We start from the raw sequence: 57,671 nt of genomic DNA, 5'->3' as shown, positions 1-57,671 counted from the left end.
GGCATGGGCTATACCGTCGCCCATAACAAGCCCTATGCCGGCGGCTTCATCACCGAGCATTACGGCCGCCCGGTGCGCCATCTCCATGCACTGCAGATCGAGGTCAATCGCGGGCTTTACATGAACGAGCGGACGTTCCAGAAATCCGCCGGCTTCGATGCGCTCGCCGACGATCTGGCACAATTCTCGGCCGACCTGATGGCGATGCCCGATCACGATTTTATCGATCTGCCGCTTGCCGCCGAATGACGCCAAAAATCGGAATCGATTTGTAAGGGGCCTGCGCCGAAGGGATCCTGAGGCCAAGGGGATCCTGGGGCCAAGTCGCCAGACATGAACTCTTGCGCTGGATAAAGGCGTCAGCGTGCGGGTCGGGAGAGACGCACGGTCCGCTGGACGGCGCGCCGAAAAAAAGACCGCATCGTTTGCACGACACGGTCGAAGTCTAGGGAGGAAACGCCCAAGGAGGGCATGGACAGGAAAACCTGTCCGAGAACAAAACTATTGTGCGCTGCACAAATGTCAAGGCACCGTCAGACATTTTTAATTCACTGTGATGTGGAAATTGCATTTCGAGGGCGCCAGCGTTGCATTCGAGCAACAGTTGCCGCTGCGCAAAAGTTTCCGCACGCCCTTGTTTTAGCGGAAAACCACAGGCAAACGACTGTCTCGGCATGCTGCAAAGCGGGAGAATCAGTTGGACATCAGCATCGATTTCATGCGGCGCATTGCGCATGCCGCCGCGGCCGAAACCTTGCCGCGCTTCCGCAGCCAAGGCGCGGTCGCCAACAAGGAGCAAAGCAGCTTCGACCCGGTCACCGAGGCCGACCGCGAGGCCGAGCGGGTCATCCGGGCGCTTATATCAGCGGAGTATCCCGATCACGGTATTCTCGGCGAGGAGCATGGCAGCGAGAACATCTCCAGCAGGCATGTCTGGGTGATCGATCCGATCGACGGCACGCGCGCCTTCATTTCCGGCCTGCCGGTGTGGGGCACGCTGGTCGGGCTGACGGTCGACGGCGATGCCGTTGCCGGCATGATGTCGCAGCCCTTCACCGGCGAGCTTTTCTATGCCAACGCTTCCGGCGCCCACTACGAAGGTCCGGGCGGGCCGCGAAGGTTGACGACACGCAAGACGACGAGCCTGGCCGAGGCAACGCTGTTCACCACCACGCCGGCGCTGTTCAAGGGAGACGCTCGCCTGCGCTACGATCTGTTCGAGCAGCAGGTCCAGCTCGCCCGCTACGGCACCGACTGCTACGCTTTCGCCATGGTCGCGGCGGGAAGCGTCGACATCGTCGCCGACCCCGGATTGAAACCCTACGATATCGTCGCGCTGATCCCGATCATCGAGAAGGCTGGCGGCGTCGTCACCACCTTCGAAGGCGGACCGGCGGAAAAGGGCGGCGACATCCTGGCCGCGGCGACGCCGGAGCTTCATGCCGCTGCGATGGCCGCGCTGCGCGGCTAGGGTCAGGACTCATTGATCCAAAAGATGAATGCTGCGGCGAAGGCAATGGCTGACAGGAAGGTGTGAGCGCATCGGTCGTAGCGGGTGTGGATGCGACGCCAGTCCTTGAGCCGGGCGAACATGTTCTCGATCTTGTGGCGCTGTCGGTAGAGGATTGGATCGTATACGTGCTTTGTGCGGTGTTTGGCATGAGGAGGAATGCACGGCGTGATGCCTCGATCTGCCAGCGCCTGCCGGAAGGCAGCGGAACTGTAGGCCCTGTCGGCGAGCAGGAAGCTGGCGTGCGGTAGCTGCTCGAGAACTGCGGCAGCAGTCTTGTGATCGTTGGCCTGTCCCTCGCTCAGATAGAGTAGCAGCGGCCGCCCCTTGCCGTCGCAAACCACCTGCAGTTTGGTGGTCAGCCCGCCCCGGCTGCGTCCGATACATCGGGGTAGAGCCCCTTTTTGAGCAGGCTCGCCGCCGTTCGATGCGCCTTGAGATGAGTGGCATCGATCATCAGCCTCTCGGTACCGCCACCTTGCGCGGCTAGCTCGGCCAAGATGCGGTTGAACACGCCCAGCCGGCTCCAGCGGATGAAGCGGTTGTAGATGGTCTTGTGCGGACCGTAGCCGGCAGGGGCATCTCGCCAGCGCAATCCATTGCGGATCACAAACAGGATGCCGCTCAGCACCCGCCGGTCGTCCACGCGTGGAACCCCATGCGAAAGCGGGAAATAGGGCTCAATCCGGCGCATCTGCTCCGGGGTCAACATCAGCAAATCAGTCAAGGTGGCATCCTCCTGCCACCTTGAATCATCACCCAGCCGACAACTCAACCAATTAATGGGTCCTGAGCCTAGCTAAAGGACATCGCCGGGACGACCGCCGGGGTGCTCAATCAGGCCGTGTCGTCGCTTCCGGGGATGAAGGCGTCGAAGGCGGCAAGCAACTGCTCGCGATAGATGTCGGCTTCCTGCAGGATTTCATGGCGTGCGCCATCGATCGTTAGCAGCGAGCCGAGACGCAGACGCCTGGCGTAGGCTTCCACGGCCTTGGTCGAAACGACCTGATCGGCGCCGGCGGCGATCACCAGCAAGGGGACCTTGATCCTGGCCATAAAGTCCGGATCGCTGATGGTTACCGACGCCTCCGCCGCCGCTTTCAGCCAGCGGATCGTCGGGCCGCCGAGCGCCAGTTGCGGGTAGGTCTCGTAGATCAGCGTGTTGCGCCGATATCGCTCCGGATCTGATGTCACCTTGTTGGTGGCAAAGGGTGCCGGCTCCTTCGGCCGTGGTCCCCAGGCAGCATAAAGCCGGCCAAGGCCCAGCAAACAGAACAACGAACAGAGGCGGCGAACGGTCTTTATCGAGACCGGCAGGTCGGGCACGGTCAAGAACGGCGCAATCAGCACCATGCGCCGCACGCGGTTCACCATCGACGGCGCGGCAAGCAGCGTGATCACCGCCCCTGCCGAATGGGCCAATATGTAGTAGGGCCCCCGGCAGTCGGGCAGCACGATCTCCTCGAAGAACTGTTCCAGGTCGCTGGTGTAGTCGAAGAAGCTTCTGACATAGCCGCGCTGAGGGTCGCCGATCAGCCGGTCGGAACCGCCCTGGCCGCGCCAGTCGAAGGTCGCAACGCCGAAGCCGCGATCGGCAAGGTTGCGGATGGTCTCGAAATATTTCTCGATGCACTCGTTGCGGCCGGTGAGGACGATCACGGTGCCCTTCATCGGGCGGGCAACGGCGGGAAATAGGCCGTGGCGGATCTTCTTGCCGTCACGCGTGTTGAAGAAACCGCCGGCCGCTTTTTCCGGTGACGGATTGCCCGGAATTTCGTGGAAGAGGGAAACTTCGTGGAGGAGATCCGTCATTCGGCACTTCGTTCTTTGTATGTCATTGCCGGTATTGGGCCGGTATTGGGCCGGCATTGAGGCCTGCATTGGATGCAAGCCCCAGGGCATGGTGATAGACGCCCATGCGCCAAAAGCAAAGGAGTTCCGGGTGGGTGGAGCGCAGACAACGAGCAAGGCCGGAAGCAGCCTGCGGCGTGCCTCCGGCCCCTGTCGATCCGGGAGGAAGGGACGTTACACCCGGTCGGCCTCGTCGCGGCGCCTTACGCATGACCCCGAAAATCGGACCCGATTTTCGCTGGGGTTCATGCGCAATCAAAGTGTTACAGCGTCCTTTGCGCGTCCGGCGGACGCGCGGCGCCGTAACCGCCGCCTGTTGCTTGATCCTGGAAACAGTCTAGCGCCGCTTAGCTGAACGTCCGCCGAAGCCGCGGTTCATCTGCCGTTCATCGAGAAATCTTGAAATGCTTTCGGCTACTCCCCAAATGTTGAGTGCGGCCGCCAATGTCGGGGCCGCTGGCCCATCCGGAACGCCGTTACGGGTTTCGCAGCGGCCATACGCAAACCTTGTTGCTCAACAGGAGAACACATCATGCGTCACGTTGATTTTTCCCCGCTCTATCGTTCGACCGTCGGTTTCGACCGGCTGTTCACCATGCTCGATTCGCTTGCGCAGCCCGACGGCGCGCAGACCTACCCGCCCTACAACATCGAGCGCACCGGCGAGGATTCCTATCGCATCTCGATGGCGGTCGCCGGCTTCTCGGAAGACGAGATTTCGATCGAAGCCCATCGCAATGTGCTGACCGTCAAGGGTGAGCGCAAGGAAGCGGGCGATGGCGAAGGCTCCGAACTGCTCTATCGCGGTATCGCTTCGCGCGCCTTCGAGCGCCGCTTCCAGCTTGCCGACCATGTCGACGTCGTCGGCGCAACGCTGAAGAACGGCCTGCTCTTCGTCGACCTTAAGCGGAACATCCCCGAGGAACTGAAGCCCCGTAAAATCGCGATCACCGCGTCTTCGGCGAAGGCCAAGCAGATCGAGGCCAAGAACGCCGCGTAAGCTGCGTAACCAAAACGGTCTCGTCAGGGACTAAGGGCGGCGCCAAGCGTCGCCCTTTTCTATTGGTCGACGAGTGCCGCTACCCAGCGATCAGGTTGCCGAAACCGTCAACTTCTTCGGCTGTGGTGGCGAAGCTGGTGACGAAACGGTAGAGCGCCTCGTCCGCGCCGATATGGCCGTCAAAGCCATGCGGCTTGTGCCAGTCATAGAAGGCCGCACCGGCCACTTGCGCTCTTTCAGCCTCTGCCTTCTTCATCACCGCGAAGACCTCGTTGGCTTGCGGCAGCCAGGCCAGACGCGCCGACGGGGAATCCTCGATCACTGCTGCAAGGCGCGCCGCCATGGCGTTGGCGTGCCGGGCCGTGTCGAGCCATAAGCCGTCCTTGAAATAGGCTTCGAACTGCGCAGCGACGAAGCGTGATTTCGAGAACAATTGCGCTGCGCGCTTGCGCAGGAAGGCCAGTTCCTCGGCGCGGTCGAGATCGAACAGCACGATAGCCTCGGCGCACCAGCAGCCGTTCTTGGTGCCGCCGAAGGAGAGGATGTCGATGCCGCGCTTCCAGGTCATCTCCGCCGGCGTCGTGTCGAGCGCGACCAGCGCATTGGCGAAACGGGCGCCATCCATGTGCAGCGGCAGTTTGTGATGCTTGGCGATCTCCGAAATCCTGGCGATTTCGTTCAGCGTGTAGATGGTGCCGACCTCCGTCGACTGGGTGATCGTCACCGCCATCGGGCGTCCGGAATGGACGATTTCAGGCGCGAACCGGCCCACAGCCCTTTCCAGCTTGTTCGGATCGATCTTGCCCAGCGCACCGTCGACGGCGTAAAGCCGTGAGCCGCCGGTAAAGTATTCCGGCGCGCCGCATTCATCCTCGATGACGTGCGATTCTCGATGGCAGAAAGAAATGCCGCCGGGCTTGTTATAGGTGGTCAGCGACAGCGAATTGGCAGCAGTGCCGGTCGCCACGAAAAACACCGCGACCTCGCGCTCGAAGATTTCGTTGAAGCGGTGGTAGACGGCCTGGTCGAGGGCGCCGTCGCCATAGGCCGTGGAAAAGCCACCGGCATGGGCCGACAGGCCCGCGGCGATGTCGGGATGGGCGCCTGCCCAATTGTCGGAAGCGAAGATCATGCGTTTGCCTGTGCTGGGAAAATCGATGCAACCTTGGCCGCTTTCGCATGCCGCCCGCAAGTGCCAGGCGCCGGAAAAGCGGTAAAGCCAGTGAGAGGCGAGGATGGAGACAAACGACCGAAGGTTACGTTTTGACATGGTCGCGCGTAATTTTCTGTCGCTGAATGCCCAAGATTGTTGTGAATCGGTCTTGTGCGCATCTGAAATTTCTGTCATAAAAATTTAGGACAGTAGTACTGTCTTATTTTGTCGCGCAAAACGGGCTGGATTGGCGTATCATTGGGCCTCTCCGGCTGTTGCTGCGAGCGACAGGTAGACAGTCTGGCTCTGGCCTGTACGATTGCCGGATGCGAACCATGTGGAAAGCCACCTGGTTCGGCAAGGATTTCGCAAGACGTGCCGCAAGGATGAGAGGGAAGCCCATGCGCTTCCCGATGGAAGCCAGCGCCCTAAGGGGCGCGGAACGGAGGACAGGATGATGACGGAAGTGACGCCATCTGCGACGAACGGCCCGGCCGCGCAGACGAAAGCGCCAGCCGTCAAAAATCGGTCCATCACCACTGGCCTGACCAATATTGGGCGAACCGATACCGGTTTCGCCGCCCAAGGCCTTTACGATCCGCGCAACGAGCACGATGCCTGCGGCGTCGGCTTCATCGTCAACATGAAGGGCGTGAAGTCGCACCAGATCGTCCAGGACGGTCTTGCCGTGCTCGAAAACCTGACGCATCGTGGCGCCGTCGGCGCCGATCCGCTTGTCGGCGATGGCGCCGGCGTTCTGGTGCAGCTTCCAGACCGTTTCTTCCGCGAGGAAATGGCAGCCCAGGGCATCGAGCTGCCGCCGGCGGGTCAGTACGGCGTCGGACACTGGTTCATGCCGCAGGACGCAGCACTTCGCGCCCATATCGAGGACATCATCGCCGAATCGGCGCAGTCCGAGGGACTTCCGTTGATCGGTTTCCGTGACGTGCCCGTCGACAATTCGTCCCTGTCGAAGGCTCCGGATATCGTGGCATCCGAGCCGTTCCACCGGCAGGTCTTCATCGGCCGTACGTCAGACATTACCGACGACGAGGAGTACGAGGCCAGGCTCTATTTGCTGCGCAAGGTCATATCGGGCCGCATCTACGCCGAGAACGACAACAAGGACATCGGCTCTTACTGCGTGTCGCTGTCGGCGCGCACCATCGTCTACAAGGGCATGTTCCTGGCCTATCAGGTCGGGGCCTACTACAAGGACCTCATCGATCCGCGTTTTGAGACCGCGCTGATCCTGGTCCACCAGCGCTTCTCGACCAACACGTTCCCGTCGTGGAAGCTGGCGCATCCCTATCGCATGGTCGCCCACAATGGCGAGATCAACACCGTGCGCGGCAACAACAACTGGATGGCGGCGCGCCAGGCGTCCGTCGACTCCGAGCTGTTCGGTAACAATATCTCGAAGCTTTGGCCGATCTCCTACGACGGCCAGTCCGACACCGCATGCTTCGACAATGCGCTCGAATTCCTGTTTCAGGGCGGGTACAGCCTCAGCCACGCCATGATGATGCTGATCCCGGAAGCCTGGGCCGGCAACAAGCTCATGGATGCCGATCGCAAGGCCTTCTATGAATATCATGCCGCGCTGATGGAGCCTTGGGACGGGCCGGCGGCGGTCGTCTTCACCGATGGCCGCCAGATTGGGGCCACGCTCGACCGCAACGGGCTTCGCCCGGCGCGCTACATCGTCACCGACGACGACCGCGTCATCATGGCCTCCGAGGCCGGCGTGCTGCCGGTGCCGGAGGAGCGGATCGTCAAGAAGTGGCGGCTGCAGCCTGGCCGCATGCTTTTGATCGACCTGGAGAAGGGCCGCATCATCTCCGACGAGGAGATCAAGTCGGAGATCGCGACCAGGCACCCCTACAAGAACTGGCTCGCCAACACGCAGCTGATCCTGGAAGATTTGAAGCCGGTCGAGCCGCGCGCGCTGCGCAAGGATGTCAGCCTGCTCGATCGCCAGCAGGCTTTCGGCTACACCCAGGAAGATACCAAGCTGTTGATGTCGCCGATGGCGACCACCGGCCAGGAAGCAGTGGGATCGATGGGCACCGACACGCCGATTTCGGCGATGTCGGACAGATCGAAGCTGCTCTACACCTATTTCAAGCAGAATTTCGCCCAGGTCACCAACCCGCCGATCGATCCGATCCGCGAGGAGCTGGTGATGAGCCTGGTATCCTTCATCGGGCCGCGGCCCAACATTTTCGATCTCGTCGGCAATTCACGCCGCAAGCGGCTCGAAGTGCGCCAACCGATCCTGACCAATGGCGATCTCGAAAAGATACGCTCGATCGGCCACACCGAGGACCGTTTCGACACCAAGACGATCGACATCACCTATGGATCGAACGAGGGCGCCGCCGGCATGCAAGGCGCCATCGACCGGCTGTGCGAGCGCTCGGAAGCGGCGGTCGCCGGCGGCTACAACATCATCATCCTGTCCGACCGTCAGCTCGGGCCGGACCGTATCGCCATACCGGCGCTGCTGGCGACGGCGGCCGTTCACCACCATCTGATCCGCAAGGGACTGCGCACCTCCGTCGGTCTGGTCGTGGAGTCCGGCGAACCGCGCGAGGTGCATCATTTCTGCTGCCTTGCCGGCTACGGCGCCGAGGCGATCAATCCTTACCTGGCCTTCGACACATTGCTCGACATGCACAAGCGTGGTGAGCTGCCGGCGGAAGTCGACGCCTATGAAGTTGTCTCCCGCTACATCAAGTCGATCGGCAAGGGCATCCTCAAGGTGATGTCCAAGATGGGCATCTCAACCTACCAGTCCTATTGCGGCGCGCAGATCTTCGATGCGATCGGGCTGAAGTCGGATTTCGTGCAGAAGTATTTCACCGGCACCGCAACGCTGATCGAAGGCGTCGGGCTGGACGAGATCGCGGCCGAGACGGTCAGCCGCCACACCGACGGCTTCGGCGAGGACCCGGTACTGCGCAACAGCCTCGAGGTCGGCGGCGAATACATGTTCCGCATGCGCGGCGAGGCGCATATGTGGTCGCCCGATGCGGTCGCCACCCTGCAGCACGCCGTGCGCCAGGGCTCATGGGACACCTTCAAGGATTATTCCACTCAGATCGACAGCGAGACGGCCCGCGCCCAGACCATTCGCGGCCTGTTCAAGATCAGGCTCGCGGAAGAAACCGGGCGCAAGAAGGTCGCGCTCGACGACGTCATGCCGGCGGCCGATATCGTCAAGCGGTTCTCGACCGGAGCGATGTCCTTTGGCTCGATCTCCAGGGAAGCGCATACGACGCTGGCGCGCGCCATGAACGCCATCGGCGGTAAGTCGAACACCGGCGAGGGCGGCGAAGAGGCCGACCGCTACCTGCCGCTGCCGGGCGGCGGCAAGAACCCCGAGCGTTCGGCGATCAAGCAGGTCGCCTCCGGTCGGTTCGGCGTGACGGCGGAATATCTGGTCAACTCAGACGTGATGCAGATCAAGGTCGCGCAAGGCGCAAAGCCCGGCGAGGGCGGTCAGCTGCCCGGCCACAAGGTTGACGCCACCATCGCCAAGGTCAGGCACTCGACGCCGGGCGTCGGCCTGATCTCGCCGCCGCCGCATCACGACATCTATTCGATCGAGGATCTGGCGCAGCTCATCTACGATTTGAAGAACGTCAATCCGGCGGCAGATGTCTCGGTCAAGCTGGTCTCCGAGGTCGGTGTCGGCACGGTTGCGGCCGGCGTTGCCAAGGCGCGCGCCGACCACATCACCATATCAGGCTATGACGGCGGCACGGGGGCCTCGCCGCTGACCTCGCTCAAGCATGCCGGCAGCCCATGGGAAATGGGCCTTGCCGAGACGCATCAGACGCTGGTGCTCAACGGCCTCAGGTCGCGCGTGGCGCTGCAGGTCGATGGCGGCCTGCGCACCGGCCGCGACGTCGTCATCGGCGCGCTGCTCGGCGCCGACGAATTCGGCTTCTCGACCGCGCCGCTGATCGCGGCCGGCTGCATCATGATGCGCAAATGCCATCTCAACACCTGCCCGGTCGGCGTCGCGACGCAGGACCCGGTCTTGCGCAAGCGCTTCAAGGGCACGCCCGAACACGTCATCAACTTCTTCTTTTATGTGGCGGAAGAGGTGCGCGCCTTGCTCGCCGAGATGGGCTACACCCATCTCGACCAGATCATCGGCGACACCGATCTCCTGGAAAAGCGGGTGCTGATCCAGCACTGGAAGGCGCACGGGCTCGATTTCAGCAAGATGTTCTTCAAGCCGGATGCCCCGCACAAGGCGGTGCACTGGACCGAGCGGCAGAAGCATCCGATCGACGACGTGCTCGACCGCAAGCTGATCGAACTGGCCAAACCGGCCCTCGAAGCCAGGCAGCCGGTCAGCATCGAGCTGCCGATCCGCAATGTCGACCGTTCGACGGGCGCCATGCTGTCCGGCGAAGTGGCAAAGCGCTTCAGGCACAAGGGCCTGCGCGAGGACACGATCTCGGTGAAGCTCACCGGCACCGCCGGTCAGTCCTTCGGCGCCTTCCTGGCGCGCGGGATCTCGTTCGAACTCATCGGCGCTGGCAACGACTACGTTGGCAAGGGCCTGTCTGGTGGGCGCATCGTTATCCGTCCGCCGGAAGAGGCCAAGATCGTCGCGGCTGAGTCCATCATCGTCGGCAACACCGTGCTCTATGGCGCGACCGAGGGCGAGGCCTATTTCGCCGGCGTTGCCGGCGAGCGTTTCGCGGTGCGCAACTCCGGCGTGGCCGCCGTCGTCGAAGGCGTTGGCGACCATGGCTGCGAGTACATGACCGGCGGCATCGTCGTCGTCATTGGCCAGACCGGCCGCAACTTCGCCGCCGGCATGTCGGGCGGCGTCGCCTATGTGCTCGACGAGAAGGGCGATTTCGCAGAGCGCTGCAACATGGCGATGGTCGAACTGGAACCCGTTCCCGAAGAAGACGACCTGATGGAAAAACTGCTCCATCATGGCGGCGACCTCGACCACAAAGGCCGCGTCGACGTGTCCGGCGACATGACCAGCCATGACGAGGAGCGGCTCTATCAGTTGATCTCGAACCACGTCCACTACACGGGTTCGGTGCGGGGCCGCGAGATCCTCGACAATTGGGCGACTTTCCGGCCGAAATTCCGGAAGATCATGCCGGTCGAATACCGTCGCGCGCTGATCGAGATGGAACGCATGCGCATGGGCGTGGCGGCGGAATAGGCTTTGGGAGTTGCCGGGAAGCCAGGCTTCCCGGTCGACGCCTTCATCAACAATCCTGGCCTCGAACTGAAGGTTGCCATGGCTGCCTTATGAGGCTAACGGGTGCGTCGTTGAGCGCGCCACTGGACAGCAGGGACTGGACTATGGGCAAGGTAACAGGGTTTCTTGAGATCGACCGGCAGGTGCACAAGTACCAGCCGGCTTCCGACCGCATCCGGCATTTTCGCGAGTTCACGCTGCCGATGTCGGACAAGGAGGTCGAGAAACAGGCCGCGCGCTGCATGGATTGCGGTATTCCATACTGTCACGGGCCGACCGGCTGCCCGGTCCACAACCAGATCCCGGACTGGAACGATCTCGTCTACAATGGCGACTGGGACAACGCGATCCGCAACCTGCATTCGACCAACAATTTCCCGGAATTCACCGGCCGCATCTGTCCAGCGCCTTGCGAGGAAGCCTGCACGCTGAACCTCGAGGACATTCCGGTCGCCATCAAGACGATCGAGCAGGCGATCGCCGACAAGGCCTATGAAACCGGTCACATCCGGCCCTATCCGCCGGAAAAGAAGACCGGCAAGCGTGTCGCGGTCATCGGCTCGGGGCCGGCCGGCATGGCGGCCGCCCAGCAGCTTGGCCGGGCTGGCCACGACGTCCACGTCTATGAGCGCGAGAGCCGGCCGGGCGGGCTGATGCGCTACGGCATCCCCGACTTCAAGATCGAGAAGCACTATATCGACCGGCGTATCGAGCAGATGCAGGGCGAGGGCGTGAGCTTCCATTGCGGCGTCAATGTCGGCGTCGACAAGCCGGTGGCGGAGCTGCTCGCCGAATACGATGCGGTGCTGTATTGCGGCGGTTCGGAAACGCCGCGCCCGGCCAACATTCCCGGCGACGATCTCGACGGCGTGCATGACGCAATGCCCTATCTGGTGCAGCAGAACAAGCGCATCGGCGGCGAGCCGATCCAGTCGGTGGCGTGGCCCTCGCCGCCGATCGTCGCCGGCGGCCAGCATGTGGTCGTCGTCGGCGGTGGCGACACTGCCTCCGACTGCGTCGGCACCGCGTTCCGCCAGGGCGCCGTGCGTGTCACCCAGCTCGACATCCGGCCGCAGCCGCCGGAAAAGGAAGACAAGCTCACGGTCTGGCCTTACTGGGCAACGAAGATGCGCACCTCGTCCTCGCAAGCCGAAGGCGCCGAGCGCGAATTCCAGGTGGCGACGCTCGAATTCATCGGCGAGGATGGCCAGTTGACCGGCGTCAAATGCTGTGAGGTCGACGAAAAGCGCAAGCCGATCGCCGGCACGGAATTCGTCATCCGCGCGGATCTCGCCTTCATCGCCATCGGCTTTGCCGGGCCGGCCACCGTCGGACCGGTGTCGGAACTGGACGGCCAGATGAAGATCGCCATCGACAGCCGCCGCTCGAAGAACGTCGAGGCCAATGACCGCGACTACAGGACCAGCGTCGAAAAGCTCTATGCGGCAGGCGACGTGCGCCGCGGCCAGTCGCTGGTCGTCTGGGCGATCCGCGAGGGCCGGCAGGCGGCGCGTTCGATCGACGAGGCGTTGATGGGATCGAGCGTGCTACCACGCTGAATGTCTGTCTCGAACTCCATTCCCGCGGCGATCGAAAGACGCTTTCTGCCCTTCCGGTGCCGGGCCTGGGCCAGGTCTACGGACTGATCGCCGGGGTCGTTTTGGTTGCGGCTGACGCCGCAGGTTGCGGCCTGGGCGGCCAGGAAAAATCGTCGGCGCGGCCGGGCGATGCATCTGATGCCTTGCCTTCGACGATGAGCTTTTCGCCGGGCAAATTCTTGTCCGTTTTTGCCGGCGGGGCGGCGCCGAGAAGTTCAGAACCGCCATCGAGCGCCGGATCGCTGAGCAGCATCGGTACGGTGCGATCGACTGCAATGGGCGCGGCCGGCGCCTCGACGGGAGCGCCCGCTGGCGCATAGGCTGCCGGCGTACCCGTGGGCGCAGTTATTCCCAGGATTTTCAGCAAGGGTTTTTCGGCATAGAAGGCGAGCTTGCGTTTACCGGCCGTCGACACGTAGATGCCGTCGTCGGTGCGCAGCCGCACCGGCTGGCCATTGATATCAGGCCCGCTGGTGACGAAGGCACCGTCCTCGTCGACGAACCCGTCCCAGATGTCGACGAATTCGCCGCCATGCGTTTCGGCCGCCGAGCGGTAGATGTCGTTGAAGGCCAGCATGTCGGAGGTCATCTTCGGCGCTTTGAATGCCGGCATGCCGACCCACAGATACGGCACTTTGGCCGATGCAATGGCTTTGCCGAACGCCTCGGCCCGGCGTTCGTATTCCTTGGTCCAGGCTTCGGATCGCGGCTGTTCGCGCTCGTCGTTCACGCGCATTTGCTGCCGATCGTTGGAGCCCAGCATGACGATCACGGCCGCGGGTTTTTCGGCCTCGATCAGCGATGTGATCTCTTCGGGCCAGTTGTAGAAATCGTCACGCACGAAACCGGACGAACCGTTGCTGCGAGCAACGATCCTGACGCTGGTGCTTTCGGCAAAGGCGACATCCAGACCTTCGGCGAGGCCGCTCGCCATGAAATCGCCGACCACCAGGACGGTGTGGGCATCCGGCGCCTTCTCGACAATCGGGGTTGTCGGCTCAGCCGGCCGCCGCTGCGCAGCGCGGGGCTTTTTTGCCTTTGGCTTTCGCGGCCTGGCCCTCTGGATCTGCGGCGGCGGCTCCACCCGCTCGTATCGGCGCGGAAACAACAGGTCACGCAGCGACCAGCCACGCCTTTGTTCTTCCTGCGCCACGGCCGGCGTGTGAAAGGCGGCGGCAGTGCAGACGGCCAAAACGGCAACGGCCAGAATCAGGATCGGCACGCGGCGAAGGATCACCCGGATACGCGCAGCCGAAACCAATCTCCCTCTCCATCCCTTGAGCGGCTCTGGGCCAGCCCCTACGAGGGCTCTAATTCTGCCTGAGCCATTTGAGCACTTCCATGCTCGGATGTCCGTCCTGGGTCAAGCCGGCCTTCGCCTGGAAGGCCTTGATGGCGGCTTTCGATCCCTCGCCGATCTTGCCGTCGAACTTGCCGTCATAGTAACCGTACTGGGAAAGCCGCTGCTGAAGCTCCTGCCTCTCCTCGAAGGTGAGCTTCGTGAAAGGCCGCTTCCAGTCCTGCACAAGCCCACCATAGCCGGCGATTTGGTCGGCAAGAAGGCCAACGGCAACCGCGTATTTGTCGGCGTTGTTGTAGCGCTTGATGACCGAAAAATTCTTGATCATCAGGAAAGCCGGACCGTTGCGGCCGTCCGGCACCTTCAGCGTGGCCTTTTCCGCGCCATTCTTGAACGGCTTGCCGTTGACACGCGTGACACCCAGCGCTTGCCACTGCGACAGTGACTTCGATCCGGCCGGGAACTTCCTGCCCGCGGGAAGGCTGACTTCATAGCCCCAGGTCTTGCCGGCCTGCCAGCCGTTCTTCTTGAGCAGATTGGCGGCCGTTGCCAACGCATCGGGAATCGAATTCCAGATGTCGCGCCTGCCGTCGCCGTCCATGTCGACCGCATAGGCCTGGTAGCTGGTGGGAATGAATTGGGTATGGCCCATGGCGCCGGCCCATGAGCCGCTGAGGTGGCCTTTGTCGATGTCGCCCCTTTGCAGGATCTTCAGCGCCGCGATCAACTGGGTGCGGGCGAATTTCGATCGTCTGCGGTCGGCATAGCCAAGCGTTGCCAGCGAACGCACGACATTGCGCATGACGTCGTCGCGCTTGAGGATTTCGCCGTAGTTCGATTCCATCGACCAGATGGCCAGCAGGATGTAGCGGTCGACGCCGTATTTGGCCTCGATCCTGTCCAGCCACGGCTTCCACTTCCTCGCCATCTGCTGGCCGACAGCGACCGACTGATCATGGACGCGGTTGTCGAAATAGTCCCAGGCGGGCGCGGTGAATTCGGGCTGATAACGCGCCTTTTCCAACACCACCGGGTCGGCATCGCTGATCCCCTGGAATGCCCGGTCGTAAACGGCGCCGGACACGCCGTTCTGCACCGCGGTGGCGCGGAAGCTCGCCACCCATTGCCGGAAACCGGCATCGGCAAAAGCAGGTCCGGCGGGCATCAGCAAGGCGAGCGAAAGGCTGGCGGCCGCAACGACGCTTGTGAAGCGCTTTGCGGCATTGCGGACGGACATCTTTTCCTCCTTCTTGATCACAGGAAGATCATTCATCGCCGAACCCGGTTAGCATTTGGTTTACCATAGGTGCCGTTGGGAACGAAAAGATGCGTTGGCGCTTTACGCACTACGGAATTTCTGACTTGCCGTTCCATAATCCTCGATTCCGGCGCGAAAATGTCTCGTAACGGGATTGCCGAACAGTCTTACAAGCGGATAATTGACAGCATGAAGAGAGTTCGCAAGGCAGTTTTCCCGGTTGCCGGTCTTGGTACGCGGTTTCTCCCGGCCACCAAGGCCATACCCAAGGAAATGTTGACCGTCGTCGACAGGCCAGTCATCCAATACGTGGTCGACGAGGCACGCGAAGCCGGCATCGAGCACTTCATCTTCGTGACCGGCCGCAACAAGGCGGTCATTGAGGACCATTTCGACGTCCAGTTCGAGCTCTATGACACGCTTGCCCAGCGCGGCAAGGACGACGAGCTCGCCCGCTTGCAACGGCTGCAACCCTCGCCGGGGCAGACCAGCTTCACGCGTCAGCAGGTGCCGCTTGGCCTTGGTCATGCCGTCTGGTGCGCCCGCGAGCTCGTCGGCGACGAGCCATTTGCGCTGCTTTTGCCCGACATGATCATGCAATCGGAGAAAAGCTGCATGAAGGGTATGGTCGAGCTTTATGCCGAGACCGGCAACAACATCATCTCGGTCCAGGAATGCGATCCCGCCGAGGCCCATAAATACGGCATCGTCGGCCGCGGCGAAGATACGCATCATGGCTTCCGCATCACCGGCATGGTGGAGAAGCCGAAGACCGGCACAGCACCCTCCAATCTCTACATCAACGGACGCTACATCCTGCAGCCGGAGATATTCAAAATCCTCGAAGACCAGGAAAAGGGCGCCGGCAACGAGATCCAGCTCACCGATGCGATGCTGAAGCTGAAGCAGCAGCAGCCATTCTATGGCTACCATTACAAGGGACGAACGTTCGATTGCGGCTCTCCGGAAGGCTTTGTCGAGGCCAATGTCGCTTTCGCACTGTGGCGCAAAGACGTGAACGGGAACATGGCGGGCGTCATCCGCAAGCTTCTCGACGAGCTCCAGCCCTCGGAGCAGCGGGACGCGGCGGTGTAGGATTTACTGTATTCAGGGGATTCCGGCCTGACTTCAGTCACACAGCCCGACAACAGGGCGAGGGCCGTATACAATCTGAAGCGATTGTCCTGCACCCAAGCCTTGAGCGGCCTGCTTTACCGCTGCAGCGTCACCCCGACGAAGATGCTGTGGGCCGTGTAGTCGCGGCCCTCCAGGTTGCTGGTCTGTTTTTCAGTTCTGGCGCGGGTGGTCAGCCCGGTATACCGGTTCAGCCACCATGTCAGCCCGGCCTCGGCGCTCAGCGTCAGATCATGGCCGTCGGACCCGATGTAATCGCGCCAGTCCACGCCCAAAGCCGCGTTCCCGGTCAGGTTGGCGCGGATTTCCCGCTCGCCGGTGAGGCGGCCGGAATAAAGGATGTCGCCGCTTTGTCCAGCGGTCGTCGTGCCCTCGACGATCGTCTGTCCGGTAAGGCCGATCGTGGTGCCGCGTTCCGGCGACCATTTGAGGTCGGCGTTCACCGTGGCACCTGAAATCGCCGGCAGCTGATCGTCGTCGATCGCCTCCCGCAGCCAGCCGGCCGAGAATTCGCCGGCAAGCTTCTCGCCGAGGTCGAGTTCGGCGCCGGCCCGAACGCCAAGCCGCGTCGAGGATCGTTCGAAACCATTAGGGTCGACGCGCAAATCATAGAGCCGGCGGCCGATTTCGACCTCGGTGAAGGGGGTGATGGCGGGAGAAATCTCATAGCCGGTGCGCAAGGTGGCGGTATAAAGCGTCGAGTCGCGCTCCTTCTGCGACAGCGATCCGCCCATCGAAAGCTCGGCGTCGCCATAGATGTCGCGTGCGACCGCGCCGGTCAGGGCGAAGCGCATCTTGCCGGCATCCTTCTCGACGGCGAGGCTGCCGTTGATGGTCTGGCGCACCGGCTGCTCGACGGTGCCTTCGATGACGACCGGCGACGAAGCCGATTCCGGCGCCGCCTCGTAACCGAGCTTGGCGATGGCGCGCAGATCGTTGTCGAGGTCGACATTGAGTGTGCCCTCGACACGGCCCCGCGCCTCCTGAATCTCGTCGCCCGATATGGTCTTGAGAAAGGTGCCGTAGCCGTCGATGACAGCTGAGTTTTCTCGCCAGTCGGAGATGGCATTGAAGCGCAGCGTCGTTTCCGACAGCAGGGCCGGTTTGCCCTCGCTGCTCGAATCGGCATTCGACGACGCCGTCAGACCTTGCTCGAGCGTCGGCCTGATCACGAAGGAGCCGAGTTTGATGCCGGTGGCGGCGAACGGGTCGTCCTCGGCCCTCTTGTCCCGACCTTCGATGGCTTCGGCGCGCTCGGCGCCCGGATCGAGCTTCTGCCTGTCGGCGGAATCGATGGTCACGGCACGACGATTGATGGCGTCCTGGTCCGTCTCGGCGGTGTCATCCGTCGTGGCTAAAGTCCTGGCGGCGGTTTTTTTCTCGGCGGCGTCGACCTCGTCTTGATCGGCCGCGCGTTGCCTTGCGCTCGATGGCCGGCGCCGCGGGACGGGAGCGGGGGTGTCGGCGAACGGATCGTCGGTGGTTTCCGGCGAATCGAAAATGCTGCCGGTCGCGGGCGATGTGTCTTCATCCAGTCCGGCGCCCGGGCTGGCCGGCTGATAGGTGGGCGCCGGCGCATTGCTCTGAGTGATTGCGCCTGCCTGTGCCGTCTGATCCTGGGCGCTGGCCATGCTCAATTGCCTGGTCTTGCGCTGCTGGTCGTCCAGAATTGCCGATTCCGAAACCTCACGGCGCAGCTCGGTTACCTGAGCATAGGGCTGTGCTGGCCGCAGCAGGGCGAAGACGCTGGTCGCCAGCAGCAAGGCGCAGACCGCCTTGCCGCTTCGTCTTCTGTTCTTTTCAGGCTGGGCACCGGACATCGCCACCACTGCTTGCGCGGCGCACGCGCGCCATACTTACCGAACCGTAAATGGGGATGGTTAACGGAGGGTTGAGGCGGTCGCTCATCGGCCCTTGCCGGGTGGCAATTCCGTTGGACAGGCGCGCGCCAAAGCGCTAATCGCATCAGCCATGCATGCGGAATCCCCAGACAGGAAGCGGCCCGACGGGCAAGCTTCGATCGCCTCGGCGCTCAGAACGGTAGCGACCGAGCAAGCCGGTATCGCGGCGCTGGCGGCCGCGCTCGAAGACGGATTGACCGAGCCTTTCGCGCGCGCCGTTGACATGGTGTCGCAAATCGAGGGCCGCGTCATTGTCACCGGTGTCGGCAAGAGCGGCCATATCGGCTCGAAGCTCGCAGCAACGCTCGCCTCGACCGGCACGCCGGCTTTCTTCGTCCATCCTGCCGAAGCCAATCATGGCGACCTCGGCATGATCGCCAGGGACGATGCCATCATCGCCATGTCGTGGTCGGGCGAGAGCCTGGAGCTCAAGGGCATCATCGCCTATTCCAGGCGCTTCTCGATTCCGCTGATCGCGGTCACCGCCGGAGAGAGATCGGCGTTGGCGCGCGAGGCCGATGTGGTGCTTTTGCTGCCGCGCGCGCCTGAAGCCTGTCCGCATGGCCTTGCGCCGACGACATCGACGCTGCTGCAACTGGTGGTCGGCGATGCGCTGGCCATCGCGCTGCTCGAAGCGCGCGGCTTCACGCCGGATCATTTCCGCACCTTCCATCCGGGCGGGCAGCTTGGCGCCAATCTGACGCAGATCCGCGATATCATGCATGTCGGCGACAGGCTGCCGCTGGTGCCTTCCGGCACTGGAATGCGCGAGGCGATCCTCGAATTGTCGCGCAAGGGGTTTGGCTGCGTGGCAATCACCGCCGCGGACGGTGCGCTGATCGGCATCATCACCGACGGCGATATCAGGCGCCACATCGGCAGCAATCTTTTGGCGATGAGCGTCGATCAGGTCATGACCAAGGAGCCGAAGACGGCCGGGCCGGACACGCTGGTGGCGACGGCGCTGCAGACGATTAACACTTCAGCCATCACCAGCCTGATGGTGGTCGAGGGCAGACGGCCGATCGGACTTGTCCATCTGCATGACCTGCTGCGCATCGGCGCGGCCTAGGGTGCGTCGATATTCAGGTGATGCCGGCCTGCGAACGCCGGTTTCCTGCGCTTCCGGTGCTCACGTACTTGGGAGTACGCTCCGCTCCGGCCTACGCCGGCCGTAGCCCTCATAAGCGCCTCCGCCCTATGAAGGCTACGGCCGGCGTAGGCCGGTTCTCGGAAACTATCGTTTTCGACTCGGCCTGACCTGAATCTCAACACACCCTGGATTCAGCTCAAAACCGCCTCGACCGTCAGCTCCAGATCGGTATCGGCCGCGCCCGTCACGCGCACCTGCGTGCCGGCCGGCAGATCAGGGCCGGAGACGCGCCATATCGTGTCGCCGAGCTTTATGCGGCCGCGCCCGTCCTTGATCGGCTCGGCAAGCGTCGCCATCCTGCCGATCATTTGTGCGCCGCGGCGGTTGAGCAGCGGCTGGTCGGTTGGGTCATGGCGCCCGCCCGCCAATCTCTTGCCGACATAAGTTGAAACCAGCGACATCGCGAGGAAGGCGAGAACCTGAACCTGCCAGGTCCAGAAACCTGCGTCCCAGATGAGCAGGGAGACTGCACCGATCAGCAGCGCGGCGATGCCGATCCATAGCATGAAGATGCCCGGCGCGATGACCTCCATGACGAGGAGAATGAAGCCGAGAACCATCCAAGTCCAAGGGCCGAGTTCGGAAACGATGCGGTCGAACATGGGATCGGCCTCAGGTCTGGCTGGGGCGAACCACGGGCGGGCGTGAGGCTTGCCGTGCGGCAGTGCCTTCGCTCCCGAAGACTTCCTTGGCGATCTCGCCGATGCCGCCGAGCGTGCCGATCAGTGATGAAGCTTCCATCGGCATCAGCACGACCTTGCTGTTCGTGGCGGAGCCGATCCTGGTCAGCGCTTCGGTGTATTTCAGCGCGACGAAGTAGTTGAGCGCCTGCACGTCGCCCTTGGAGATCGCCTCCGACACCACCTGCGTGGCGCGGGCCTCGGCCTCGGCCGAGCGTTCTCGCGCCTCGGCGTCGCGGAAGGCGGCTTCCTTGCGGCCCTCGGCTTCCAGGATCTGCGACTGCTTGAGGCCTTCGGCGTCGAGGATCTGCGCGCGCTTGTTGCGTTCGGCCATCATCTGGCGACCCATCGATTCGACAAGATTGGCCGGCGGGTTGATGTCCTTGATCTCGACGCGGGTGATCTTGATGCCCCAGGGATGCGCCGCCTCGTCGACGACGCGCAGCAGGCGCTCGTTGATGGCGTCGCGGTTCGACAAAAGCTCGTCGAGGTCCATCGAGCCCATCACGGTGCGGATGTTGGTCATCGTCAAATTGAGGATGGCGTTCTCGAGGCCGGCAACCTGGTAGGCGGCCTGTGCGGCGTTGAGCACCTGGTAGAAGGCGACGCCGTCGACGCCAACGGTGGCGTTGTCGCGGGTGATGATCTCCTGGGTCGGAACGTCGAGCACCTGCTCCATCATGTTCAGCTTGGCGCCGATGCGGTCGACGAACGGCACGATGAGGTTGAGGCCGGGGCTCAATGTCCTGGTGTAACGCCCAAAGCGTTCGACGGTATAATTGTAGCCTTGCGGGATTGTTCGGATGCCCTTGAAAAGCACGAGCACGACAAGAGCGACAAGAACAAGAAGCGCGATATCGAAACCACTGAAATCCATTTGGCTCTCCCTCAGATGCCGGCCACTTTAGAGTGACGTGCGTATACTGGACGCACAAAGTACGCACTTACTCTTTATAGCTGCGCACCGCTCCTCCCGAAAATCGATTCCGAATTTCAGGCCGATGCGGTAGACGTTCGACGCAACCGACTTCACCAAACACTTAAGTGTGTTTCAGAAATGTTACAATCAGGTGATTGTGGATTGCCGGTGCGTAGACAGCTGCAACGGCGCGATCGAAGGTGGCTGCTCCGTCCTTCAGATCCAGCCCGAGAGTTCGCGCCGCACCATGGCCTCGATCACCGCCATGCCCTCGGCGCTGTCGTTGAGGCAAGGGATGTGCGCGAACTTCTCGCCGCCAGCATGATGGAAGGTCTCGGCCGCCTCCCTGCCGATCTCGTCCAACGTCTCGATGCAGTCGACAGAAAAGCCCGGATTGACGATGGCGATCGATCTCACGCCTTCTCCGGCCAATTTCTCGACCGTCTTGTCGGTGTAGGGCTGAAGCCACTCCTGCGCCCCGAAACGCGATTGGAACGTTGTGATCAGCTTCTTCTCGTCCCAGCCGAGCTTTTCGCGCAGCAGCCGGGTCGTCTCCAGGCAATGGGCCTGATAGGGGTCGCCCCTGTCGGAATAGGGTTTCGGAATGCCGTGATAGGAGGCGATGACCACCTGCGGTTCGAAATCGAGGGTCGCCAGGTGGCGCTCGATCGAACGTGCAAGCGCCTCGATATAAACCGGTTCGGCATAATAGGGCGGCACGCTGCGGATCGCCGGTGCGCGGCGCATCTTCATCAGCGCGCGAAATAACTGGTCGTTGGCGGTCGCGGTCGTGGTCGCGGAATATTGCGGATAGAGCGGAAAAGAAAGAATGCGGTCGCAGCCTTGCGCGACCAGCCCTTTGGCCACGCTCTCGGTCGACGGATTGCCGTAACGCATCGCCCAGTCGACGACGACATCGGGCAGGTCGCGCAGCGCCTCGGCGAGTTTTTCGCCCTGGGTGCGGGTGTAGGTGCGCAGCGGCGACTCGTTGCGCTGCCGGTTCCATATCCTGGCATAGTTGGCGCCCGACTTCTTGGGACGCGTGGTGAGAACCAGCCCATAGAGGATTGGATACCAGATCGCCTTGTTGAGCTCGATGACGCGCGGATCGGACAGGAATTCCCTGAGATAGCGCCACATCGGCTTGAACTCGATGCCGTCGGGCGTGCCGAGATTGATCAGCATGACGCCGATCCTGCCCGCGCCCACCGGCGGCTGTCCTGCCGGCAGCGGGCCGAGGGCCTTCGCGGCTTTGGGATCAAGCGTCATAGCGGTTCTCCGGACACCGCGCGAAACTAGCGATGCCGCGCCTGTTTTCAATGCAGCGTCTGGCCGCACCTTGAAAAAGCCGCACCCGTCCGTTTCTCGGGCGGGTGCTCTCGAATTCCGGCTGCCGGGCTATTTCGCGGCGGGCGGTATGGTCAAGGTTGCGCCGATGGGCAGCCGGCGCGGCTTGTAGCCCTCGTTGGCGTCGGAGATCATTTTCCACTTGGCGCCATCGCCGTAGGCTTTTGCCGCCAGATCCCAATAGGTATCGCCGGCAACGATCACGTGGCTGCTTTCAGCCGGCGTCATCGCCTCGGCCGGTTCGGCAGGCGCGGGCGCAGCCTCTGCGGGCTTGGCCGTTTCCGTGGCCGCAGGCGCCGTCTCGGCTGGTTTTGCGGGCTCGGCAGGTGCCGGCGTTGCCGGGGCGGGTTCCGCCGGGACGGCCGGCGGCGTCGTGGCGATGTCGCCCGAACCCATCGGCAGTTCGGGCATCGCCGGCTCCGCAGTTGCGGCTGGAGCCGTCTCGGCCGGTTTTGCCGGCTCGGTCGGCTTTGCCGGTTCCTGGGCCGGTTCCGCAGCCGGAGCTGCCGGTTCCGCCGCGGCGATCTCGGTTATGCGGCCCTCGAGCTTCGGCGTGTAGGGCCGATGCGCGCCGAGATAATCGGCGACCACCTGTTCGAGACCCGGACCATAGTCATAGGCGTTCTTGGCCTTCTCAGCGAAGATATTGTAGCCGTCGCCGCCCTGGCGCACATAGTTATTGGTGGCGACCAGGTAATCCTTGTCCGGATTGATGGGGGTCCACGCGCCACCTTCCATGACCTCGACCGACTTGACGCGCCCGGCATTCGGGGCAACCGATTTGTCGAATGAATATTTCAGGCCGGCAACCTGCGGAAAGCGCCCGGCGCCGTCCTCGATCTGACTGAGACCGCTTTCGAGCGCGGCAACCAGATCCTTGCCGGAAATCTGGAAGGTGGCCAGCGTGTTCTGGAACGGCAGTACGGTCAGCACCTCGCCCATGGTGATGGTTCCCTGGTCGATCGAGGCGCGCAGCCCGCCGCCATTCGAGATGACGATCTCGACACCCTGATCCTTGACGCGATCGAGGACGGCGTCAGAGACGAGATTGCCCATCTCGCACTCGCGGGTGCGGCAACTCTCGCGGCTGCCGTCGATCGTCTTGGTGGCTTCTGCGACCTCCTTGTTCTTCAAAGCCTCGATCGGCGCGCCGAGTTCCTTGATGCGGGCAAGCACCGCGGGATCTGGCGTGATCGACTTGTCGAGATGGATCGGGTCGCCGCTGGCTTGCTTGACGACGCCGTCGTCGTCGAACACGACCTTGAACTCGCCGAGATATTTCGAATAGGACGCCGCCTGGACGACCGGCACCTTGTAGCCGTCCGGATTGTCGACCATCGTCGGGTAGGGGCCTTCCGCCTTGGGGTCGGTGTTGGACAGCAGCGAATGGCTGTGGCCGCCGACCACCACGTCGACACCCGGGATCTTGGCGATGACGTCGCGCTCGCGCTTATAGCCGATATGGGTGACCGCGATGATCTTGTTGACGCCTTCTCCCTTCAGCCTCTCGACCTCGGCTGTAATCGACTTGACGTCGTCCTCGATCTTGACATTGGGGCCTGGCGAGGCGAGCTCCGGCGTGTCGTTGGTGACCGCGCCGACGATGCCGATCTTCTGGCCCCCGACCTCGACAACGATCGACGGTTTCACGCGGTCGCCGAGCTTGGATTGCGCGTCGGCCTTCACATTGGCGCCGAGCACCGGAAACTGGATCATGTCCAGGAACGGCGCCAACGCCGCCTCGCCATCGTCGAACTCGTGATTGCCGAGCTCCATGGCATCGAATTTCATCTGGTTGAGGAATTCGCCTTCGGTCTTGCCCTTGTAGGTCGTGTAGAAGAGCGAACCCTGGAAATTGTCGCCGGCGCTGAGCAGCAGCACGTTCTGGCCTTCCAGCTTCTTGCGCTCCTGGGCGATCGCCGTGATCAGTCGCGCCGCGCCGCCGATGCACTCGCCCTTGGTCTCCTCTTCGGCCGAGCAGGTCGATTCATATTTGTTGTTGCTTTCGATGCGGCTGTGCCAGTCGTTGATGTGCAATATGTTCAGCGTGTAGTCGGCAAAGGACACGCCGGCCGACAGGCCAAGCGCGGACGCCGACAGGGCGGCAATGGCGGCGATCTTTTTCATCTTCGTCTCCCCGATGACCTGAGTACAGCGCCGCGCATCATTTGGGACGCGCAGGGACGCTGTGCCAATTTGATTTTGCGCATGATCCCCAGCGAAAATCGATTCCGATCTTCGGGGTCATGCGCAGAGGTGTTTAACCCCTCTGCTTGACTGGAGCATAACAGCCAGCTTTTTGTCCATGCTCACATCGCGTGTCGGCTCATGCAAGCAGAATCGGGTCAGCTTTGCCGGCGCAAAAAAACACGGCGGCCCTCCAGCCGCCGTGCTTTGCGAAAGCGGTTCCGTATGGGCTCAGGTGCGTCGCGTCAGCACGAAGTTCTGCCCGCTCGCGCTGGTGCAATTAAGCTGGGAAGTGGAGATCAGCAGGCAGTTGAAGCTGATCGGTGTCTGGCGGATCAGTGAGGTGCCATGGATCTCGACCGAGGTAGCGCCGGTCATGGTATAGCTGCCGTCGGAAAGTTTCTGGCCGGTGTCGGTGGCGACGGTGTTGAAGCTGCCGGCAGCGAAGGTCGACAGGCCCGTGCCTTGCGCGTCGATCCACGAGCCTTCGACCGCGCTCCGCGTGGCCACTGGCGGCCCGCCCGGGGCGGCGGTGGTGCACGCTGCCAGGACGACGGCAGTGGTCGCGGCAAAGCCAGCTGAAAGCAATTTGCGCGCAATCGTCATCATCAAAATCCTCTTATCGGTCCGCCCCTCTTCAATCGCCCGATTTCCGGGTGATTGCAAGACAGCGAGATATAACGATCGAGCGGGGATGTTGCACTATCGGACGAGGATGTTGCGGAATTGCCATGGGTCGTTTTTGTCGAGGTCTTCCGGGAACAGACCAGGGCGGTTATCGAGGGGCGTCCAGTCGGTGTAGTGGCCCTTGACCGGCCCGAGATAGGGAGACTGCACTTCCAGGCAGCGCCTGTAGTCCATCTCGTCGGCCTCTACGATGCCGGCCTCGGGATTTTCCAGCGCCCAGACCATGCCCGCCAGCACTGCAGACGTGACCTGCATGCCGGTCGCGTTCTGATACGGCGCCAGCTTGCGCGCCTCCGCCAGCGATAGCTGCGAGCCGTACCAATAGGCGTTCTTGTCATGGCCGTAGAGCAGCACGCCGAGCTCGTCGACACCGTCGACCAGCTCGTTCTCATCGAGCACGTGATGCACGGATTGCGCCTTGCCGGCGGCACCGAACATCTCGTGCAGCGACAGCACGGCGTCGTTGCAAGGGTGGTAGGCGTAGTGGCAGGTCGGGCGATATTGAACCTTGCCCTTCTTGCCGCGCAGGGTGAAGAAGTCGGCGATCGAAATCGACTCGTTGTGCGTCACCAGGAAGCCGTATTGCGGTCCGGGCGTCGGGCACCAGCTGCGCACACGTGTGTTGGCGCCCGGCTGCTCCAGAAAGATCGCGGCCTTCGAGCCATGCTGGTGCTTCTTGGCGTTCTTCGGCATCCAGGTCTCATGCGTGCCCCAGCCGAGCTCGGCCGGCTGCAGGCCTTCCGAGATGAAGCCTTCGACCGACCAGGTGTTCCAGAACACGTCCATCGGCTTGGGCTTCTTGGTGCGCTGTGTGTCGCGCTCGGCGATGTGGATACCCTTGACGCCGGCCTTCTTCATCAGCTTGGCCCAGCCTTCGCGATCGTGCTGGGCCGGTTCGGAAAATTCCAGCCCGAGGTCGGTGGCGAGATTGACCAGCGCCTGTTTGACGAACCAGGAGACCATGCCCGGATTGGCGCCGCAGGTGGAGATTGCGGTCGCCCCACCGGGGCGCGTGTGCTTTTCTTCGATCATGGATTCGCGCAGCGCATAATTGGTGCGGCTGGCATTGTCGGCCTTTGCGTCGAAATAGAAGCCGAGCCATGGCTCGACGACGGTGTCGATGTAAAGCACACCCAGCTTGCGACAGAGCCGCATCAAATCCACTGAGCCGGTGTCGACGGACAGGTTGACGCAAAAGCCCTGGCCGCCACCTTTGGTCAGCAGCGGCGTCAAAAGTTTCTTGTAGTTCTTCCGGGTCACAGCATCCTGCATGAAGGTGATGCCGCGCTCGTCGAGCAGCTTGCGGTCGGTATCGCGTGGATCGACGACGGTCATGCGCGACTTGTCGAATTTGAAATGGCGCTCGATCAGCGGCAGCGTTCCCCGTCCGATCGAACCGAAGCCGATCATCACGACAGGGCCGGTGATCTCACCGTAAACGGGCCAGTTTTCATTCGCCATTTTATCGATTACTCCCTCAAACAGGCTGAAAAGCCGGGCCGTCTCGCCGGACGGCCAAGCGCTACAACCACAGATCATTGTCATAAACCAGCGAAAAGCGCCAACCGCGGCTACGCTGCGTTGGCTACGTGGTTAAGGCCGAAACCGTGGATGAGCGAAGCTCACGATCGGTTTTTTCGCTTTCCGCGGCATCCGGCGTGGCCTCCCATCGTCGGCTGCAATTGCGGGGAGGCGCTTCAGACAGGCACCATCGTTTCCGTCGGCGGCTCCGGTCAGACCCACGAAGGCGAATAGTCGTTCCTCCCAAGCGGCCGCCGCGCGTCCGGCCCATTCTTTCTCGCGCCGGACGCATCTTCTCCAACTGCAAAACCATGCTTGAGACACAGGCCTCGGCGTGTCGTCCGGCGCCTTTTCGGTCGCGCATCAGCCCAGCCGCGCCGGGATCAATCCACGCAGCGAATTGCCGACGAACAGCGCCTTGGCCGACTTCAGATCGTCCAAGGTGTAGATTGCTTCGCGGGCGCGGCCTTCATCCAGCAATTCGCCGCGCAATACGCCAGGCAGCAGGCCGCAATCGAGCCGCGGCGTCGCCAGCGCGCCGTCGCCGAAATCGGCGAAGAGATTGGTGATCGTGCCCTCACAGATTTCGCCACGCTCGTTGGCCAGCAGCACCTCGTCGGCCCGGCTGATCAGATATTCGGCGCGCGCCCGCTGATAGATGTCCCGGCGGCTCGTCTTGTGGCGCAACAGCGTGTCGCTCGAATCGAGCCGCACCCGCGCCAGTTGCAGCCGCCACACTTTGTCGGCTGCGTGCGGCTCATAGGGCAGCCCCGTGGCCGTCACCTTGCCGCTGCGCGACAGGACGAGGCGTGTGCGCAAGGCGATATCAGGCCGGTCGACGGCGTTTCTGAGCGCCTCGCCGACCTTCTGCGGATCGCAGGCAAAACCCAGTTCTGCTGCCGAGCCATAAAGGCGTGCAAGATGGCGGTCGAAACGAAGGAAGCCCTGGCCCGGCTGCCAGCGCATGGTTTCGATCAGCTCGAAATCGGCGGTGTTCCCGTCGCGTAGCGCGCTTTCAGCAGGCACTCCTGATACTCCTCCTCGGCCGTCGAATCGAAGACAACGCCGCCACCGATATTGTAGACCGCCTCGCCATTGGAAAAGAGCGAGATGGTGCGGATCGCCACCGAAAAGCGCATCGTACCGCCGGGCGCGATCCAGCCGATGGCGCCGCAATAGACGTCGCGCGGCGTGGCTTCCAGATCGTGCAGGATTTCCATGGCGCGGATTTTCGGGGCGCCGGTGATCGACCCGCATGGAAACAGCGCAGCGAAGATCTGGCGGATGGTGAGGTCGGGCAAGAGCCTGGCCCGCACACGGCTCACCATCTGGTGGACGGTCGGGTAGCTCTCGATGCGGAAAAGCTCCGGCACCTCCAGCGTGCCGACCTCGGTGATCAGCGAGATGTCATTGCGCAGGAGATCGACGATCATCCGGTTCTCGGCCTGGTTCTTCTCGTCGTTCAACAAAAAAACCTTCAGCCGCTCGTCCTCAGCCTTGGTCGCGCCGCGCGGGGCGGTGCCCTTCATCGGGTGGGTTTCGATCATGCCTTCGGCATCGATCTCGAAGAACAGTTCCGGCGAACGCGACAAAACGACCGGATCGCCGAGCGCGATCAGCGCACCGTATTTCACCGGCTGGCGCTCGGTCAGCGCGTCGAAGGCGGCCAGCGGATCGCCCGACCATCGCGCATGAACCGGAAAGGTCAGATTGCCCTGATAGCAATCACCCTTGCGAATGTGATTGTGGAGCCGCGCAAAGCGTTTTGCGTAATCTTCCGAAGACCAGGCGGCCCTTGCGTCGAAGATCGGGCCATTGGTCGCCGGCGCGTTGCCGCGCACGACCGCCTGTTCGACAGGCGCGTCGAAGATGCCCAGGCAGACAAGCGGGGCGCGGCGTCCGCCCGGCAGCAGCGGAACGAGCTTCGGCTCGAGCAGGTAGCCGGCTTCGTAGGAGAAATATCCGGCCAGCCATTTGCCGGCGTCATGCGCGGCCTGCGCGATTTCCAGCGCCGGGAGGAAATCCTGCGCCTCATGCGCCACGATGGTGCCGGCCGGATGGTCGAAGACGAGCTGATGCGCGCGCTCATCATTCCGGAAGATTGCAGAGGGCAGGGACATGGGACTCGGATGCTGCGATCGATGGCGCCAGCTATCGCTCTATATGGGGGCTTGATCGCGCGCAATCGAGAGAGCGGCGCCTCAAGACGCAAAGACAGCCTAGCGCATGACCCCGAAAATCGGAATCGATTTTCGGAAAGGATCATGCGCAGCTTCAAAAGTGCTACAGCGTCCTTCGCGCGTCCAAAAGGACGCGCGGCGCTGTAGGTCCAAAAGCAAACTGGCGGCACCTCGAGGGCGCCGCCAGCCTGTCATGTGCTCGATGCCGGCAGCAATTCAGGTGTTGCTCGCGGTCCCTGCGGTCGGGAAGCGGCGCGCGAACTCCTTCTCGTCGCCGGCGGCAAGCAGTTTCGCCTGCTCGATCCAGCGTTCACGCTCGATGCGGCCGTCGAACTCGAGAACGTCTTCGATCCGCTTGATATCCGTCGCCGTCCAGGCGGCGATCTGCGCGTAGGTCCTGACGCCAAGGCCGTGCAGCTTCCGCTCGTTGACCGGGCCGATGCCGATCAAGCGACGCAGACTGTCGGCTTTATCAGCTGCTGCCGCTGTTGCCTTGCCCGCGGCCGCTTTCTTTGCCGCCGGCGCGGCCTTCTTGGCTGTGGCGCTCGTTTTCGACGCAGCCGCTTTCGATGCACTTGCCTTTGGCGCGGCTGCCGCCGTGGCGGCCGCCGGTTTCTTGGACGTGGTCCCGGCCGGCGTGGACTTGCCCGACCCAGTCTTGGCGGACCCAGTCTTGGCGGACCCAGTTTTGGCAGGCCCAGTCTTGGCAGGCGCGGATGTCGACATCAATGCCGACGGTGCCGGGATTGCTGCCTTTGTCGCGCCGGCCTTGGCGCCTTGCGCCTCGCCCAGCTGTCGCTCCAGGTCGGCGCGGGCGCCGCGGCATACGTCCAGCTCACCGGTCAGGCGGCCGGCGTCGGCGCGCAGCCTGTCGCGCTCGCTGCGCGTGCGGTCCAAGTCACCGCGCAGGCTGTCGAGCTCGCCACGCAGGCGTCCCCAGATGAACCAGCCAACCAACACACCTACAAGGAACGCCAGGAGCATGTAGAAAAAAGTGCCCATTGTCTTTCTCTCCAGTCCGATCCATCCGCCGTGGCCTGGAGGAGGTGACCTTGGCACAAGGACCATTCAATGGTGGCTCCGCTGTTCGCGGAACAGCCGGCTTAAATCGAGCTGTCGGCGACCGGCTTTTCCTGCCATGGCCAACGGCCGCTGTCGCATTCGCCGAAACGCCGTGACCGGCCTGAGATTTTTCCCCTGGCCTGAGCCGCATGCCCCGACTGAGCTTGAGGCGGACGCTACCATACAGCTTCCGGAAAGCTAACGGAAAAATTCCATGGAGAGTTATTCAAGAACAATATTTGGGTGAGGACAGAATGGCCCCAATATGCATTGCGGCTAAACTGTCCTGCCGGCCCGGATGTTCAGCACTGCACGTCAATTGTCCAATGCTTCGAGCTCATCGATCAGACCGCCGATCACGCCAAGCCCGATCTGCCAGAAGGCAGGGTCGGTGGCATCAAGGCCAAAGGGCGCCAGGAGCTCGGAATGATGCTTGGTGCCGCCGGCGCGCAGCATGGCAAAATATTTCTCCTGAAAGCCACGCTCGGCATTCTGATAGACCGCATAGAGCGAATTCACCAGGCAGTCGCCGAAAGCATAGGCGTAGACGTAGAAGGGCGAATGGATGAAGTGTGGAATATAGGTCCAGAAGACCTCGTAACCCTCGCGCAGCTTGATCGCCGGCCCAAGTTTCCGCCTGCACCTCCAGCCAGAACTGGCCAAGCTTGTCTGATGTCAACTCGCCGTTCTTGCGCTCGGCATGCACCTTGCGTTCGAATTCGTAGAAGGCGATCTGGCGCACGACCGTGTTGATCATGTCCTCGACCTTCTGGGCGAGCATGGCCTTGCGCTCGCGCTTGTCAGTGGTCTGGTCCAGCAGCGAGCGGAAGGTCAGCATCTCACCGAAGACGGATGCCGTTTCGGCCAGCGTCAGCGGTGTCGAGGCCATCAGCGCGCCCTGGCCCGCGGCCAGGACCTGATGCACGCCATGGCCAAGCTCATGCGCCAGCGTCATCACGTCGCGCGGCTTGCCCATGTAGTTGAGCAGCACATAGGGATGCGCCGACGGCACGGTCGGATGGGCGAAGGCGCCCGGCGACTTGCCGGGCCTGACCGGCGCGTCGATCCAGTTGCGGTCGAAGAAAACCCGGGCGATCTCCGCCATGTCAGGTGAAAAGCGCCGATAGGCGGAAAGCACCGTGTTCTTGGCCTCGTCCCAACCGATGATCGCTTGCGGGGTCTCTGGCAACGGCGCATTGCGGTCCCAGTGGTTCATCACCTCCATGCCGAGCCAGCGCGCTTTCATCTGGTAGTAGCGGTGCGACAGGCGCGGATAGGCGTCACGAACGGCCGTGGCCAGCGCATCCACCACGCTACGCTCGACGCGATTGGCGAGATGGCGCGAATCGGCGATGTCCTCGAAGCCGCGCCAGCGGTCGGAAATCTCCTTGTCCTTGGCCAGCGTGTTGGTGATCAGGGTGAAGGTGCGCAGATTCTTGCGGAAGGTTGCAGCCAGCGCTTCGGAGGCCCGGCGGCGGACCTCGCCATCGGCGTGCTGGAGGCGGTTCAGCGCCGGCTCCAGGGTCAGCTCCTCGCCATCGATGTCGAAGCGCAGATCGGTCATCGTCTCGTCGAACAGGCGGTTCCAGGCGCCGCGTCCGGTAATAGACTTCTCGTGGAAAAGCTGCTCGACCCGGTCCTCGAGCTGGTACGGTTTGTCCTTGCGCAGATCGAGCACCCAGGGCCGGTAGTGGGCGAAGGCGGGATCGGCAGCAAGCGCGGTCTCGATCGCGGCATCGTCGATGAGGTTCAGTTCCAGCGCGAAGAAAAGAAGATGCGCGCTGGCGTCGGTCATCTTCTCCTGAATGTCACCATAGAGCTTGGCGCGCTGTGGATCCGTCGTGTTGCCGGCATAGACCAGCCCGGCATAGGAGACGATCCGGCCGATCAGTTCTTCCAGCGCCTCATAGGCGGCAAGCGCCTCGCCCAGCCTGCCGCCGTCGCCGCGCGCCGCCTCGGCGGCGAGCGTGCCTTTCCAGCGGCTCTCGAAGCTGGTGGCATCGGTCGCCGCCTTGGCGATGTCGCGCTTCAGCTCGGGGGCGTCCATGCCGACATAGAGATCGGCGAGGTTCCATTCCGGAAGGTTGCCAAGCTCCGCCGCGCCCTGACCGGACGATGACGCCGCCGCAAGCTGCCGACCAAAAACCATGCGCATCGCCATATCTTCCAGAACCAAAATTCGAGGGGCCAAATTCGGGAGAATGAGAGGCCGGTCAAATGCTAAGGAATTCGTTCACCGGGTTTTTTGAAACCTTATTTAGAACCCTGTGCCAAGATGATCCATAGAGCGGGTTTCCCAAGGCGGCCAAATGGGCGGGCATCGTTGAACCAGTCATGACAGGTTCCATACTCATAGTCGATGACGATCCCGTGCAGCGCAGGCTGCTAGAGGCGGCGGTGACGAAATTCGGCCACAGCGCGATCGTCACGGATGGCGGCGAGGCCGGTCTTGACGCTCTCGACGGGCCCAATGCGAGCGACGTCTCGGTGATCATCCTCGACCTCGTCATGCCGGGCCTCGACGGCATCGGCGTGCTGAAGGCGATGCGCGAGCGCGGCATCCATATTCCGGTGATCGTGCAGACCGCGCAGGGTGGTATCGAGACCGTCGTTTCGGCCATGCGTCACGGCGCCTTCGATTTCGTCGTCAAGCCGGCCTCTCCCGACAGGCTGCAGGCATCGATCGTCAATGCGCTCAAGGTCGAGGCGGTCGAGGGCGAAGTGAAGCGCACGTCGCGGCGTCGCGGCGGTAATCTGACGTTCAAGGACATGATCACGCACAGCCCGGCGATGGACCGGGTGATCCGCCTCGGTCAGAAGGCGGCCGCGTCCAACATCCCAATCCTCATCGAGGGCGAATCCGGTGTCGGCAAGGAGCTGGTGGCGCGCGCCATCCAAGGCAGCGGCGACCGCCGCTCAAAACCCTTCGTCACCGTCAATTGCGGCGCCATCCCCGACAATCTGGTCGAATCGATCCTGTTCGGCCACGAGAAGGGCTCGTTCACCGGCGCCACCGAAAAGCACATGGGCAAGTTCGTCGAGGCGCATTCGGGCACGCTCTTCCTCGACGAGATCGGCGACCTGCCGCTCGACGTTCAGGTCAAGCTGTTGCGCGCCGTGCAGGACGGTGAAGTCGATCCGGTCGGCGGGCGTTCGACCATCAGGGTCGATATCAGGCTGATCTCGGCGACACACCGCAACCTTCTGCAGCAGGTCAAGGACGGCAAGTTCCGCGAGGATCTGTTCTACCGGCTGAACGTCTATCCGATCTTCGTGCCGCCGCTGCGCGATCGTCGCGACGATATCCCATATCTGGTCGAGCACTTCATGGAGAAGGTCGCGCCCACCGATCCGCGTCACCGTCTGCACGGCATTTCGGCCGCGGCGCTCGCCATGCTGCAGGCCTATGACTGGCCGGGAAACATCCGGCAGCTGGAAAATGCCGTTTTCCGGGCCTCGGTGCTTTGCGACGGCGACGTGCTGACTGAGGAGGAGTTTCCGCAGATCCGGGCGCAGGTCGAGGGCACCGTCAACCTCGATGCGCATGGCGCGTTGCCCGCCTCGCCTTTGGCCATCGAGCCGCCCGGCGAGGACGCGCCGGCCGACAACGGCACCGCTGCGACCGAGCTCGATCCGGCGGTCAGGCCGCAGCCCCGCTTCGGTACGCTGCGGGCGCTCGACGAACGCGGCAATGTACGCGCTCTGGCCGATGTCGAACTCGAAATGATCGAGCTCGCCATCAACCATTACAACGGCCAGATGAGCGAAGTCGCCCGCCGCCTCGGCATCGGCCGCTCCACGCTCTACAGGAAGCTCAAGGAGTATGGCATCGACCCGGAAACAGGCCGTGTCGACCGGCTCGCTTCCTGACTATGCAAGGTCCGACAGCTTGCCAGTCTGGCATTAGGACAAGATTGACAGTTATCGACGGGACGTGACGCATGCCGGGGCGAGGCGCTTGCGGCATTGTTCACGCATTGAGGCGTCCGGTAACAGATCGTGTTGCGGGCAAAGGCCGAAACATGATCTAAACCAGCAGTTTACCAAGAAACCCTGCGCAATATTTTTGACGGGATATCGCCACGGTGTTACCGCATTTCGGCTTCAATAAGCGATGATTAACCATTAGGATCGATATTCGGGTGTGAACTCCACCGCATCCGTTTGGTCAAATCCGGGGACAAACGGCAGCCTGCAAGGCCTTTTGATTTGAACAAAGTCGAACGACACACAAACGGGCGGCACTATCACATGAGCGTCTGGCCGAGATGGCTGGCAGCGGTGGTTCTCGCCTTTGGCTTCCTTGCAGCGGCTGCGACCGGCGCCAGCGCCCAGTCACGCTCGCTGAAACTCTACAACCTCCATACGAAGGAGAAGGCGGAGATCGTCTTCAAGCGCGGCGGCCGCTACGACCAGGCGGGTCTGAAAAAGATCAATGTCTTGCTGCGCGACTGGCGCCGCAACGAGCCGACCAAGATGGACCCGCGCCTGCTGGACCTGGTCTGGGAGGCTTACCGGCAGAGCGGCTCTAGAGACTATATCCAGGTCGTGTGCGGTTATCGCTCGCCGTCAACGAACTCGATGCTGCGCGGCCGCAGCAGGGGCGTCGCCAAGAAAAGCCAGCATATGCTTGGCAAAGCCATGGACTTCTACATTCCCGGCGTGCCGCTGAAGAAACTGCGTGACATCGGTTTGCGGATGCAGGGCGGTGGCGTCGGTTACTATCCTTCGTCCGGCTCGCCCTTTGTCCACATGGATGTCGGCAATGTGCGCCACTGGCCGGGCATCAGCCGCCAGGAACTGGCGCGCGTGTTCCCCAATGGCAAGACGCTGCATGTGCCGAGCGACGGCAAGCCGCTGCCCGGCTATTCGCAGGCGCTCGCCTCCTACAAGGCGCGCAAGGGCGCCGGCACTCCCGCCATCGAACTGGCCAGCGCAGGTGGCGGGTCCAAGAAATCCGGCGGTCTGTTGGCGGCTTTCTTCGGCGGCGGTGAAGACGAGGCGGACGACAGCGCCGATGTGGCAGCCGCGCCGGCGCCGAAGCCAAAGAACGTGAAGATGGCGAGCGCGAAACCGACGCCGGCCGCCAAGAGCAGCCAGCTCCCAGGCATTGCCATCGTGTCGCCTCAGGATGCGAAGCGCGCCGAGATTCCGCAGGTCGCCGATGCACCTGCTGCGCAACCGGAGGAGGATACGCCCGAAACGATCATCGCCGCGCTGCCGGCGCGTAGCGTTCCGTTGCCCGATTTCGCCCCGCGCCCGAAGACCGATGTCGGCGCCCAGCCGCCCGAAAACGTTCCGTTCGGCGTGGCGGATGCCGCGGCAACGGCCGGGCTGGCCACCGCCACCACCGAACAGGCTGTGGCGACCGCGCAAGCGCCGGCAGGCGTTCCCTTCGGCATGGCTGACCCGTCCGCTGCCGCCGGTCCGACGCAGGTTGCCGCCACCAACATCCCGTTGCCGACCTGGCGTCCCGATCACTCGCTGCCGGCCGACATTGCAGCGGCCGACCTTGCGCCGCAGGACAAGGATGTGCTTTTGGCGCTGGCTGATACGGGCGGGCATGGCAAGACCGCTACCGATGCATTCTCGGTGCTGCCGTCGGCGCGGCCTGACTTGACGCCGACTGACCAGGTCAAGCCCGACGAGGTCAAGGCCGTCCTCGAGCGGGTCAGCGCAACCGACGGATACCAGGTCGCTTCGCTCTCCCAGCCGAGCTCGGTCTCCATCGACCTGGCGAACGTCGATGCTGCATCGCCGCGCAAGGCTGTCTTTGCCCGCCCGGCCGGCTCCGATCCGGCCGCAGTGATCGGGGCGGGTGTGAAGACCACCCGCAAGGAAGCCAGGGCAACCGCCCGTGATCTGAAGCCTGGCCCCAAATCCGTGGTGATCCCCGCCGAGCCGCAGGCTGCACGCTGGGCGCTGAACAGCGGCGAGAAGGTCGCCACCGTCTCCAGCGCAACGACAGCGCCGCGCTATGCCTACAACATCGTGCACACGCCGCCGAGCGAGGTCTACACCGCGGGCTTCCAGCCGGACGATCAGTCGGCCGACGCCAACCGGTTCACCGGCAATGCCGTCAAATTCCTGTCGGTCGCCCGCTTCCAGACCAAATAGCGGATCAACCGAGCAGCACAACGCCGCGCCGGGCAACCCGCGCGGCCTTTTATCGTTCGCGGAAAGACGCCGGCGATACCGCCGATCTCCCCCAAGTGAGGGAGGATTGGCTCTACCGCCCGAGCTTGCTCGCCGCGCGCGCCAGGGCCTCGATTTCGTCCCACTTGCCGGCCTTGACCAACTCGTCCGGGGCTACCCAGGAGCCGCCGACGCAGATGACGTTTGGCAGGCTCAGATAATCGGCCGCGTTCTTGCCGGTGATGCCGCCGGTCGGGCAGAATTGCACATCGGCAAGCGGCGAGGCGAATGCCTTGAGCGAGGCGATGCCGCCCGACTGTTCGGCCGGGAAGAACTTCAGGAAACGCAAGCCTGCCTCGCGGGCGGCCATGATCTCGCCGGGCGTGATGGCGCCGGGCAGCAACGGAACTGGGCTGTCCTTCGCCGCTGCCAGAAGCTCGCGGGTGATGCCGGGGCTGACGATGAACTTCGAGCCGGCCGCTGCCGCCTCGCCGAACTGGCGGGCGTCCAGAATGGTGCCGGCGCCGACGATGGCGTCCTCGACTTCGCTTGCCACAAACCGGATTGCCTCCAGGGCGTCGGTGGTTCGCAGCGTGATCTCGATTGCCGGCAGGCCGCCGCGCGTCAGCGCGCGGGCCAGCGGCACTGCATCGGCGACGTTGGCGATCTTCAGCACCGGGATGACCGGTTGGCCGTTGAGGAGCGACAGGAGCTTTTCGGTCTTGCTGGGCATGTGTCGTCTCTCCGGTATTGATCCGTTCAACCGGTTAGCAGAAGGCCGTTTTTCTGTCCACGAAACGAACCGTGTCGCGATGTCACGCACTGCCGACAATTCCGCTAAGCCCGGCCTTCGAAGCCACCGAGGAGAGGCTGATCCACGCGCCAGCCTTGAATCGGCTTTCATGAGCGTTTAGTGGCTTCGGCGATGACACTGCCCAATCAACCCTTCCGCGTCGCAGCGCTCTACAGGTTTGCCCGGCTCGACGACTTCGAGGCGTTGCGTGCGCCGCTCGCTGCCTTCTGCAGCGGACGCGGTATCAAAGGCACGCTGCTGCTGGCGCGTGAGGGCATCAACGGCACGGTCGCCGGCAGCGAAGCGGCGGTCGCCGCGCTTGTCGACCATCTCAAATCCATCGACGGTCTCGCCGGCCTCGAGGTCAAATACAGCAGCGCCGCGCAGATGCCCTTCCATCGCATGAAGGTGCGGCTGAAGCGCGAGATCGTCACCATGGGCGTCAAGGATATCGATCCGATGGCAAGCGCCGGCACCTATGTCGCGCCGGCCGACTGGAACGCGCTGATCTCGGATGCGGACACAATCGTCATCGACACGCGCAACGCCTATGAGGTGTCGATCGGCACCTTCAAGGGCGCGGTCGATCCCGCCACGACGAGCTTTCGCGAATTCCCGGCCTGGGTCGAGCAGCACCGGGCCGATCTGGTCGGCCGGAAGGTGGCCATGTTCTGCACCGGCGGCATACGCTGCGAGAAGGCGACGGCCTATGTGAAGTCGCTCGGCTTCGAGGATGTGTTCCATCTCAAGGGCGGCATCCTGAAATATCTCGAAGAGGTGCCTGCCGAACAGAGCCTTTGGCAAGGCGAATGCTTCGTCTTCGACGAGCGTGTCTCGGTGTCGCACGGCCTGGTCGAGGGGGAGGCCGAACTCTGCCGCGCCTGCCGGCATCCGCTGACCGGGCAGGATCTGAAGTCGCCGAAATATGCCGCCGGCGTCTCGTGCCCGCACTGCTTCGAAACTCGTTCAGACGAGGATCGTGCGCGCTATGCCGAGCGCCAGCGCCAGGTCGAGCTTGCGCGAGCGCAAGGCAGGGGGCCGCATATCGGCGGCTAGGACACGGCCGATCCTGACATCACCTCGTTGGACCGAGCGGAACTGCGGCAAGCACCGAAACATGCCCAGCAAACGCGTGCGAACTGAATACCACCGCCATCGCTGCAGACTGCGGATAGCCAGCAGATTACTCAAGGTGATAATCGGAACAAATGTAAACATCGCCCGCTTTTTTCTAACCTATAACCGATGTCATAATGTTTTACTAAAATATTAAGAGTATCGTTAATTGAATCTGAACTATCTCTTGAGGAGGAAATAGTCGTTAAGAAACTAAATTCTTTGAAGCGCGTAATTTATTTGCAGTCAGCAGTGGTTGGCTGCCTCAGCGAGCTCAAGCAGGGAGGGTGTTATGGCTACAACCACAACGTTCACCAGCATGTTGGCAGGCAGTGCAGTCATTTTCATGCTTTCGATGCCGGCAAATGCCGCCGGCATTGGTGTCGGCGCAGGCGCATCAATCGGCGGTGCCAGTGGAGTCAATGCTGGCGCAGGAGCCTCGGTTGGCGGCACTAGCGGCGTCACGGCTGGCGCGGGTGCAAGCATTGGGGGTACTGGCGGCGTGATCGCTGGTCTGGGCGCATCCGTGGGCGGCGCCAGTGGAGTCGATGCTGGCGCAGGGGCCTCGGTTGGCGGCACGAGCGGCATCGGTGTTGGCGCGGGCCTGGGCGTAGCTGATGGTATCAACGCCGGCGTTGGGGTCGGTGGTACTGTCCCCGGCACGCTTGGCACAGCAGGTACGCCAACAACACTGGGCGTCCCGGGAAGTGTTCCAAACGTCATCGCCGACATGTCGAGCGCTCAGTTGGCCAGGATGAAAAAACGCTGTGTCGACGTGCTGAGCAGCGAAGACACCTATGATCGCGATCTGCGCCAGCTTTGCTTGATGATCTCGCGCCGCTAAGGCCTTTCACCGGAAGGGAAGTGTGAACGCAGGAGGCCCGTTGTGACACTTTCCAGCCTCCGACCAGTCGAAAAGCCCGCCGCCTCAGGTGGCGGGTTTTTTGCCGATCGTCTTCCCGCATTCGAGAGGCCGTAGTGTTTCAGTTTGAGATCTGACGCCTCGCTTGTCGCGATCCGGGCCGAACTCCCATATGCTTAGCGGGAAGCAAGGGGAGATGTCTCATGAGCTTGATGATCAGCAAATCTGAGGATGCCGCGAGTGCCTTTGCCGATGCCTGGAACAGGCACGATATGGGTGACTTCGCAGCGTTGTTCGCTGACGATGCTAATTTTGTCAATGTCGTGGGCATGTGGTGGAAGAGCCGCACCGAGATCGAAAGGGCGCACCGCGCAACTCATGAAACCATGTTTCGTGACAGCCGGTTGGAGGGCGTTGTCTCGTCAGTTGTCGAATTAGCTCCCGGTCTTGCATCTGTGCACTATACATGGACCCTGACCGGCGCATCCGCTCCGGACGGCTCACCGGCAGGAACACGAGAGGGGATTCTGCTTCTGATTGTGAAGGAAGAACAGTCGGGCTGGCGGATAAAAGTGGCGCAAAACACTGACATTGTGCCGAGGGCGATTGCTCCCCCATCCCGCCGCTGACGCGATCGGCAATGCCGTGAAAGTCGGACGCGGCTGCGCCTAGGCCGGGTCCGCGCGGTCCTTGCAGCCGGCCGTTCAAATTTCAAACTGAGACAACTACCCGTTGTGCCGTCACTGGCAAAGCGCTCATCCGTCATTGTAATGTCAACATGCCGCGCCTACGTCTTCGACGTCCGAAACCTGCCCGTCCCCCGGCCGGGCCAATTCTGGAGGCATTGATGTTCGATCCCAAGAAGCTCCTCGACGATCTGCTCGGCTCGCAAATTCCCGGAACAGGGTCGACCGTTCGCGAAAAAGGGGGTCAGGCGGTGCAGATGGCCAAGGACAATCCGCTGGCGGCCGGCGCGCTGGCCGCGGTGCTGCTTGGAACCGGCGCCGGCCGTCAGGTCACCGGCACTGCGGTGAAGCTCGGCGGCCTGGCCGTGATCGGCGGTCTCGCCTACAAGGCCTACCAGAACTACAAGAACGGCAACGCGCCTGCGGAGACGCCCGCGACCGGCGAGCCGGATTTGCTGCCGCCGCCCCCCGACACCAGCTTCCACCCCTCGCAGGCGCCGCAAGGTGAGGATGAATTCACGCTGACGCTGGTGCGGGCGATGATTTCGGCGGCGAAGGCCGATGGCCATATCGACGACGACGAGCGGCAAAAGATCGCCGGCAAGCTCTCTCTCGCGGGCATCGGCACCGATGCCGAGAAATTCCTGATGTCGGAGCTGGAGACGCCGCTCGACCTGGATACGCTGGTTGCCGGCGCCCAAACCGACGCGCAGAAGCTCGAACTCTATACCGCCTCGCGCCTCACCATCGATCCGGATACGCGTGCCGAACGCGGCTATCTCGATCTGCTTGCCGGCCGGCTCGGCTTGCCGGATGCGCTTGTCGACCATGTCGAGGCTACGGTGTCGGCGGCAAAGGTGCCGGCGTCGGGGGTGCCGGCGTCGGGGGTGCCGGAGTCGGGCAAGGCAACCGGCAACGCCACCGCCAATTCGCGCTGGTAGGCTTCAGTTTGGAGATCCGGCGTCTTCTTGCATTAACGTCTCATTTACCCAGGAAGCGCATGATTCTAGACAGTCGGATCGGCTTTCCTCCTCCCAAGCCTGGTTCGGATCAGGGCGGCCGCCAATGGCCGCCCTTTTTGTCGGAACTGGCTAGCGCATGACCCGAAATCGGAATCGATTTTTGGAAGGGATCATGCGCAAAATCAAACTGCTCAAAATCGAGGTGAACCAGCGTCCTTTGCGCATTTAAAAAGGGCACGCGGCGCTGTAAGAGGACAGTCATGACAGATTACAGAACCGCCATCGTCACCGGCGCTGGCACGGGCATCGGCAAAAGCGTCGCCACGGCGCTGCTCAAGGCCGGCTGGAACACGGTGTTCTGCGGGCGCCGCAAGCCGGTGCTGAACAAGGCGATCGCCGAGGCCGGATCGACACAAGCCAAGGCGCTGGCGGTCGCCTGCGACATCAGCAAGGCTGACCAGGTCGACGATCTGTTCGAGACGGTGGCGGCGGCTTTCGGCCGTGTCGACCTGCTCTTCAACAATGCCGGCATGGGCTACAAGTCGACACTGATCGATGAAATCCCGGTCGAGGTGTGGAACGACGTTGTCGGGGTCAATCTCACCGGCTCGTTCCTGTGCGCCCGAGCCGCCTTCGGCGCCATGCGCAGGCAGCGGCCGATGGGCGGCCGCATCATCAACAACGGCTCGGTGTCGGCCTACGCGCCGCGGCCGGGCTCGGTGCCCTATACCGCGACGAAGCACGCCATTACCGGGCTGACCAAGACGCTGGCGCTGGACGGCCGGCCCTATGACATCGCCTGCGGCCAGATCGACATCGGCAATGCCTTGACCGACATGGCACAGGCGATGACGGTAGGAGTGCCGCAGGCCAATGGCTCCATCGCCGCCGAAGCGGTGATGGACGTTCAGCGCGTCGCCGATGCCGTCGTCCATATGGCCAGCCTGCCGCTCGACGCCAATGTGCTGTTCATGACCGTGATGGCGACAAAGATGCCGTTCGTCGGGCGCGGCTAGCCGGAAAGCGGCACGCCTGGAAGATAGAGCGAAATCGGGCGGATCTCGTAAACAGCGGTCGGATTGACGCGGCGAAGGTCGCGTGCAATCGCGATCGCGGCATCACGCGTGGCGCAGTCGACGACATAGAGACCCAGCAATTGCTCCTTGGTCTCGGCGAAGGGTCCGTCAATCACCATTCCGGCGCCCGGCCCGCGCAAGGTACACGCGTCTTGTGTCGCCCCGAGCCGCGCCGCCGGCCCAAGGGTGCGTTCCCGGTAGAGCCGATCGTTGATCTGTAGCAGGTCGGTCATCAGCGCCGCATCCTGCTCCGGCGTCAGCGCCTCAATCGCTTCTTCCACGTGATAGGCAAGGATGGCATAAAACATCAGACGTCACCTTTCTTCGGTCGTGAATTCTGTCGCCGTCGACAGCGAGTTGTCTCACTTACCCAGAAACGCCTCGATCCGCTCCAGCGCGCGCAGGATGTTCTCTTCGGAATTGGCGTAGGACAGCCTGATGTAACCTTCGCCAAGAATGCCAAAATCAGGTCCGCCGATCAGCGCCACGCCGGCGTCCTCGAGCAGGGCGGACGCCAGTTTCTTGGCCTTCCAGCCAGTTTTTGAGACGTTGGGGAAGGCATAGAACGCGCCCTTCGGCGTGACGCAGGAAACGCCTGATAAGGCGTTCAGCCCCTCGACCACGACCTTCCTGCGGCGGTCGAAGGCGCGCATCATCTTGTCGACGTCGTCCTGCGGGCCGTCGATGGCAGCGATACCGGCATACTGGCTCGGCGCGTTGACGCAGGACCAGCAATTGACCGCCAGCTTGCGCACCTTGTCGTAGAGGTGGGCGCCCTTGTCGCCGTTCGGCCAGATCGACCAGCCCATGCGCCAGCCGGTCATCGCCCAGGTCTTCGACCAGCCGTTGAGGATGATCAACCGGTCGCGGATTTCGGGGAAATTCAGCAGCGAGCAATGCGTCTCGCCGTCATAGGTCATCACGTCGTAGATCTCATCCGAGAGGATGGCGACGTCCGGGTGCGCTTCCAGCCCCTTGACCAGCTTCTCGATCTCGGCGCGGGGGGTGACCCCGCCGGTCGGGTTGGCCGGCGAGTTGAGGATGAGCAGCCTGGTCTTCGGCGTGATCAGCGCCAGCGTCTCCTCAGCCGAGAAGGCAAAGCCGTTCTCCTCGCGCATCGGCACCGGCACCGGAGCAGCGCCGGTGAACTCGATCATCGAGCGATAGATGGGAAAGCCGGGATCGGGATAAAGGATCTCAGCGCCCGGTTCGCCGAACATCAGGATCGCGGCGAACATGGTCGGCTTGCCGCCGGGCAGGATCATCACCGCCTCGGGCGAGACCTCGACGCCGGTGGTGGTCAGCGTGCGGCGCACCACCGCCTCGCGTGTCGCCAGCAGGCCGTTGGCCGGCGTATAGCCATGATGGCCGTCGCGCAGCGCCTTGATCGCCGCCTCGACGATGTGCTGCGGCGTCTTGAAGTCGGGCTGGCCGATGCCGAGATTGACGATATCGCGGCCCTGATGGGCAAGTGCAGTGGCACGAGCCAGCACTGCGAAGGCGTTTTCCTCGCCGAGACGATCGAAGGCCGAAATCGTGTGGAGCATTTTTCCCGTCCCTGTGGTCCTTATTCTGAGGGTGCGTTTTTGTGAACGTCCTTTCGTAAAAGTCAAACGGATTGGAGCTTTGGGTGTCGGAAAATCTCGAGAATTGGCAACCGCGCCCGCGGCCGGAGCGCAAGGTCCTGGAGGGCCGCCATGTCAGGCTCGAGCCGCTGAGCGCCGAAAAGCACGGCGACGGCTTGTTTGGAGCATCCTCGGTGCCTGACATCGATGGCCGCTTCGCCTGGCTGCCTGACTATCCGCCGGAAAGCCGCGCTGCCTTCCAGCCATGGCTGGACAAGGCCGAAGCCAGCGAAGACCCGCTGTTCTTCGCAGTCATCGACAAGGCCGGCGGCAAGGTCGCCGGACGCCAGACGCTGATGCGCATCGATCCGGCCCATGGCGTCATCGAGATCGGCAACATCTATTGGGGTCCGCTGATCTCGCGCAGGCCAGCGGCGACGGAAGCCCAGTTCCTGTTCATGAAATACATCTTCGACGAGCTCGGCTATCGCCGCTACGAATGGAAATGCAACAACCGCAACGAGCCGTCGAAGCGCGCGGCGGAGCGTTTCGGCTTCAAGTTCGAGGGCATTTTCCGCCAGCATCTTGTGGTCAAGGGCGAAAACCGCGATACGGCGTGGTATTCGATCATCGACAAGGAGTGGCCGGCACTGCGCAGAGCCTATGAGGCATGGCTCGATCCGGCAAATTTCGACGGCGACGGGCGGCAGAAGCGACGGCTCGAGGATTTCCGCGCCGAGTTCGACGCCTGACCATGATCCCGAACCGAAGGACCGCGTCGGCGAAAAGTGGACGCCGGTTTTCGGGTAAGATCATGGTCAAACGAGAAGATAGAGTCTTCGTCTCGATTCCGCCGGGATGGACAGGGCTCTAACAGGAGTTCGCAGATGGCGCATAGCCACGATCATGGTTCGCAGGGGCATGACCACAGCCACGGCGCGGGTCATGTGCACGGCTCGACCGACAAGAAACGCGTTCTGATCGCGGCTTGCCTGACCGCCGGCTTCATGGTCGCGGAAGCGCTCGGCGGTCTCCTCACCGGATCTCTGGCACTGCTGGCGGACGCCGGCCACATGCTCGCCGATTCGATCGCGCTCGGTCTTGCCTGGTATGCCTTTCATCTTGCCGGCCGGCCGGCGACCGTTCGCCTCACCTACGGCTTCGGCCGGGTCAAGACGCTGGTCGCCTATACTAACGGCATCGCCATCTTCGCCATTGCGCTGTGGATCATCTATGAGGCTTGGCAACGCCTGCTGACGCCTGCGCCCGTGCTCGGCGGGCCGATGCTGGTCGTTGCGATCGCCGGCCTGCTGGTCAACATCGCTGCCTTCTTCGTGCTGCATGGCGGCGACCGTGAAAGCCTGAACATGCGTGGCGCCATCCTGCACGTGCTCGGTGATCTGCTCGGTTCGGTGGCGGCGATCACAGCTGCGCTGATCATCCTGGCGACCGGCTGGACGCCTATCGATCCGATCCTGTCCGTCCTCGTCTCGCTGCTGATCCTGTCCACGGCCTGGTCGCTGATGCGCGAAGCGGCCCATGTCCTGCTCGAAGGCGTGCCGGCGAGCCTCGATCGCGACCTGATCGCCAAGGATATCGAGGGCACGGTCAAGGGCGTGCGCGAGGTGCATCACATGCATGTCTGGTCGCTCGACGGGTCAAGCAACATGGCGACATTGCATGCCTGCCTCAATGATGGCGTCGACGCCCATAAAGCGGTCAGCGCCATCAAGAAGCGGCTTGCCGCCGAGCATGGCATCGCCCACGCCACCGTAGAGCCGGAATTCGGCCAATGCGCCGACAGCCATCATGAGCACGATGGCGAGCACGACCATGCGCACGATGCGCCGCCGCATCATGGCCGCTATCACTGACACCGGGAGTCCCATGGCATTGGCAATAAACTTGATGAATCCCCGCCGTGTCGGGGTCGCGTGATGGATCGCGATACGCGCAATGCGGCGATCGGCGCCCTCTGGATCCTTCTCTTGTTCGGCATCGCCGCCTACTATTTGCCGACCGTGATGCTGGCGATCGGCAGCGTCTCGACCATCCTTGCCGGCGTCGTCGCCGCTGTCTTCATGGTGGCCATCTTCATCGTGTTCTGGCTGCGTGGCCGCAGCCAACGCAAAAAGGATCATTGATATGCGTGTTTTGATCACCGGCGCGGCAGGCATGGTCGGCCGCAAGCTCATCGCCCGGCTGGCGAAGGACGGAACGCTCCGCGGCCGCAAGATCGCCGCGCTCGACCTTCACGATATCGTGCCGCCACAGGCGCCGGTCATCGAAGGCGTCGATGTCGCCATCCATACCGGCGATCTTGCCGCGGCGGGCGCGACGGAAAGGCTGGTCGCGTCGCGCCCGGACGTGATCTTCCATCTCGCCGGCGTCGTGTCGGGCGAGGCGGAAGCCAATTTCGATCTCGGCTACCGCGTCAATCTCGACGGCACACGGGCGCTGTTCGACGCCGTCCGGTTGGCGTCCTATGCGCCGCGCGTCGTGTTCACCTCGTCGATCGCCGTGTTTGGCGCACCGTTCCCGGATGTCATCCCGGACGAATTCCATCCGACGCCATTGACCTCCTACGGCACACAGAAGCTGATCGGCGAAGCGCTGCTCGCCGACTATACGCGGCGCGGCTTCTTCGACGGCATCGGCATCAGGTTGCCGACCATCTGCGTCAGGCCCGGAACACCGAACAAGGCGGCCTCGGGCTTCTTCTCCGGCATTATCCGCGAGCCGTTGAAGGGTGAGGAGGCGATCCTGCCGGTGCCGCGTTCGGTGGTGCACACCCATGCCAGCCCGCGCTCGGCGGTGAATTTTTTGATCCATGCCGCAGGGATCGACGGCAGCGCCGTCGGCCCGCGCCGCAATCTGACGATGCCCGGCGTCGGCGTCTCGGTCGGCGAGCAGATCGAGGCGCTCGAGCGCGTCGCCGGCTCCAGGGCGGTGAACCTGATCCGCGAGGTGCCCGACGACACGATCTGGGCGATCGTCAAGGGCTGGCCGACGCGGTTCGAGGCGCGGCGGTCGAGGGAGCTCGGCTTTGCCGCCGAAAAAAGCTTCGATGAAATCATCCGCGCCCATATCGAGGATGAGCTCGGCGGCAAACTCGCAAACTAAAGCGCGTCGCGTTTGAACGGATTCATGCGACGCGCTTTAACTTCTTGTTTTTATGCATGTCGTTATCGCAAAACCGCTGCACACTTTTGCGCGACATGCATTAGAGCGCTGCGCGTCCAATCGGACGCGCAAAGGCGTCACCCGCCAGCCGTCAGGCTTGCCGACAACAACAGCAGCCCGAACAGGAAGACGAAGGCTGCGCCGCCGATCTCGACGATCGAGTGGATGCGGTTGCCCAAGCGGCCGTCGCCGGCGAAATAGACCGCCCAATTCTTGGCCGTCACCGCCAGCGTCGCCAGGGCCGCGACCGTGATCGCGGTGCCGAGCGCCATGGCCAGCACCGACAGAATGCCGCCGAACCATAGCCCGTTGAGCAAGGCAAAGCTCAGCACGATCAGAGCACCCGAGCAGGGGCGGATGCCGACCGCTGCCACCGCCGACCAGGCCGTGCGCCAGTCGAAGCGGTCGCCCGAAAGCAGCGCCGGGTCGGGTGCGTGTGAATGTCCGCACGTCTCGCAGACTTCGCCCGCCGCATGGTGATGATGATCGTGCCCGCCATGACCACGATGGTGGTCGTGCGCGCCATGATCGTGGTTATGGTCGTGAAGCGCGTGGGAATGCGCCGAATGCGCATGCGCGGGATGCGAGGGCCCTGCGTGCGAATGGCCGGCATTGGCGGCCGACAGGCTGTAGGCGGGGTTTGCACCGAACAGGCGAAGGACGGCGGGGCCGGCCTTGCGCCACAAAAGCCAGGCGCCGAACAGGGTGATCAAGGCAAAGCTCATAACTTCGAGGAACCATGCCGCGTCGGTCATCGAGATGGCAGTGCCGCGCAGGACGAAATAGGCGAGCATCATCACGACGATCGCCGTCAGCGCCTGCAACAGGGCCGAGACGAAGGACAGCATGATGCCGCGCCTGAGCGCGACTTCGTTCGCCACCATGTAGGACGAGATCACCGCCTTGCCGTGGCCGGGGCCGGCGGCATGGAAAATGCCGTAGGCGAAAGACAGGCCGATGAGCAGCCACAGCTTGCTGCCGTCCTCGCGCATCGCCTTCATCGCCATTGCCAGCGCCCGGTAGAATTCCTGCTGGCGCAGATTGATCCACATCAGGATATGGGCGAACGGGCCGGTGCTGGGAGCGATCCCGTCATTGGTGCCGATGCCGAGCGAGCTCTGGGCGTGGGCGGAGCCGAGGAAGTGCGTCATCACAAGGGCGATGGCCAAAAAGCCGAACGCCAAACGCAGGGACGGTTTCGTCACCGGATTATCCTTCTGGCTGACAGCTCAGTTCGAGCTTGGTCGCAAAGATCTTGCTCATGTCGGTGCCTGTGGGATCGTTGAAGAAGGCGTCCGTCAGGGTCTTCTGATTCTGGGCGAGCGCCTCGTCGGGGTTAGGACGGATGACCTTGCTCGTGCATGTTGACGGCAACCCATCGACCTGCAGATTGGCATCCTCGGTGAAATCGATCGCTGTGTAGAAGGTCGGGTCGTAGACGCCGATATCGATCTTGCCGGCCAGTTTGGTCGGCGCCTTCGGTTCGGATTCGAACAGGATGATGAGCTGGTCGTTTTCGAAATTTGCCATCAGCTGCGGGGGCGGGTTCATCGCCTCGTCCTTGCCGTCGACGGTGACGAGCTGGAAGTAATTGAACTCCGCCAGCGAAGCATGAACGGTGTCGGCGACATCCTTCAGCTCCTTGTCGTCGAGCTTCAGGTCGGAATTCTTGTCGAATTCCATCATCACCGTGCTCGAAAACAAATCATCGAAGCGCCAGAGATGGCGCAAGGCTTTCACAGTTTGGTGATCCGGGCTGAGAACCACTTCGAGGCGGGCCTCGGCGAAGACGTGGGGATGCACCTCGGCTGGTCCGACAGTGGCAAATGTCGCCGCCATGGCCGAAGCCATCATGATTGCCTGCCGTTTCAGGTGCATTCTCGGTCGCGATTCCATCGGCTTCGGGGAATATCGAGAAGTTACCAGAAAGGGGGCGAAAATGGGACCGATAGTCGACTGAATGCTCATGCGCTGTCGGTCGTCTTGAACCACTGCACCAGGAAATCGACAAAGACGCGAACTTTCGCCGGCAGATAGCGCCGGTGCGGATAGACGGCGAAGATGCCGCCACCCGACAGGATGCGGTCATCCAGCGCGGTCACCAGCCGGCCGGTTTCGATGTCGGGCGCAGCGATGAAATCCGGCAGGATGGCAAATCCCAGCCCCGCCACTGCGGCGGCCCTCGCCGTCATCGGGCTGTTGACCTCGATCGGGCCGGAGACCGAAACGCTTACCGTGTCGCCGCTGTCGCCCTTGAACGGCCAATTGGTCAGCCAGCGGCCGTTGGTGTCGATGATGCAGGGGGTGCGGCCAAGGTCCTGCGGCCGCACCGGCATGCCGTGTTTCGCGATCAGTTCGGGAGACGCGCAGAGCCGAACCGAAAACGGCGCCAGACGCCTGGCGATCAGCGAGGAGTTTTCCAGCCGCGAAATGCGCACGGCGAGGTCGAACCCTTCCTCGACCAGATCGACGAAGCGGTCATCGAGCTGGATATCGAGCACGATGTCGGGATGCTGCTTGGCGAAATCGATCAGCGACTGGCCGATCGGCGCATCGGCGAAGGTGCGCGGCGCCGAAAGCTTGATCTTGCCGCGCACGTCGCCGGAGGATTCGCGCACGGCATCGGCCAGGCTGTCGACCTCGCGCACGATTTCGGAGGCGCGCCGGTAATAGGTGTGGCCGGCCTCTGTCATCGAAAACTGCCGCGTGGTGCGGTTGAGCAGCAGCGCGCCAAGCTCGTCTTCGAGCTCGCGCACATATTTCGACAGCAGTGCCTTGGAGCGGCCGATTTTGCGCGCCGCTGCCGAAAAACCCTCGGCCTCGACCACGTCGATGAAGGCGCGCATGCGGGTCAAGGTGTCCATGTCATGCGCCTCTTTCGTGGTCTGAGAGGATGCGTGCGCCAAGCGCAATCAGTTGCCGGTCGCTGTTCTTCGGCCCGAGCAGTGAAAGACCGAAAGGGGCGCCGCCGACCTGGCCCAGCGGCAGCGTGATCTGCGGAAAGCCGGAAAGGCCGGAAAGACACAACAGTCTCAATGCGCGTTCGCGGTATGTCTGCAAATCGTCGAACGAATCGGCCTTGAGCGGGGCGGCGCCAGGGACAGTCGGAAACACGAGGACGCCGTCCTCGCCAAGACGCTCGGCAAGTTCGCGACGGAACGAAACGCGCCGTTCCGTTTCGTTCCGCGCCGTCGCGGCGTCGATGGTCGCGCCATGTTCGAAGCGCTCCTTGACGCCGGGTCCCAGCATCCGGTCGCTCTGCGAGATCCAGGCGCCATGGCTTTGCCAGGCCTCGTACCCCTGCAGCTTGCGGAAGCACCAGTAGAGATCGTCGGTGGAATGCGAGAGCGGCGCGATGGTCCGTGGTGTGCCCATCACCGAAGAGATATTGCGGATCATGTCGCGATACTCGTCAGCCTCCTGCGGACCGAGCACGAGCCCGTCCAGCGCATCCAAGGCGATAGGACGCTGCAATTCGTGGCGATGGAGATCGTCACCGAGCAGCACCGCGCCGACCTTGTCATAGGTGACCATGTCCTTGGCGAACCACCCAAACGTATCGAGGGACGGGGCCAGCGGCATGGCGCCGTCGAGCGAAATGCGCCCGTGCGTGACCCGGAGGCCGATCAGGCCACAGAAACTTGCCGGGGCGCGGATGGAGCCGCCGGTATCGGATCCGGTGGCGATGTCGGCAAACCCACCGGCGACCGCGGCGGCGGAGCCGGAGGACGAGCCGCCGGTGATGCGGTCGGGTGCCGCCGGATTGACCGGCGACGGAAAATGCGCGTTCAGCCCCATCAGGGAGAAGGCCAGCTCGTCGGTTTGCGTCTTGCCGACGAAGCGCGCGCCCGAATCAAGCAGCGCCTGGATCGCCGGCGCGGTCGCCGCAGCGGGCGAAGCCTCCCGGTATTTCTGCGGATTGCCGCAGCCGGTGCGGTAGCCGGCCACGTCGTAAATGTCCTTGACGGCCAAGCGCAGACCGGCAAGCGGGCCGGATTGCGTGTGGGCAACAGGGATTTGAGCAAGGTCGAGAAAAGCGTTCAGAGGGCCGCAAGTGCCTGTCATGCGTTCGATATCCGGATACAGTCTGTCCAACATTGTGCGACGGGGTAAATTTTACAACCTTGCCGCACGATTTTTATTGATTGTGAAATCCTTCGCTCTTATATCGCGCTTGCCCAAAGTCGCACGTGCCTGTGGGTGTCCGCCGATCCTCGAATGGTGAGGGCAATCGGTAAGGTAACTGGAGCCAACCCCTCCAGTCGGTTTAGCGGCCAACCGCCAGACCGAGGACACCTTGAAGCAACGACGGTGCGGGCCTTTCTGGTGTTCTGCCGGTCGTCCAAAGACCGGGGTTACTGAAGAGGCACACCTTCATTGCCGGCAGTGCGGACGGGTCTCCCATCCAAGCCAAGGCAGACAAAGCGAACCGAGGCCGGGCAAGGCCAAGGTTCACCGCCGCGAGACGGCGCTTCATGGTTCCGGGGTCTCCACCGGCTGGTTCCATGGATATCCGTCCCGCCTTTGTCCACCGCGTGTTCGCGAGGCCGACAGCCCGCGTCCCGCAGCCTTTGTGCGCGCCGAAAGGCGCTGATGGAGAGACCCCGATGGCTACCCAGCGTATCCTTGACTTCCTCGCCACCCGACGCCCGAACGGCCCTTGCCTCGTCGTCGACCTCGACGTCGTGCGCGACAATTTCCGCGCCTTCGAGAAGGCGCTCCCCGATTCGAAGATCTACTATGCGGTGAAAGCAAACCCGGCGCCGGAAATCCTGCGCCTCCTTGCTGCGATGGGCTCGTCCTTCGACACCGCTTCCGTTGCCGAAGTCGAGATGGCGATGGACGCTGGTGCGCCGGCGGACCGCATCTCCTTCGGCAACACCATCAAGAAGGAGCGTGACATCGCACGCGCCTACCAACTCGGCATCCGGCTGTTCGCGGTCGACTGCGTCGAGGAAGTCGAGAAGATCGCCCGCGTCGCTCCCGGCGCGCGTGTGTTTTGCCGCGTGCTGACCGACGGCGAGGGCGCCGAATGGCCGCTGTCGCGCAAGTTCGGCTGCGTGCCGGCGATGGCGGTCGACGTGCTGCGCCACGCTAGGATGCTCGGCCTCGACGCCTATGGCGTGTCGTTCCATGTCGGCTCGCAGCAGACCGACCTGACCGCCTGGGATCGCGCGCTCGGCGACGCCAAGAAGGTGTTTTCGACGCTCGCCGAGGAAGGCATCGTGCTCAAGATGGTCAATATGGGCGGCGGCTTCCCGACCCGTTACCTCAGGGATGTGCCGGTGGCGCAGGCCTATGGCCAGGCGATCTTCTCGGCGCTGCGCAAGCATTTCGGCAACGCGCTTCCCGAGACCATCATCGAGCCGGGCCGCGGCATGGTCGGCAATGCCGGCGTCATCAAGTCGGAAGTCGTGCTGATCTCGAAGAAGGCCGACAATGACAATGTGCGTTGGGTATTCCTCGACATCGGCAAGTTCGGCGGTCTCGCCGAAACGATGGACGAGGCGATCCGCTACCCGCTCGTGACCGCGCATGACGGCACCGAGACCGCGCCTTGCGTGCTCGCCGGCCCGACCTGCGATTCGGCCGACGTGATGTACGAGAAGACGCCGTATCCGCTGCCCTTGTCGCTGACCATCGGCGACGAGGTGCTGATCGAGGGCACCGGCGCCTACACGACGACCTACGCCTCGGTCGCTTTCAATGGCTTCGAGCCTCTCCGATCCTACGTGATCTGACGGCTCGCAAGAGTTGCTCAGATCACCCGAGGCGGGCGAACGGATCGCCCGCTCCGGCTCGCCTGTGGAACAGATCTCCGCTCGCCAGGGATTGCGGACATGGAAATTGCAGATTTCATTGCTGAGGGCGCCGCGGCCATCTCCCCCCTTGAGGGGGAGATTGCTGGCGCTTTTGTCATCACCGCCGAAACCGCCGCCGACATCGTCGCGCGCGAAGCCCTGCTCGATCGCGCCATGGGCTTGAGCCGGCGGAAAAAAACGTCGGAAAAGCTGCGGCGCGGCCGCCGGCCTTCGGAAGGCCTGACCTTTGTCGCGCGCGACGCGTCGGGCGCTGTCACGGGCACCGTGCGGCTATGGGATGTCGTGCTGGGCGAGGGCGGTCGGGCAGCCCTTCTGCTCGGCCCGCTCGCCGTCGACCCCACAATCAAGAATGCCGGCATCGGCTCGGCGCTGATGCGCCATGCGGTCACCGAGGCCGCGCGTCTTGGCCACGCCGCGATCCTGCTGGTCGGCGACGCGCCTTACTATGAGCGCTTCGGGTTCTCGGCGGAGAAGACCGGCTCGCTGGCCATGCCAGGCCCCTATGAGCGGCACCGCTTGCTGGCACTGGAACTGGTGGAAGGCGCGCTCGCCGGCGCGCAGGGCACGCTGAAGGCGGCAGGGCGCAAGCTGAAGACGCAGAGACTGCCGCTCGCTGCCTGACGGTTCGAAAACAAAAACGCCGCCCATCGGGCGGCGTTCTGTCCATCTTCAAGTAGGTCAGCCAATCAACTGGCTGAGCGCCATGGCGACCGTCATGTCGCCTTCGACCTTTATCTTGCCGGACATGAATGCCATGGTCGGGTTGAGGTCGCCCGATATCAGCGAGTCCAGATCGTCGAGCGAGAGCTTGATGGTGCAGTCGGCCGGTGCGTCGGTGGTCGAGACATCAGCGCCGTCGATGACGATGACGCCATCGCTGCCGGTATCAAATTTCACGGAACGATCGAACCCGGCACTTGCCACGCGCGAGCTGATCTTGTCGGCAATCTCCTGAACGCCCATGGCCGTTCTCCTCGTCTCGTTGCGTTTGTCGATATTGGCACTTCGATCTGGCCGAAGTTGCCGTCTTGCGCATTTCGCGACACGGTCGCTGGCGCATATAGCTTCGGGTTGACGTTTACGTCAACGCGGTTGCGCGTGACGAAGATGGTCGTATCGCCGCAGCGAAGCTGTGCTGTCCACACTACCTGTGGCGACCGGCATCGTGGTTGCCATGCGATGTAATCGGCCGTGCAAACTACCGTCTAATGCTCGATCGGCCCTTTCGGCATGACGATCGCCGTGCCGGCGGTCGTCGGGCGCTCGATCATGCGGCGGACGCGCGGCGGCTCGTCGCCGCTGTGCAGCGCCCGTATACGCTCGCCGATGACGGCGTCGGCATGGGTGGCCCGCTTGTTGTGGCGGATGTATTCGAGCCATGTCGGCGTGTGATAGTGCTCGATCCAGACGGATGGGTTCTCAAGGTCCCGCGCGAGCGTCCAGTTGCGGGCGCCGTCGCGGCGACGGATGCGGCCGCGTTCGGCCATGGTGGCGAGGAATTCCGGCACGTCCTCCTCACGGATGATGTACTCGATCATGATGGCGATGGGGCCGCTGCGCAGCTTGAGGTCGAGGCCGAGATGGGGCTCCTTGAAGCGGTTCAGCGGATCGAGGTTGAGCACCGCCTGCTGCGGCAAGGGCAGCAAGAGGCCGATCGCGCCGCCCGCCAGCATCGCGACACTGGCCGCGATCAGCGCGAATTCGGCGCCATGCGCATCGGCGACGACACCCCAGATCCAGCTGCCGAGCGCGATGCCGCCGAAGGTCGCCGTCTGATAGACCGAGAGCACCCGGCCGACGACCCAGCGCGGCGTCGACATCTGCACCGTGACGTTGAAATGCGACAGCGCGATCACCCAGCAGGCGCCGCCGATGAGCAGCCCGAGCGACGTCTGCCAGGCGTGGTCGCTGACGGCGGCATTGAAGGCGCAGAGCGCGAAGCCGGCGAAGGCCATGCGCACCATCGTTTCGCTGGACAGCATCTGCCTCAGCCGGACGCTGATCAGCGCGCCGCCGACGGCGCCGATGCCGAAAGCGCCGAGCATGATGCCATAGGTCAAGGCATCGCCCTTGACGACGTCGCGCGCCACCAGCGGCAGCAGCGCCAGAACCGCACCGGCGCTGAAGCCGAAAGCCGCGCCCCTGGCCAGCACCTTGCCGATGTTGGGCGACATGGCGACGTAGCGCAGGCCGGCGCCCATCGCCGCGCCCAGCGTCTCGCGCGGCAGCGTCGAGGCCGGCAAGTCCGGCTTCCAGCGAGCCAGCACGATGATGAGCCCGACATAGCTCAGCGCGTTGGCGGCAAAGGCCGCTGCGGCACCCGCGGCGGCAACGATGATGCCGCCGATCGCCGGGCCGACGCTGCGCGTCAGGTTGAAGCCCAACGAGTTGAGCGCGACGGCAGCCGGCAGCTTGGCGCGCGGCACCATGTCGCCGACTGAAGCCTGCCATGACGGGTTGTTGAGCGCCGTGCCGCTGTCGATCAGGAAGGTGAAGGCGAGCAACGTCCACGGCGTCATCAGGCCAAGGTAGGTGAAGACGGTCAGCAGAACCGAGACGACCAGCATGAAGGTCTGGGCAATCAGCATGACCTTGCGCCGGTTGAAGCTGTCGGCGATGGCGCCGGCAACGAGCGCAAACAGCATGATCGGCAAGGTGGTCGAAGCCTGGACCAGCGCGACCTGATAGGACGAGGTGGCGATGGTGGTCATCATCCAGGCGGCGCCGACGCCCTGGATCAGGCCGCCGAAATTCGAAACCAGACTGGCGGACCATACGGCGCGGAAAATGCTGTGCCGGAACGGCGCCAGCGCCGAGACGCGTTCGCTGTCCGGCTCGTCGTCGATCATGGATGCTTCCCCGCCTTCAATGCTGTCTTATTCCAGTGAATCGGTCCCTCATACCGTTCCTTCAAAGTAGAACATCGCATCGCAAAGGGCGAACGCATTCTCGAAAAAGATCATGGTCCAACAACGAGATAGCAGGGGCCGGAACAGGTCAGCGGCGTCCTTGCAGGCGGCGTGAGGCGCATCGGTGAGATGGTCGATTTTCTGCCCGCCGACGCGAAGGCGGGGAAAAGCTCCATGCCGACAAGCCGCAACCTGGACGGTTGCGCCGCCTGTTGCCTGCTAGTTTCTTCTACACATGCCGCTATCCCAAAACCGCCGCGCACCCTTGGGTCAAACGCCCAAGGGCCAGACTTCTGGGCGACATGCGTTACCGATCCTCGAAGCCTGTCAGCACACCGACGGCGTTGATGCCGATCTCCTCGACGGCATAGCCGCCTTCCATGACGAACAGCGTCGGCAGGCCGAGCCTGGCGACGCGGCGGCCGATCTTGGGATAGTCGGGGCTTTTCAGCTTGAACTGGCTGATCGGGTCCTTCTCGAACGTGTCGACGCCGAGCGAGACGACAACGACATCGGGAGCGTAAGCTGCAAGTTTCGTGCAGGCGTCTTCCAGCGAGGCGTTCCAGGCGTCCCATGTGGTGCCGAATGGCATGGGGTAGTTGAGATTGAAGCCTTCGCCGGGCCCGGCGCCGCGCTCGTCGGCATGGCCGAGGAAAAACGGATACTCGGTCATCGGGTCGCCGTGCAGGTTCAGCACCTGCACGTCGTCGCGGCTGTAGAAGATCTCCTGCGTGCCGTTGCCGTGATGGTAGTCGACATCGAGGATCGAGACGCGTTTGGCGCCCTGGTCGCGGAACCATTGCGCGGCAACGGCGGCGTTGTTGATGTAGCAATAGCCGCCCATGAAGGCGGCGCCGGCGTGATGGCCGGGCGGGCGGCAGAGCGCGAAGGCGGACATCTCGCCGTCCTTGACCAGGGCGGCCGCGGTCAGTGCCACGTCATAAGACGACTTGATCGCCTCCCAGGTGCCTTTGACGAAGGTGGCGCCGCCGTCGAAGGAGTAAAAGCCAAGCAGCGCATCGATGGTCCTGGGGCGCACATCGCCGCGCAGTCCGCGCGTCGGCCAGGTGAAGGGGAGGGCCGAACCCGTCCGGCCGGACGCTTCCCAGAGCGGCCACACGGTCGGCAGGAAATCGATGTAGTCGCTGACATGCACTTTCCTGGCAGCAGCGAGATCGTGGCTGTCGGGCGGCAGGATCGGGCCGAGCTTTTCGCTCTCCACCCTCGCCTTGATGAACTCGGCGCGCGAGGGCTTCTCGAAGGCCGGCACTATGGCGCCTGAAATGAGCTCGACGTTTCCGGCATGACCGGCGTGGAGAGGAGAGAAAACAGTCTTCATTTTTGGGGCCGGCCCGCTCTTCGAGTTGCGCATCTGTCATTGACAGACTGCTTTGTGGCAGAGAGTTTCAGCGCCGCCAAGAGGCATTCCAGAGTGTTGTTCCAGGTGGCGGCAGACGGCTTGCCAGACGCCAATACTCTGCTAGCCTAAGCTCAAACGGGAGAAAATTATGCCGCTATCGGCCGATCTGATCGTCGAGAACGCCAGCATATTGACGATGGATCCCGATACGCCCCGCGCCGAAGCCATAGCCGTCAAGGGTGGTGAGATCATTGCGATCGCAGATCGCGCAACTGTGCTGGAGCACAAAGGCCCCGGCACGCGTGTCATCGATGCCGGGCGCAGTTCCGTCGTGCCCGGCTTCATCGAGGCGCATATGCATCTTTTCGCCGGCGCGGCCGAGCTCGATCATCTCCAACTGACGGGCGTCCACGGTTTCGAGGCGCTTTGCGACGCTGTGCGCCATTATGCCGCAAAGCGGCCGGACCTGCCCATTCTGCAGGCGCAAGGCGCCGACTACACCATCCTGTCGGCGGCCGAGCGGGTCAGCCGCCATCACTTGGACCGCATCCTGCCGGACCGGCCCTTCGTCATGGCGGCACCCGACCACCACACGATGTGGGCCAACACCAGGGCGCTGCAAATGGCCGGCCTGCTTGGCGGCAGGCAGCTTGGCCCTGGCAATGAGATCGTCATGGGCGACGACGGGCTGGCCAGCGGCGAATTGCGCGAGGGCGAGGCTTTTGGGCCGCTGATCGCGCTGGCCGGCGAGGGTCGCGTGCGACTCGGCCTGGCCACCGGCGGCGAGCCCGACCCGAAGCCGACGCCGGCGCAGCAGGCCTCCGACCGGGCGATCATGCGCCGCGGGCTGGAATGGTGTGCCAGGCACGGCATCACATCGATCCAGAACATGGACGGCAATTTGCACCAGCTCGAACTCCTGTCCGAGATCGAGGCCGAAGGTGGGTTGCTCTGCCGGGTGCAGGTGCCGTTCCATTATAAGAATTTCATGACGCTCGACATGCTCGACAAGGCGTCGACGATGGCTGAGCGCTACAATGGCGAATGGCTGTCGTCGGGCATGGTCAAGGTGTTCTACGACGGCGTGCTCGATTCATGGACGGCGGTGATGGTCGAGCCTTACGCGGATCGTCCGGATTGGGTGGGCGAGCCGCTTTTCACGCCGCAGCAGTTCATCGACCTTGCCGTGGCCGTCGACAGACGCGGGCTGCAGATGGCGGTGCACTCGATCGGCGACGGCGCCGTGCGCGCTGTGCTCGACGGCTACGAGGCGGCACAGAAACAAAACGGCAAGCGTGACAGCCGGCATCGGGTCGAGCATATCGAGGTGGTCACCGCTGCCGACGTGCCGCGCTTCGCGAAGCTTGGGGTCATTGCCTCGATGCAGCCGCCGCATCCGCCGGGCAGCATGGGCTTGCCGCTGGAACCAACGGTGTCACGCATCGGACGCGCCCGCTGGCCGCTGAGCTATGCGTGGCGGACGCTGAAGAATGCCGGCGCGCGCGTCGTCTTCGCC

The 57,671-nt window shown here is 63.1% G+C and carries 46 protein-coding genes and 1 pseudogene (2 of these 47 only partly in view); 21 read left to right on the top strand and 26 right to left on the bottom strand.

Annotated features, from left to right (window positions below):
• Both EJ066_RS02225 and hisN read left to right on the top strand, forming a co-directional pair.
• On the top strand, positions 1–249 hold the final stretch of the coding sequence (locus tag EJ066_RS02225) for an N-formylglutamate amidohydrolase (RefSeq protein ID WP_126034611.1). The gene continues 693 nt to the left of window position 1, outside the view; only the last 249 of its 942 coding nucleotides appear in the window; its start codon lies off the left edge, out of view; the stop codon is at positions 247–249.
• Positions 250–697: 448 nt separating this feature from the next.
• Positions 698–1,471 (top strand): histidinol-phosphatase, encoded by a 774-nt coding sequence (gene hisN, locus EJ066_RS02220; RefSeq protein WP_126034610.1) that lies wholly within the window; start codon positions 698–700, stop codon positions 1,469–1,471.
• A 2-nt stretch (positions 1,472–1,473) separates the two neighbouring features.
• Here the strand turns inward: hisN and EJ066_RS02215 are convergent.
• Positions 1,474–2,237, bottom strand: a protein-coding gene (locus EJ066_RS02215) for an IS5 family transposase (protein WP_126034609.1) whose coding sequence is annotated in 2 segments (ribosomal slippage) — positions 1,474–1,904 and positions 1,904–2,237 — 765 coding nt in all. Because the reading frame shifts where the segments join, the coding sequence is not laid out codon by codon here.
• A gap of 110 nt (positions 2,238–2,347) precedes the next feature.
• Positions 2,348–3,322 (bottom strand): alpha/beta hydrolase, encoded by a 975-nt coding sequence (locus EJ066_RS02210; RefSeq protein WP_126034608.1) that lies wholly within the window; start codon positions 3,320–3,322, stop codon positions 2,348–2,350.
• 571 nt (positions 3,323–3,893) lie between these two features.
• Between EJ066_RS02210 and EJ066_RS02205 the strand changes: the two genes are divergently transcribed.
• Positions 3,894–4,361 carry an Hsp20 family protein gene (locus EJ066_RS02205; RefSeq protein ID WP_126034607.1) on the top strand — a complete coding sequence of 156 codons (468 nt, stop codon included), beginning with the start codon at positions 3,894–3,896 and terminating at the stop codon, positions 4,359–4,361.
• 79 nt (positions 4,362–4,440) lie between these two features.
• Here the strand turns inward: EJ066_RS02205 and EJ066_RS02200 are convergent, their stop codons facing one another.
• A complete protein-coding gene (locus EJ066_RS02200; RefSeq protein WP_126034606.1) occupies positions 4,441–5,493 on the bottom strand; it encodes a low specificity L-threonine aldolase in 1,053 nt (350 codons plus the stop codon).
• Positions 5,494–5,971: 478 nt separating this feature from the next.
• Between EJ066_RS02200 and gltB the strand changes: the two genes are divergently transcribed.
• Both gltB and EJ066_RS02190 read left to right on the top strand, forming a co-directional pair.
• Complete coding sequence (gene gltB / locus EJ066_RS02195; protein ID WP_126043719.1) at positions 5,972–10,720, top strand: glutamate synthase large subunit; 4,749 nt, start codon at positions 5,972–5,974, stop codon at positions 10,718–10,720.
• Positions 10,721–10,863: 143 nt separating this feature from the next.
• Positions 10,864–12,318 (top strand): glutamate synthase subunit beta, encoded by a 1,455-nt coding sequence (locus EJ066_RS02190; RefSeq protein WP_126043718.1) that lies wholly within the window; start codon positions 10,864–10,866, stop codon positions 12,316–12,318.
• 76 nt (positions 12,319–12,394) lie between these two features.
• On the opposite strand, the gene EJ066_RS02185 is transcribed toward EJ066_RS02190, so the two are convergent.
• Positions 12,395–13,618, bottom strand: a complete 1,224-nt coding sequence (locus EJ066_RS02185; RefSeq protein ID WP_126034605.1) for a DUF459 domain-containing protein — start codon at positions 13,616–13,618, stop codon at positions 12,395–12,397.
• Positions 13,619–13,667: 49 nt separating this feature from the next.
• The gene (locus tag EJ066_RS02180; RefSeq protein ID WP_126034604.1) at positions 13,668–14,894 is read right to left on the bottom strand and encodes a lytic murein transglycosylase; all 1,227 of its coding nucleotides are present in this window, start codon (positions 14,892–14,894) and stop codon (positions 13,668–13,670) included.
• Between the two features lie 201 nt (positions 14,895–15,095).
• Here EJ066_RS02180 and galU point away from each other — a divergent pair, with 201 nt between their 5' ends.
• A complete protein-coding gene (gene galU / locus EJ066_RS02175; protein WP_189644505.1) occupies positions 15,096–16,010 on the top strand; it encodes a UTP--glucose-1-phosphate uridylyltransferase GalU in 915 nt (304 codons plus the stop codon).
• Positions 16,011–16,126: 116 nt separating this feature from the next.
• Here the strand turns inward: galU and EJ066_RS02170 are convergent, their stop codons facing one another.
• Positions 16,127–17,869, bottom strand: coding sequence for an outer membrane beta-barrel protein (locus tag EJ066_RS02170; protein ID WP_126034602.1), 1,743 nt, complete (start codon positions 17,867–17,869; stop codon positions 16,127–16,129).
• Positions 17,870–18,020: 151 nt separating this feature from the next.
• On the opposite strand from EJ066_RS02170, the gene EJ066_RS02165 reads away from it, so the two are divergent.
• Positions 18,021–19,022 carry a KpsF/GutQ family sugar-phosphate isomerase gene (locus tag EJ066_RS02165; RefSeq protein WP_126034601.1) on the top strand — a complete coding sequence of 334 codons (1,002 nt, stop codon included), beginning with the start codon at positions 18,021–18,023 and terminating at the stop codon, positions 19,020–19,022.
• Between the two features lie 212 nt (positions 19,023–19,234).
• Here the strand turns inward: EJ066_RS02165 and EJ066_RS02160 are convergent, their stop codons facing one another.
• The 10 genes and pseudogenes from EJ066_RS02160 to EJ066_RS02115 all read right to left on the bottom strand — a co-directional run bounded on the left by EJ066_RS02160 (position 19,235) and on the right by EJ066_RS02115 (position 31,841).
• Positions 19,235–19,705 carry an NfeD family protein gene (locus EJ066_RS02160; protein WP_126034600.1) on the bottom strand — a complete coding sequence of 157 codons (471 nt, stop codon included), beginning with the start codon at positions 19,703–19,705 and terminating at the stop codon, positions 19,235–19,237.
• A 10-nt stretch (positions 19,706–19,715) separates the two neighbouring features.
• Positions 19,716–20,660 carry an SPFH domain-containing protein gene (locus tag EJ066_RS02155; RefSeq protein WP_126034599.1) on the bottom strand — a complete coding sequence of 315 codons (945 nt, stop codon included), beginning with the start codon at positions 20,658–20,660 and terminating at the stop codon, positions 19,716–19,718.
• 258 nt (positions 20,661–20,918) lie between these two features.
• Entirely contained in the window at positions 20,919–21,971 is a 1,053-nt protein-coding gene (gene hemH, locus EJ066_RS02150; protein ID WP_126034598.1) for a ferrochelatase, read from the bottom strand.
• A gap of 129 nt (positions 21,972–22,100) precedes the next feature.
• Positions 22,101–24,176, bottom strand: a complete 2,076-nt coding sequence (locus EJ066_RS02145) for a bifunctional UDP-sugar hydrolase/5'-nucleotidase (RefSeq protein ID WP_126034597.1) — start codon at positions 24,174–24,176, stop codon at positions 22,101–22,103.
• 291 nt (positions 24,177–24,467) lie between these two features.
• A complete protein-coding gene (locus EJ066_RS02140; RefSeq protein ID WP_126043717.1) occupies positions 24,468–24,842 on the bottom strand; it encodes a hypothetical protein in 375 nt (124 codons plus the stop codon).
• 96 nt (positions 24,843–24,938) lie between these two features.
• Positions 24,939–26,384 carry a homospermidine synthase gene (locus EJ066_RS02135; RefSeq protein ID WP_126034596.1) on the bottom strand — a complete coding sequence of 482 codons (1,446 nt, stop codon included), beginning with the start codon at positions 26,382–26,384 and terminating at the stop codon, positions 24,939–24,941.
• A gap of 423 nt (positions 26,385–26,807) precedes the next feature.
• Complete coding sequence (locus tag EJ066_RS02130) at positions 26,808–27,470, bottom strand: aminotransferase class IV family protein (RefSeq protein WP_126034595.1); 663 nt, start codon at positions 27,468–27,470, stop codon at positions 26,808–26,810.
• Positions 27,419–28,564, bottom strand: coding sequence for an aminodeoxychorismate synthase component I (locus EJ066_RS02125; RefSeq protein WP_126034594.1), 1,146 nt, complete (start codon positions 28,562–28,564; stop codon positions 27,419–27,421). The genes EJ066_RS02130 and EJ066_RS02125 overlap by 52 nt, the downstream gene beginning before the upstream one ends.
• 276 nt (positions 28,565–28,840) lie before the next feature.
• The gene (locus EJ066_RS02120) at positions 28,841–29,626 is read right to left on the bottom strand and encodes a proton-conducting membrane transporter (RefSeq protein ID WP_126034593.1); all 786 of its coding nucleotides are present in this window, start codon (positions 29,624–29,626) and stop codon (positions 28,841–28,843) included.
• 375 nt (positions 29,627–30,001) lie between these two features.
• Positions 30,002–31,841: pseudogene (locus EJ066_RS02115) on the bottom strand (M3 family oligoendopeptidase).
• Positions 31,842–32,020: 179 nt separating this feature from the next.
• On the opposite strand from EJ066_RS02115, the gene EJ066_RS02110 reads away from it, so the two are divergent.
• Entirely contained in the window at positions 32,021–33,556 is a 1,536-nt protein-coding gene (locus EJ066_RS02110) for a sigma-54 dependent transcriptional regulator (RefSeq protein WP_126034592.1), read from the top strand.
• A 381-nt stretch (positions 33,557–33,937) separates the two neighbouring features.
• Complete coding sequence (locus tag EJ066_RS02105) at positions 33,938–35,803, top strand: DUF882 domain-containing protein (RefSeq protein WP_126034591.1); 1,866 nt, start codon at positions 33,938–33,940, stop codon at positions 35,801–35,803.
• Between the two features lie 112 nt (positions 35,804–35,915).
• Here EJ066_RS02105 and EJ066_RS02100 read toward each other — a convergent pair whose 3' ends face one another.
• Entirely contained in the window at positions 35,916–36,554 is a 639-nt protein-coding gene (locus EJ066_RS02100) for a 2-dehydro-3-deoxy-phosphogluconate aldolase (protein WP_126034590.1), read from the bottom strand.
• Between the two features lie 192 nt (positions 36,555–36,746).
• On the opposite strand from EJ066_RS02100, the gene EJ066_RS02095 reads away from it, so the two are divergent.
• The 5 genes from EJ066_RS02095 (at position 36,747) to EJ066_RS02075 (ending at position 41,256) form a co-directional block, all read left to right on the top strand.
• Positions 36,747–37,670 carry a rhodanese-related sulfurtransferase gene (locus tag EJ066_RS02095; protein ID WP_126034589.1) on the top strand — a complete coding sequence of 308 codons (924 nt, stop codon included), beginning with the start codon at positions 36,747–36,749 and terminating at the stop codon, positions 37,668–37,670.
• Positions 37,671–38,022: 352 nt separating this feature from the next.
• Complete coding sequence (locus EJ066_RS02090) at positions 38,023–38,574, top strand: hypothetical protein (RefSeq protein WP_126034588.1); 552 nt, start codon at positions 38,023–38,025, stop codon at positions 38,572–38,574.
• A 221-nt stretch (positions 38,575–38,795) separates the two neighbouring features.
• Positions 38,796–39,221 (top strand): SgcJ/EcaC family oxidoreductase, encoded by a 426-nt coding sequence (locus tag EJ066_RS02085; protein WP_126034587.1) that lies wholly within the window; start codon positions 38,796–38,798, stop codon positions 39,219–39,221.
• Positions 39,222–39,439: 218 nt separating this feature from the next.
• Entirely contained in the window at positions 39,440–40,219 is a 780-nt protein-coding gene (locus EJ066_RS02080; RefSeq protein ID WP_126034586.1) for a tellurite resistance TerB family protein, read from the top strand.
• A 281-nt stretch (positions 40,220–40,500) separates the two neighbouring features.
• Positions 40,501–41,256 (top strand): SDR family oxidoreductase, encoded by a 756-nt coding sequence (locus EJ066_RS02075; protein ID WP_126034585.1) that lies wholly within the window; start codon positions 40,501–40,503, stop codon positions 41,254–41,256.
• Here the strand turns inward: EJ066_RS02075 and EJ066_RS02070 are convergent.
• Both EJ066_RS02070 and EJ066_RS02065 read right to left on the bottom strand, forming a co-directional pair.
• The gene (locus EJ066_RS02070) at positions 41,253–41,624 is read right to left on the bottom strand and encodes a YciI family protein (RefSeq protein WP_126034584.1); all 372 of its coding nucleotides are present in this window, start codon (positions 41,622–41,624) and stop codon (positions 41,253–41,255) included. The two genes, EJ066_RS02075 and EJ066_RS02070, sit on opposite strands and share 4 nt — an antisense overlap.
• Before the next feature lie 54 nt (positions 41,625–41,678).
• Positions 41,679–42,863 carry a pyridoxal phosphate-dependent aminotransferase gene (locus EJ066_RS02065; protein WP_126034583.1) on the bottom strand — a complete coding sequence of 395 codons (1,185 nt, stop codon included), beginning with the start codon at positions 42,861–42,863 and terminating at the stop codon, positions 41,679–41,681.
• 83 nt (positions 42,864–42,946) lie between these two features.
• Between EJ066_RS02065 and EJ066_RS02060 the strand changes: the two genes are divergently transcribed.
• The 4 genes from EJ066_RS02060 to denD all read left to right on the top strand — a co-directional run bounded on the left by EJ066_RS02060 (position 42,947) and on the right by denD (position 46,004).
• On the top strand, positions 42,947–43,633 hold the full coding sequence (locus EJ066_RS02060) for a GNAT family protein (RefSeq protein WP_126034582.1): 687 nt from the start codon (positions 42,947–42,949) through the stop codon (positions 43,631–43,633).
• A gap of 135 nt (positions 43,634–43,768) precedes the next feature.
• A complete protein-coding gene (locus tag EJ066_RS02055) occupies positions 43,769–44,755 on the top strand; it encodes a cation diffusion facilitator family transporter (protein ID WP_126034581.1) in 987 nt (328 codons plus the stop codon).
• A gap of 63 nt (positions 44,756–44,818) precedes the next feature.
• Entirely contained in the window at positions 44,819–45,025 is a 207-nt protein-coding gene (locus EJ066_RS02050; RefSeq protein ID WP_126034580.1) for a hypothetical protein, read from the top strand.
• 1 nt (position 45,026) lies between these two features.
• Positions 45,027–46,004 (top strand): D-erythronate dehydrogenase, encoded by a 978-nt coding sequence (gene denD, locus EJ066_RS02045; RefSeq protein WP_126034579.1) that lies wholly within the window; start codon positions 45,027–45,029, stop codon positions 46,002–46,004.
• Between the two features lie 137 nt (positions 46,005–46,141).
• Here the strand turns inward: denD and EJ066_RS02040 are convergent, their stop codons facing one another.
• The 4 genes from EJ066_RS02040 to EJ066_RS02025 form a co-directional block, all read right to left on the bottom strand.
• Positions 46,142–47,215: a nickel/cobalt transporter gene (locus tag EJ066_RS02040; RefSeq protein ID WP_126043716.1), complete on the bottom strand. Its 1,074-nt coding sequence runs from the start codon at positions 47,213–47,215 to the stop codon at positions 46,142–46,144.
• Positions 47,216–47,273: 58 nt separating this feature from the next.
• Positions 47,274–47,942 carry a DUF1007 family protein gene (locus EJ066_RS02035; RefSeq protein WP_126034578.1) on the bottom strand — a complete coding sequence of 223 codons (669 nt, stop codon included), beginning with the start codon at positions 47,940–47,942 and terminating at the stop codon, positions 47,274–47,276.
• A gap of 86 nt (positions 47,943–48,028) precedes the next feature.
• Complete coding sequence (locus EJ066_RS02030; protein WP_126034577.1) at positions 48,029–48,928, bottom strand: LysR family transcriptional regulator; 900 nt, start codon at positions 48,926–48,928, stop codon at positions 48,029–48,031.
• A gap of 1 nt (position 48,929) precedes the next feature.
• Positions 48,930–50,129 (bottom strand): amidase, encoded by a 1,200-nt coding sequence (locus tag EJ066_RS02025; RefSeq protein WP_126034576.1) that lies wholly within the window; start codon positions 50,127–50,129, stop codon positions 48,930–48,932.
• 542 nt (positions 50,130–50,671) lie between these two features.
• Between EJ066_RS02025 and odc2 the strand changes: the two genes are divergently transcribed.
• Together odc2 and EJ066_RS02015 are read left to right on the top strand one after the other, a co-directional pair.
• Positions 50,672–51,805, top strand: coding sequence for an ornithine/lysine decarboxylase (odc2, locus tag EJ066_RS02020; RefSeq protein WP_126034575.1), 1,134 nt, complete (start codon positions 50,672–50,674; stop codon positions 51,803–51,805).
• Positions 51,806–51,904: 99 nt separating this feature from the next.
• Entirely contained in the window at positions 51,905–52,507 is a 603-nt protein-coding gene (locus EJ066_RS02015) for an N-acetyltransferase (RefSeq protein ID WP_126034574.1), read from the top strand.
• Between the two features lie 57 nt (positions 52,508–52,564).
• Here EJ066_RS02015 and EJ066_RS02010 read toward each other — a convergent pair whose 3' ends face one another.
• From EJ066_RS02010 to EJ066_RS02000, 3 genes are all read right to left on the bottom strand, one after another.
• The gene (locus EJ066_RS02010; protein ID WP_126034573.1) at positions 52,565–52,849 is read right to left on the bottom strand and encodes an SCP2 sterol-binding domain-containing protein; all 285 of its coding nucleotides are present in this window, start codon (positions 52,847–52,849) and stop codon (positions 52,565–52,567) included.
• 242 nt (positions 52,850–53,091) lie between these two features.
• Positions 53,092–54,735 (bottom strand): MFS transporter, encoded by a 1,644-nt coding sequence (locus EJ066_RS02005; protein ID WP_126034572.1) that lies wholly within the window; start codon positions 54,733–54,735, stop codon positions 53,092–53,094.
• A gap of 367 nt (positions 54,736–55,102) precedes the next feature.
• Positions 55,103–56,134, bottom strand: a complete 1,032-nt coding sequence (locus tag EJ066_RS02000; protein ID WP_126034571.1) for a histone deacetylase family protein — start codon at positions 56,132–56,134, stop codon at positions 55,103–55,105.
• A gap of 169 nt (positions 56,135–56,303) precedes the next feature.
• Between EJ066_RS02000 and EJ066_RS01995 the strand changes: the two genes are divergently transcribed.
• Positions 56,304–57,671, top strand: partial view of an amidohydrolase gene (locus EJ066_RS01995; protein WP_126034570.1) — the 5' portion only. It continues 300 nt past the right edge of the window; 1,368 of the gene's 1,668 nt are visible here — the first part of the coding sequence; the start codon lies at positions 56,304–56,306; its stop codon lies beyond the right edge, outside the window.

The organism is Mesorhizobium sp. M9A.F.Ca.ET.002.03.1.2, assembly GCF_003952365.1.
Taxonomy (GTDB): Bacteria; Pseudomonadota; Alphaproteobacteria; order Rhizobiales; family Rhizobiaceae; genus Mesorhizobium.
Note: the sequence above shows the minus strand (reverse complement) of the source record. Positions and strands in the feature narration are given on the sequence as shown.

What these genes read in the sequence shown, in the direction of transcription:
- EJ066_RS02210 (WP_126034608.1), bottom strand. Translation starts at nt 3,322, where the DNA reads ATGACGGATCTCCTCCACGAAGTTTCCCTCTTCCACGAAATTCCGGGC.
- EJ066_RS02205 (WP_126034607.1), top strand. Translation starts at nt 3,894, where the DNA reads ATGCGTCACGTTGATTTTTCCCCGCTCTATCGTTCGACCGTCGGTTTC.
- EJ066_RS02200 (WP_126034606.1), bottom strand. Translation starts at nt 5,493, where the DNA reads ATGATCTTCGCTTCCGACAATTGGGCAGGCGCCCATCCCGACATCGCC.
- gltB (WP_126043719.1), top strand. Translation starts at nt 5,972, where the DNA reads ATGACGGAAGTGACGCCATCTGCGACGAACGGCCCGGCCGCGCAGACG.
- EJ066_RS02190 (WP_126043718.1), top strand. Translation starts at nt 10,864, where the DNA reads ATGGGCAAGGTAACAGGGTTTCTTGAGATCGACCGGCAGGTGCACAAG.
- EJ066_RS02180 (WP_126034604.1), bottom strand. Translation starts at nt 14,894, where the DNA reads ATGTCCGTCCGCAATGCCGCAAAGCGCTTCACAAGCGTCGTTGCGGCC.
- EJ066_RS02170 (WP_126034602.1), bottom strand. Translation starts at nt 17,869, where the DNA reads ATGTCCGGTGCCCAGCCTGAAAAGAACAGAAGACGAAGCGGCAAGGCG.
- EJ066_RS02165 (WP_126034601.1), top strand. Translation starts at nt 18,021, where the DNA reads ATGCATGCGGAATCCCCAGACAGGAAGCGGCCCGACGGGCAAGCTTCG.
- EJ066_RS02160 (WP_126034600.1), bottom strand. Translation starts at nt 19,705, where the DNA reads ATGTTCGACCGCATCGTTTCCGAACTCGGCCCTTGGACTTGGATGGTT.
- EJ066_RS02155 (WP_126034599.1), bottom strand. Translation starts at nt 20,660, where the DNA reads ATGGATTTCAGTGGTTTCGATATCGCGCTTCTTGTTCTTGTCGCTCTT.
- hemH (WP_126034598.1), bottom strand. Translation starts at nt 21,971, where the DNA reads ATGACGCTTGATCCCAAAGCCGCGAAGGCCCTCGGCCCGCTGCCGGCA.
- EJ066_RS02145 (WP_126034597.1), bottom strand. Translation starts at nt 24,176, where the DNA reads ATGAAAAAGATCGCCGCCATTGCCGCCCTGTCGGCGTCCGCGCTTGGC.
- EJ066_RS02140 (WP_126043717.1), bottom strand. Translation starts at nt 24,842, where the DNA reads ATGACGATTGCGCGCAAATTGCTTTCAGCTGGCTTTGCCGCGACCACT.
- EJ066_RS02135 (WP_126034596.1), bottom strand. Translation starts at nt 26,384, where the DNA reads ATGGCGAATGAAAACTGGCCCGTTTACGGTGAGATCACCGGCCCTGTC.
- EJ066_RS02125 (WP_126034594.1), bottom strand. Translation starts at nt 28,564, where the DNA reads ATGTCCCTGCCCTCTGCAATCTTCCGGAATGATGAGCGCGCGCATCAG.
- EJ066_RS02120 (WP_126034593.1), bottom strand. Translation starts at nt 29,626, where the DNA reads ATGGGCACTTTTTTCTACATGCTCCTGGCGTTCCTTGTAGGTGTGTTG.
- EJ066_RS02110 (WP_126034592.1), top strand. Translation starts at nt 32,021, where the DNA reads ATGACAGGTTCCATACTCATAGTCGATGACGATCCCGTGCAGCGCAGG.
- EJ066_RS02105 (WP_126034591.1), top strand. Translation starts at nt 33,938, where the DNA reads ATGAGCGTCTGGCCGAGATGGCTGGCAGCGGTGGTTCTCGCCTTTGGC.
- EJ066_RS02100 (WP_126034590.1), bottom strand. Translation starts at nt 36,554, where the DNA reads ATGCCCAGCAAGACCGAAAAGCTCCTGTCGCTCCTCAACGGCCAACCG.
- EJ066_RS02095 (WP_126034589.1), top strand. Translation starts at nt 36,747, where the DNA reads ATGACACTGCCCAATCAACCCTTCCGCGTCGCAGCGCTCTACAGGTTT.
- EJ066_RS02090 (WP_126034588.1), top strand. Translation starts at nt 38,023, where the DNA reads ATGGCTACAACCACAACGTTCACCAGCATGTTGGCAGGCAGTGCAGTC.
- EJ066_RS02085 (WP_126034587.1), top strand. Translation starts at nt 38,796, where the DNA reads ATGAGCTTGATGATCAGCAAATCTGAGGATGCCGCGAGTGCCTTTGCC.
- EJ066_RS02080 (WP_126034586.1), top strand. Translation starts at nt 39,440, where the DNA reads ATGTTCGATCCCAAGAAGCTCCTCGACGATCTGCTCGGCTCGCAAATT.
- EJ066_RS02075 (WP_126034585.1), top strand. Translation starts at nt 40,501, where the DNA reads ATGACAGATTACAGAACCGCCATCGTCACCGGCGCTGGCACGGGCATC.
- EJ066_RS02070 (WP_126034584.1), bottom strand. Translation starts at nt 41,624, where the DNA reads ATGTTTTATGCCATCCTTGCCTATCACGTGGAAGAAGCGATTGAGGCG.
- EJ066_RS02065 (WP_126034583.1), bottom strand. Translation starts at nt 42,863, where the DNA reads ATGCTCCACACGATTTCGGCCTTCGATCGTCTCGGCGAGGAAAACGCC.
- EJ066_RS02055 (WP_126034581.1), top strand. Translation starts at nt 43,769, where the DNA reads ATGGCGCATAGCCACGATCATGGTTCGCAGGGGCATGACCACAGCCAC.
- EJ066_RS02050 (WP_126034580.1), top strand. Translation starts at nt 44,819, where the DNA reads ATGGATCGCGATACGCGCAATGCGGCGATCGGCGCCCTCTGGATCCTT.
- denD (WP_126034579.1), top strand. Translation starts at nt 45,027, where the DNA reads ATGCGTGTTTTGATCACCGGCGCGGCAGGCATGGTCGGCCGCAAGCTC.
- EJ066_RS02040 (WP_126043716.1), bottom strand. Translation starts at nt 47,215, where the DNA reads ATGACGCACTTCCTCGGCTCCGCCCACGCCCAGAGCTCGCTCGGCATC.
- EJ066_RS02035 (WP_126034578.1), bottom strand. Translation starts at nt 47,942, where the DNA reads ATGCACCTGAAACGGCAGGCAATCATGATGGCTTCGGCCATGGCGGCG.
- EJ066_RS02030 (WP_126034577.1), bottom strand. Translation starts at nt 48,928, where the DNA reads ATGGACACCTTGACCCGCATGCGCGCCTTCATCGACGTGGTCGAGGCC.
- EJ066_RS02025 (WP_126034576.1), bottom strand. Translation starts at nt 50,129, where the DNA reads ATGACAGGCACTTGCGGCCCTCTGAACGCTTTTCTCGACCTTGCTCAA.
- odc2 (WP_126034575.1), top strand. Translation starts at nt 50,672, where the DNA reads ATGGCTACCCAGCGTATCCTTGACTTCCTCGCCACCCGACGCCCGAAC.
- EJ066_RS02015 (WP_126034574.1), top strand. Translation starts at nt 51,905, where the DNA reads ATGGAAATTGCAGATTTCATTGCTGAGGGCGCCGCGGCCATCTCCCCC.
- EJ066_RS02010 (WP_126034573.1), bottom strand. Translation starts at nt 52,849, where the DNA reads ATGGGCGTTCAGGAGATTGCCGACAAGATCAGCTCGCGCGTGGCAAGT.
- EJ066_RS02005 (WP_126034572.1), bottom strand. Translation starts at nt 54,735, where the DNA reads ATGATCGACGACGAGCCGGACAGCGAACGCGTCTCGGCGCTGGCGCCG.
- EJ066_RS02000 (WP_126034571.1), bottom strand. Translation starts at nt 56,134, where the DNA reads ATGAAGACTGTTTTCTCTCCTCTCCACGCCGGTCATGCCGGAAACGTC.